The 55011-nt window shown below is 66.1% G+C and carries 55 protein-coding genes, 2 tRNA genes and 1 other RNA gene (1 of these 58 only partly in view); 41 read left to right on the plus strand and 17 right to left on the minus strand.

Annotated features, from left to right (window positions below; genetic code table 11):
- Window positions 1-156 precede the first annotated feature (156 nt).
- Complete coding sequence (locus ACYVD7_RS06020) at window positions 157-624, minus strand: hypothetical protein (protein ID WP_460760384.1); 468 nt, start codon at window positions 622-624, stop codon at window positions 157-159.
- Window positions 625-852: 228 nt separating this feature from the next.
- On the opposite strand from ACYVD7_RS06020, the gene ACYVD7_RS06025 reads away from it, so the two are divergent.
- The 3 genes from ACYVD7_RS06025 to ACYVD7_RS06035 are packed head-to-tail and all read left to right on the plus strand — an operon-like array spanning window position 853 to window position 5616.
- On the plus strand, window positions 853-2406 hold the full coding sequence (locus ACYVD7_RS06025) for a DUF6531 domain-containing protein (protein WP_460760387.1): 1554 nt from the start codon (window positions 853-855) through the stop codon (window positions 2404-2406).
- 50 nt (window positions 2407-2456) lie between these two features.
- The gene (locus ACYVD7_RS06030) at window positions 2457-5192 is read left to right on the plus strand and encodes an RHS repeat-associated core domain-containing protein (protein ID WP_460760390.1); all 2736 of its coding nucleotides are present in this window, start codon (window positions 2457-2459) and stop codon (window positions 5190-5192) included.
- A gap of 7 nt (window positions 5193-5199) precedes the next feature.
- Window positions 5200-5616 (plus strand): hypothetical protein, encoded by a 417-nt coding sequence (locus ACYVD7_RS06035; RefSeq protein WP_460760393.1) that lies wholly within the window; start codon window positions 5200-5202, stop codon window positions 5614-5616.
- A 119-nt stretch (window positions 5617-5735) separates the two neighbouring features.
- Here ACYVD7_RS06035 and ACYVD7_RS06040 read toward each other — a convergent pair whose 3' ends face one another.
- Window positions 5736-7241 (minus strand): LysM peptidoglycan-binding domain-containing protein, encoded by a 1506-nt coding sequence (locus tag ACYVD7_RS06040; protein ID WP_460760395.1) that lies wholly within the window; start codon window positions 7239-7241, stop codon window positions 5736-5738.
- Complete coding sequence (gloB, locus tag ACYVD7_RS06045; RefSeq protein ID WP_460760398.1) at window positions 7238-8002, minus strand: hydroxyacylglutathione hydrolase; 765 nt, start codon at window positions 8000-8002, stop codon at window positions 7238-7240. Before gloB ends, ACYVD7_RS06040 begins: the two co-directional genes overlap by 4 nt.
- 30 nt (window positions 8003-8032) lie before the next feature.
- Here gloB and ACYVD7_RS06050 point away from each other — a divergent pair, with 30 nt between their 5' ends.
- From ACYVD7_RS06050 to dnaQ, 3 genes are all read left to right on the plus strand, one after another.
- On the plus strand, window positions 8033-8770 hold the full coding sequence (locus ACYVD7_RS06050; protein ID WP_460760400.1) for a methyltransferase domain-containing protein: 738 nt from the start codon (window positions 8033-8035) through the stop codon (window positions 8768-8770).
- A gap of 42 nt (window positions 8771-8812) precedes the next feature.
- Complete coding sequence (gene rnhA, locus ACYVD7_RS06055; protein ID WP_460760403.1) at window positions 8813-9262, plus strand: ribonuclease HI; 450 nt, start codon at window positions 8813-8815, stop codon at window positions 9260-9262.
- 108 nt (window positions 9263-9370) lie between these two features.
- A complete protein-coding gene (gene dnaQ / locus ACYVD7_RS06060; protein ID WP_460760405.1) occupies window positions 9371-10108 on the plus strand; it encodes a DNA polymerase III subunit epsilon in 738 nt (245 codons plus the stop codon).
- Between the two features lie 190 nt (window positions 10109-10298).
- Here dnaQ and ACYVD7_RS06065 read toward each other — a convergent pair whose 3' ends face one another.
- Both ACYVD7_RS06065 and ACYVD7_RS06070 read right to left on the minus strand, forming a co-directional pair.
- Window positions 10299-11003, minus strand: coding sequence for a PP2C family protein-serine/threonine phosphatase (locus ACYVD7_RS06065; protein ID WP_460760407.1), 705 nt, complete (start codon window positions 11001-11003; stop codon window positions 10299-10301).
- Window positions 11004-11221: 218 nt separating this feature from the next.
- Window positions 11222-11312: transfer RNA gene (locus tag ACYVD7_RS06070), tRNA-Ser, on the minus strand.
- 98 nt (window positions 11313-11410) lie between these two features.
- On the opposite strand from ACYVD7_RS06070, the gene ACYVD7_RS06075 reads away from it, so the two are divergent.
- A complete protein-coding gene (locus ACYVD7_RS06075; RefSeq protein WP_460760410.1) occupies window positions 11411-11818 on the plus strand; it encodes a DUF6165 family protein in 408 nt (135 codons plus the stop codon).
- 71 nt (window positions 11819-11889) lie between these two features.
- Here ACYVD7_RS06075 and ACYVD7_RS06080 read toward each other — a convergent pair whose 3' ends face one another.
- Complete coding sequence (locus tag ACYVD7_RS06080) at window positions 11890-12969, minus strand: glycosyltransferase family 9 protein (protein ID WP_460760412.1); 1080 nt, start codon at window positions 12967-12969, stop codon at window positions 11890-11892.
- Between the two features lie 21 nt (window positions 12970-12990).
- Here ACYVD7_RS06080 and ACYVD7_RS06085 point away from each other — a divergent pair, with 21 nt between their 5' ends.
- The 6 genes from ACYVD7_RS06085 to ACYVD7_RS06110 all read left to right on the plus strand — a co-directional run bounded on the left by ACYVD7_RS06085 (window position 12991) and on the right by ACYVD7_RS06110 (window position 16942).
- A complete protein-coding gene (locus ACYVD7_RS06085; protein ID WP_460760415.1) occupies window positions 12991-13740 on the plus strand; it encodes a 3-deoxy-D-manno-octulosonic acid kinase in 750 nt (249 codons plus the stop codon).
- Between the two features lie 100 nt (window positions 13741-13840).
- Window positions 13841-14593: an MBL fold metallo-hydrolase gene (locus ACYVD7_RS06090; protein WP_460760417.1), complete on the plus strand. Its 753-nt coding sequence runs from the start codon at window positions 13841-13843 to the stop codon at window positions 14591-14593.
- Window positions 14594-14667: 74 nt separating this feature from the next.
- Window positions 14668-15690 (plus strand): GTP 3',8-cyclase MoaA, encoded by a 1023-nt coding sequence (moaA, locus tag ACYVD7_RS06095; RefSeq protein ID WP_460760420.1) that lies wholly within the window; start codon window positions 14668-14670, stop codon window positions 15688-15690.
- Between the two features lie 13 nt (window positions 15691-15703).
- Complete coding sequence (gene moaC, locus ACYVD7_RS06100) at window positions 15704-16279, plus strand: cyclic pyranopterin monophosphate synthase MoaC (RefSeq protein ID WP_460761822.1); 576 nt, start codon at window positions 15704-15706, stop codon at window positions 16277-16279.
- A gap of 5 nt (window positions 16280-16284) precedes the next feature.
- Window positions 16285-16524: a MoaD/ThiS family protein gene (locus tag ACYVD7_RS06105; protein WP_460761824.1), complete on the plus strand. Its 240-nt coding sequence runs from the start codon at window positions 16285-16287 to the stop codon at window positions 16522-16524.
- Between the two features lies 1 nt (window position 16525).
- A complete protein-coding gene (locus ACYVD7_RS06110) occupies window positions 16526-16942 on the plus strand; it encodes a molybdenum cofactor biosynthesis protein MoaE (RefSeq protein WP_460760422.1) in 417 nt (138 codons plus the stop codon).
- 64 nt (window positions 16943-17006) lie between these two features.
- On the opposite strand, the gene ACYVD7_RS06115 is transcribed toward ACYVD7_RS06110, so the two are convergent.
- From ACYVD7_RS06115 to ACYVD7_RS06125, 3 genes are all read right to left on the minus strand, one after another.
- Window positions 17007-17525 carry a hemerythrin domain-containing protein gene (locus ACYVD7_RS06115; protein ID WP_460760425.1) on the minus strand — a complete coding sequence of 173 codons (519 nt, stop codon included), beginning with the start codon at window positions 17523-17525 and terminating at the stop codon, window positions 17007-17009.
- Between the two features lie 350 nt (window positions 17526-17875).
- Window positions 17876-17972, minus strand: an RNA gene (ffs, locus tag ACYVD7_RS06120) — signal recognition particle sRNA small type.
- A 75-nt stretch (window positions 17973-18047) separates the two neighbouring features.
- Window positions 18048-18140: transfer RNA gene (locus ACYVD7_RS06125), tRNA-Ser, on the minus strand.
- 211 nt (window positions 18141-18351) lie between these two features.
- On the opposite strand from ACYVD7_RS06125, the gene dnaX reads away from it, so the two are divergent.
- From dnaX to ACYVD7_RS06145, 4 genes are all read left to right on the plus strand, one after another.
- Window positions 18352-20265 (plus strand): DNA polymerase III subunit gamma/tau, encoded by a 1914-nt coding sequence (gene dnaX / locus ACYVD7_RS06130; RefSeq protein WP_460760428.1) that lies wholly within the window; start codon window positions 18352-18354, stop codon window positions 20263-20265.
- A gap of 78 nt (window positions 20266-20343) precedes the next feature.
- Window positions 20344-20664: a YbaB/EbfC family nucleoid-associated protein gene (locus ACYVD7_RS06135; protein WP_460760430.1), complete on the plus strand. Its 321-nt coding sequence runs from the start codon at window positions 20344-20346 to the stop codon at window positions 20662-20664.
- A 206-nt stretch (window positions 20665-20870) separates the two neighbouring features.
- Entirely contained in the window at window positions 20871-21464 is a 594-nt protein-coding gene (gene recR / locus ACYVD7_RS06140; RefSeq protein WP_460760433.1) for a recombination mediator RecR, read from the plus strand.
- Between the two features lie 78 nt (window positions 21465-21542).
- Complete coding sequence (locus tag ACYVD7_RS06145; RefSeq protein WP_460760435.1) at window positions 21543-21893, plus strand: histidine triad nucleotide-binding protein; 351 nt, start codon at window positions 21543-21545, stop codon at window positions 21891-21893.
- Window positions 21894-22060: 167 nt separating this feature from the next.
- Here the strand turns inward: ACYVD7_RS06145 and ACYVD7_RS06150 are convergent, their stop codons facing one another.
- Genes ACYVD7_RS06150 through ACYVD7_RS06165 form a run of 4 tightly spaced genes read right to left on the minus strand, consistent with a single transcriptional unit; the run spans window position 22061 to window position 26530 of the window.
- Window positions 22061-22552: a Slp family lipoprotein gene (locus ACYVD7_RS06150; RefSeq protein ID WP_460760438.1), complete on the minus strand. Its 492-nt coding sequence runs from the start codon at window positions 22550-22552 to the stop codon at window positions 22061-22063.
- The gene (locus ACYVD7_RS06155; protein WP_460761827.1) at window positions 22549-24516 is read right to left on the minus strand and encodes a transglutaminase TgpA family protein; all 1968 of its coding nucleotides are present in this window, start codon (window positions 24514-24516) and stop codon (window positions 22549-22551) included. The genes ACYVD7_RS06150 and ACYVD7_RS06155 overlap by 4 nt, the downstream gene beginning before the upstream one ends.
- 25 nt (window positions 24517-24541) lie before the next feature.
- Window positions 24542-25558, minus strand: a complete 1017-nt coding sequence (locus tag ACYVD7_RS06160; protein ID WP_460760440.1) for a DUF58 domain-containing protein — start codon at window positions 25556-25558, stop codon at window positions 24542-24544.
- Window positions 25559-25576: 18 nt separating this feature from the next.
- Window positions 25577-26530 carry an AAA family ATPase gene (locus tag ACYVD7_RS06165; RefSeq protein WP_460760443.1) on the minus strand — a complete coding sequence of 318 codons (954 nt, stop codon included), beginning with the start codon at window positions 26528-26530 and terminating at the stop codon, window positions 25577-25579.
- A 151-nt stretch (window positions 26531-26681) separates the two neighbouring features.
- On the opposite strand from ACYVD7_RS06165, the gene ACYVD7_RS06170 reads away from it, so the two are divergent.
- The gene (locus ACYVD7_RS06170) at window positions 26682-28505 is read left to right on the plus strand and encodes a glycosyltransferase family 39 protein (RefSeq protein WP_460761830.1); all 1824 of its coding nucleotides are present in this window, start codon (window positions 26682-26684) and stop codon (window positions 28503-28505) included.
- A gap of 169 nt (window positions 28506-28674) precedes the next feature.
- Here the strand turns inward: ACYVD7_RS06170 and ACYVD7_RS06175 are convergent, their stop codons facing one another.
- Window positions 28675-29250, minus strand: coding sequence for a Maf family protein (locus ACYVD7_RS06175; RefSeq protein WP_460760446.1), 576 nt, complete (start codon window positions 29248-29250; stop codon window positions 28675-28677).
- Between the two features lie 34 nt (window positions 29251-29284).
- Window positions 29285-29656, minus strand: coding sequence for a hypothetical protein (locus ACYVD7_RS06180; protein ID WP_460760448.1), 372 nt, complete (start codon window positions 29654-29656; stop codon window positions 29285-29287).
- 199 nt (window positions 29657-29855) lie between these two features.
- Here ACYVD7_RS06180 and ACYVD7_RS06185 point away from each other — a divergent pair, with 199 nt between their 5' ends.
- The 13 genes from ACYVD7_RS06185 to ACYVD7_RS06245 all read left to right on the plus strand — a co-directional run bounded on the left by ACYVD7_RS06185 (window position 29856) and on the right by ACYVD7_RS06245 (window position 41192).
- Complete coding sequence (locus tag ACYVD7_RS06185; protein ID WP_460761833.1) at window positions 29856-30386, plus strand: YceD family protein; 531 nt, start codon at window positions 29856-29858, stop codon at window positions 30384-30386.
- A gap of 22 nt (window positions 30387-30408) precedes the next feature.
- Window positions 30409-30603, plus strand: a complete 195-nt coding sequence (gene rpmF / locus ACYVD7_RS06190) for a 50S ribosomal protein L32 (RefSeq protein ID WP_460760451.1) — start codon at window positions 30409-30411, stop codon at window positions 30601-30603.
- A gap of 404 nt (window positions 30604-31007) precedes the next feature.
- A complete protein-coding gene (locus tag ACYVD7_RS06195) occupies window positions 31008-31988 on the plus strand; it encodes a beta-ketoacyl-ACP synthase III (RefSeq protein WP_460760454.1) in 981 nt (326 codons plus the stop codon).
- 206 nt (window positions 31989-32194) lie between these two features.
- On the plus strand, window positions 32195-33148 hold the full coding sequence (fabD, locus tag ACYVD7_RS06200) for an ACP S-malonyltransferase (RefSeq protein ID WP_460760457.1): 954 nt from the start codon (window positions 32195-32197) through the stop codon (window positions 33146-33148).
- Window positions 33145-33885 carry a 3-oxoacyl-ACP reductase FabG gene (gene fabG, locus ACYVD7_RS06205; RefSeq protein WP_460760459.1) on the plus strand — a complete coding sequence of 247 codons (741 nt, stop codon included), beginning with the start codon at window positions 33145-33147 and terminating at the stop codon, window positions 33883-33885. The genes fabD and fabG overlap by 4 nt, the downstream gene beginning before the upstream one ends.
- 176 nt (window positions 33886-34061) lie before the next feature.
- The gene (gene acpP, locus ACYVD7_RS06210; RefSeq protein ID WP_187712453.1) at window positions 34062-34301 is read left to right on the plus strand and encodes an acyl carrier protein; all 240 of its coding nucleotides are present in this window, start codon (window positions 34062-34064) and stop codon (window positions 34299-34301) included.
- 250 nt (window positions 34302-34551) lie between these two features.
- Window positions 34552-35790, plus strand: a complete 1239-nt coding sequence (fabF, locus tag ACYVD7_RS06215; protein ID WP_460760462.1) for a beta-ketoacyl-ACP synthase II — start codon at window positions 34552-34554, stop codon at window positions 35788-35790.
- A gap of 105 nt (window positions 35791-35895) precedes the next feature.
- The gene (locus ACYVD7_RS06220) at window positions 35896-37263 is read left to right on the plus strand and encodes an aminodeoxychorismate synthase component I (protein ID WP_460760465.1); all 1368 of its coding nucleotides are present in this window, start codon (window positions 35896-35898) and stop codon (window positions 37261-37263) included.
- Window positions 37260-38078 (plus strand): aminodeoxychorismate lyase, encoded by an 819-nt coding sequence (gene pabC / locus ACYVD7_RS06225; protein ID WP_460760468.1) that lies wholly within the window; start codon window positions 37260-37262, stop codon window positions 38076-38078. Before ACYVD7_RS06220 ends, pabC begins: the two co-directional genes overlap by 4 nt.
- A gap of 37 nt (window positions 38079-38115) precedes the next feature.
- Window positions 38116-39207, plus strand: coding sequence for an endolytic transglycosylase MltG (mltG, locus tag ACYVD7_RS06230; RefSeq protein ID WP_460760470.1), 1092 nt, complete (start codon window positions 38116-38118; stop codon window positions 39205-39207).
- Complete coding sequence (gene tmk / locus ACYVD7_RS06235; RefSeq protein ID WP_460760473.1) at window positions 39204-39854, plus strand: dTMP kinase; 651 nt, start codon at window positions 39204-39206, stop codon at window positions 39852-39854. Before mltG ends, tmk begins: the two co-directional genes overlap by 4 nt.
- A gap of 19 nt (window positions 39855-39873) precedes the next feature.
- The gene (locus ACYVD7_RS06240) at window positions 39874-40830 is read left to right on the plus strand and encodes a DNA polymerase III subunit delta' (RefSeq protein WP_460760475.1); all 957 of its coding nucleotides are present in this window, start codon (window positions 39874-39876) and stop codon (window positions 40828-40830) included.
- An 8-nt stretch (window positions 40831-40838) separates the two neighbouring features.
- On the plus strand, window positions 40839-41192 hold the full coding sequence (locus ACYVD7_RS06245) for a PilZ domain-containing protein (protein WP_460761836.1): 354 nt from the start codon (window positions 40839-40841) through the stop codon (window positions 41190-41192).
- 105 nt (window positions 41193-41297) lie between these two features.
- On the opposite strand, the gene ACYVD7_RS06250 is transcribed toward ACYVD7_RS06245, so the two are convergent.
- Window positions 41298-43340 carry a 3-hydroxyacyl-CoA dehydrogenase NAD-binding domain-containing protein gene (locus ACYVD7_RS06250; RefSeq protein ID WP_460760478.1) on the minus strand — a complete coding sequence of 681 codons (2043 nt, stop codon included), beginning with the start codon at window positions 43338-43340 and terminating at the stop codon, window positions 41298-41300.
- A 246-nt stretch (window positions 43341-43586) separates the two neighbouring features.
- Here ACYVD7_RS06250 and rpoE point away from each other — a divergent pair, with 246 nt between their 5' ends.
- The 9 genes from rpoE (at window position 43587) to recO (ending at window position 52691) form a co-directional block, all read left to right on the plus strand.
- Window positions 43587-44213 (plus strand): RNA polymerase sigma factor RpoE, encoded by a 627-nt coding sequence (rpoE, locus tag ACYVD7_RS06255; RefSeq protein WP_460760480.1) that lies wholly within the window; start codon window positions 43587-43589, stop codon window positions 44211-44213.
- On the plus strand, window positions 44210-45076 hold the full coding sequence (locus ACYVD7_RS06260) for a sigma-E factor negative regulatory protein (RefSeq protein WP_460760483.1): 867 nt from the start codon (window positions 44210-44212) through the stop codon (window positions 45074-45076). Before rpoE ends, ACYVD7_RS06260 begins: the two co-directional genes overlap by 4 nt.
- A gap of 76 nt (window positions 45077-45152) precedes the next feature.
- Window positions 45153-46697, plus strand: a complete 1545-nt coding sequence (locus ACYVD7_RS06265; protein WP_460760486.1) for a Do family serine endopeptidase — start codon at window positions 45153-45155, stop codon at window positions 46695-46697.
- A 150-nt stretch (window positions 46698-46847) separates the two neighbouring features.
- Window positions 46848-48641 carry a translation elongation factor 4 gene (gene lepA, locus ACYVD7_RS06270; protein ID WP_460760488.1) on the plus strand — a complete coding sequence of 598 codons (1794 nt, stop codon included), beginning with the start codon at window positions 46848-46850 and terminating at the stop codon, window positions 48639-48641.
- Window positions 48642-48847: 206 nt separating this feature from the next.
- Window positions 48848-49651 carry a signal peptidase I gene (gene lepB / locus ACYVD7_RS06275; RefSeq protein WP_460760491.1) on the plus strand — a complete coding sequence of 268 codons (804 nt, stop codon included), beginning with the start codon at window positions 48848-48850 and terminating at the stop codon, window positions 49649-49651.
- A 32-nt stretch (window positions 49652-49683) separates the two neighbouring features.
- Entirely contained in the window at window positions 49684-50061 is a 378-nt protein-coding gene (locus ACYVD7_RS06280) for a DUF4845 domain-containing protein (RefSeq protein ID WP_460760492.1), read from the plus strand.
- Complete coding sequence (rnc, locus tag ACYVD7_RS06285; RefSeq protein WP_460760494.1) at window positions 50062-50721, plus strand: ribonuclease III; 660 nt, start codon at window positions 50062-50064, stop codon at window positions 50719-50721.
- A 111-nt stretch (window positions 50722-50832) separates the two neighbouring features.
- The gene (era, locus tag ACYVD7_RS06290; RefSeq protein ID WP_460760497.1) at window positions 50833-51744 is read left to right on the plus strand and encodes a GTPase Era; all 912 of its coding nucleotides are present in this window, start codon (window positions 50833-50835) and stop codon (window positions 51742-51744) included.
- Between the two features lie 173 nt (window positions 51745-51917).
- The gene (gene recO / locus ACYVD7_RS06295) at window positions 51918-52691 is read left to right on the plus strand and encodes a DNA repair protein RecO (protein ID WP_460760500.1); all 774 of its coding nucleotides are present in this window, start codon (window positions 51918-51920) and stop codon (window positions 52689-52691) included.
- A gap of 25 nt (window positions 52692-52716) precedes the next feature.
- Here recO and ACYVD7_RS06300 read toward each other — a convergent pair whose 3' ends face one another.
- Window positions 52717-53436 carry a response regulator gene (locus tag ACYVD7_RS06300; RefSeq protein ID WP_460760503.1) on the minus strand — a complete coding sequence of 240 codons (720 nt, stop codon included), beginning with the start codon at window positions 53434-53436 and terminating at the stop codon, window positions 52717-52719.
- A 32-nt stretch (window positions 53437-53468) separates the two neighbouring features.
- On the opposite strand from ACYVD7_RS06300, the gene ACYVD7_RS06305 reads away from it, so the two are divergent.
- Window positions 53469-55011 carry the 5' portion of a translocation/assembly module TamB domain-containing protein gene (locus tag ACYVD7_RS06305; RefSeq protein ID WP_460760506.1) on the plus strand. 491 nt of this gene lie beyond the right edge of the window, so 1543 of the gene's 2034 nt are visible here — the first part of the coding sequence; its start codon is at window positions 53469-53471; its stop codon lies off the right edge, out of view.

The raw sequence follows: 55011 nt of genomic DNA on the forward strand, positions 1-55011 counted from the left end.
CGCATCGCAGGCTCCTGCCGCCCGAAACCCTCGGGCCGTCGTGCCAAATCTGCGCGATGACGGGCTCACCGACTGAGACGATCACTACTCAACGCGAACAGAGCCAAAAACAAGCCGCCCGAAGGCGGCTTGTCACAACGCTTTCACCGGGCGAGCTCAACCCGCCGCGGGCGCCACCTGCCGACGCTGCCTGGCCCAGCGCGACCCCAGCTCCTTGCGCATGTCCTCCAGCCCATGCGCCGCGCCGGACAGCTTGAGCTGGCCGTAGCCTTCCATCGCCACGTCCATGACATCGCTGCCGAGCGCCGACACCGTGTCGTCCAGCTGAGAGAACAACTGCTGCAATTGCTCCAGCACCGGACGCAACTGGTCCAGCGCGGCCAGGTCGCCATCGGCCGCGTCCAGCCCCAAGCTCGGCGGCACGATCTGCAGGTTCTGCTTGAGTACCCGCACTGTCTGCCGTGCGAATACTTCCGCCTTCGATCCCATGTACTGGATACCGCGACGATCTTCGGGCGCGAGTGAAATCAATCCCGGCAACGCGGCCCGGATCTGTGCGATGCCCGCCAGTGCGGCGGCCTGCTGCTCCGGGGTTACCACCATTGAAACGAGGTCTTGCGACACAGCTATCTCCTTGTGCTTTCCATGTGTGGGCCGGCGATGTCGCCGGCAGCGTCCTTGCTCCGCCGCGTTCCGTGTGGCGTTTGGATGATCGCTTACGGGGCGATCGGAGCAGGTGGAGTTTGGCAGGGAGGATCTGGCGTTGGAAGGCTGTAGGGCCTGATAAAATGTCACGGGATGCCGCATGAATGGCTGATTGAACGCCAAGTGGCTTGACTTCTGGGGAACACAATGTCTGTGCAAACGCTTGTCGGCCGATGGGCCGTCGTCGGTGTCGTCTTGTCTGTCGCTTCGGTGTTTTCCGTGCGTGCGGGCGTTTCAACGGCCAGGCCAGTGGTGGCAAGGGGGTGCCTGGTGGGCGGCGGGCACTACGACAGCAATGGAATCTGCGTCCTTGGCAACATCGATAGCGCCAACATTTTTGGCGACTATCCGACCGGCGGAGGAAGTGGCCCCGCAGGTAGCGGGCCTTCGATTCCAAACGACGGAACCACGATCGATGGCCGCAATTCGCGCAATAGTGACCCGTGCGCTGGCGAGGGTGGTACGGGCAGCCCGAAAGTGGGCAACCCGATCATCCCCGCGACCGGCAACAAGATCGAACCGGAGCTGGACTTCACGAGCACGGGAGAGATGCCGCTCAGCCTGATGCGGGTCTACAACCATTACTGGACAGGCGTTGGGCTGTTTGGCAAACACTGGGTCAGCAGCTTCGATTACAAGCTGACTTTTGGCGCCACCACAGTCAATGCCTGTTACCCGCGCGCCGGCGGCACTCCGTGTGGCGTTGGCACCAATACCGTCATCTACGCCTGGCGGCCGGACGGGAGGACCGTCAAGTACATCAAGAATGCGACTGATGGGATTTTCTACGAGGACAAGCCCGGCCCTGTTGCCAGGATCGTCAAACAGGCCGATGGCAGCTTTGTCCTCTATGGCGAGGAAAACGAGGTCGAGAAGTACTCGTCGGCTGGCTATGTGGCGGAGGTCAAGGACAGCTATGGCATCGGCTGGACGTTCGGGTATAGCCCGACGGCTCCCACCTACCTCTCACGAGTCACGCATACGTCAGGGCGCTACGTGGAATTTACATGGACGGGGAGTCAGCTGACTTCGGTCCGTGACCCGGCAGGAAACTTCTATGGGTACGCGTATAACGCCAACACATTTGGCATGGGGATACACCGTCTCGCTGCAACGTCGAAGCCTGGCGCCCCCACAACGACTATCGCCTATCACTATGAAGTAGCGGCGGATCCCGGCGCCCTGACCGGCAAGTCATTCAACAACGTCCGTTACTCCACCTTTACTTACGACGATCAGGGGTATGCCACCGGTACGGAGCACAACGGCAAGAGCAAATTCACCCTGGTTTATACGCCGGGGACGGATGGCGCCCTTACGGTAGTGACAACCAACCCGTTGGGCAAGCGGTCGACCTATTCCTTCGTCAATGGGCAACTTCACTCCGTGACCGGACATGTGAGTAGCTATTGCCCGAGTACTTACGCGGAAACCGTTTACGACGCAAACAATTACCCGCAGCTGGTTTCCGACTTCAACGGAAACGACACGCAGTTCTCATATAACGCCAAGGGCCAGCTCATGCAGCGGGTTGAGGCTTATGGCACCGCGTTGGCTCGGACGACCGTATTCGTCTGGGAAGCGCGTTCAACCGCCTTGTCAGCGAGACAGCCAACGGCATTCAGCGCACGGAATACACGTACACGGCCGACAATCGAATTGCCACGATCAAGATCGTCAACCTTTCTGCCAACGGCGTAGCCAACGATTCGCGCACTACGTCCTACGCCTACACCAAGTATGCCAGTGGCATGCTCGCCACAATGACTGTCGATGGTCCCATTGCCGGGACGGGCGATGCCGTAGTCACCAGCTATAACGCCTATGGCGATGTGCTATCGGTGAAGAACAGCCTGAATCAGCAGATTACCTACTCCAATCACAGCGCCCTGGGTCAGCCGGGTCGGGTAACAGGCGTCAACGGCGACATCACGGATTACACCTACGATGCACGTGGTCGCGTCACTCGCGTTCGTACATACCGCAACAATGGACAGCAGGATCGGCTCGTCGCCTACGACAATGAAGGTCGCATTTCGCAGGTGAGTGCGCCGGACGGCATGGTGATGAAGTACGCCTACAACCCCGATAACCACGATTGGATTGACAGCATCTCCGTGGATTCGACCGGCGTGCTGGAGGGCAATGGCATCCGTGAGCAGCGCCAGTTCATCTATGACGCCAATGGCGATGTCACGCAGGTGCGGGACTACATAGTCGATGGGAAGTACGTCACTCGATACGAGTGCCTGCAGGGAGGGCCGAACGGCGAGTGCTACGAACCCAATTACTACGAGGAATGGGTGGAGACGCCCATCCTCAAGCACTCAGAAACCATTGCCTACGACGAACTCGGCCGAGTGCGCGCCCGTACCGGCAACAACGGCCAGAACCTGCGCTATGCCTACGATCTGAATGGTAACGTCAAGACCGTCACGGACTCGCTCAGCCGGGTGACGACGTTGACGTATGACGTGCTTGATCGCCTGAGCACCAGCAAGGACCCGCTCAACGGCACCACGCAGTTCACCTATGACGCAGCCGATCGCGTCACCAAGGTGCTCGATCCGCGCCTTGTGGCCACCAGCCACGTGTACGACGGACTGGGACAATTGTGGAGCCAGGCCAGCCAGGACACCGGCACGACCAGCTTCGAGTACAACACCTCAGGCTTGCGCACCCGGGAAACGCGCGCTGGCGGCGATATCACCGACTACGGCTATGACGGACTGGGACGCCTGACCTCCAAGACAGCGGGCGGCAACGTTCACACGTTTGCTTACGACACCTGCACCAACGGCAAGGGCCGGTTGTGCAGCGTGACTGATCCTTCCGGGCAGTTGGATTACACCTATACCGCCGAAGGCAACCTGCTCACCCAGGGGCAAACCACCGCAGGCAATGGAAACCTGGATCAGGCCTATGCCTACGATGACTTCGGCCGCCTGACCGGCATCGGCTACAGCGGCGGAGTTGGCGTGGGTTACGGCTATTCGCAGGGTCGCGTGACCACGGTGACCACCACGGTCAACGGTGTGAGTACCAGCGTGCTCAGCAATCTGGAGTACCGCCCCTTCGGGCCGGTGACGGCCATGACCACCGGGAACGGATTGAGCCAGCGCACCAGCTTCGATCTCGATGGTCGACCGACGGCGATCACACTGAAAAATGGCACTGCCACGCTCCAGTCGTTGAGCTATACCTTCGATACCAATGACCTGATCACGAAGATTGCGAATGGCGCCAACGCCAACCTGACCCAGAACTATGGCTATGACGAACTGACGCGACTGACCTCGGTCACCGCCACGGGCGCCGATCAGGGCTGGGCGTATGACAAGACGGGCAATCGCACCAGTCATACGTGGGGGGGCATAGCGGATGGCTACAGTGTGGCTGCCACCAGCAATCGCCTGAATGCGATCACCGGTACGCGCGCGCTGAGCTACACCCTGGACGCCACGGGCAACACGACTGCGGCCGGCACCACGACGTACCGCTACGACGCGTTCAACCGCATGGATCAGGTGGTCAAGGGCGGCGTCACCACTGGCTATCAGACAAACGCGCTGGGCCAGCGGGTGTACAAGACGCAGGGGGCAAGCGCGACGTACTACCTCTATGGTCTGGACGGCATGCTGGCGGCGGAATACAAGGTCAGTACGCAGGCGTGGACGCATTACGTCCGCTTCGGTGGACAGACGGTCGCGCTCGTGCGTAGCGGGCAGATCTACCACATCCACAACGACCATCTGGGACGCCCGGAACTGGTCACCAACAGCGCCAAGGCGGCTGTGTGGCGCGCGAGCAACTATGCGTTTGATCGTGCGGTGACGCTGGACCAGGTCGGCGGATTGAACATTGGTTTTCCCGGACAGTACTACGATGCGGAATCCGGGCTTTGGTACAACATTCATCGTTATTACGATGCATTGCGGGGGCGCTATTTGCAGCCTGATCCAATTGGTTTGTTGGGTGGGTTGAATAGATATTCTTACGCGAGCGGGAGTCCGGTTATGAGGCTCGATGCGCTTGGGCTGAGTGGATGTTTGGACTTTGCTGATGAACTAGCCAGTACCATGATTGAGAACAGCGGGTTCTTTGAGTCAATGGCTCTGGGAAGCTCCATGATGCGATCGAGTTGGAATGGCGATATTGAGCGTTCCGATTTTTCCGGCTTTAGGTCGGAGCTAACTGCGGATGGTCAGGACGAGAACGTCTATCGGCACATCGGATGGAATGCAGGCGCTATTCTTTCTAGAGGCGGATCTTTCCCGGCAGCTTTGGCGCTCTGGATGGAGGATTCCAGTCAGGCGAACGAAGGGCGCGCGCAATCTGTTGCTGAGCTCCATGGTGATATTGCTGGTCTAGATGTTGGTCATGCCATGAGGCAGCGCGTGGGATTGTCAGGCCTAACACCATGCGAAAAGCAGCGGGCTGTGCAAAAGCTGTCCGGCGAGATTGCAGCGATTCTTTGTTCGCAGTGAGGGCGCAATGAATAAGCTTGTTTTTTTCGTTTTTGGCGGAGGTGTTGCACTTGCCGTCGTGGTTGCTTTGATTCCAGTTCGCTCAGTCGCCTTTGGGGTGCCTGGTCATGGAAAAGTTCTTCAGATATTGGTTGATGGCCCTATTTTGGGTGAAGCTCATGTGGTTTTAAGGACGCGTAATGCGCATGGGCGGGATGAGGCGTCTGAGCTTCAACTGAACTGCGTTGTCGATGCAAGAGAGGAGATTTTCAGGGAAGTTAGGGCGTTACAGGTAGTTGAGGGCGGTTTCAATGTGACCTTCAATTCGCCTGGGTTTTGCTACGGCAGGCCGCCTTCTAAAGTGGAGGTTGGCGGCATGGATGTTCGACTGTCGTTCCTGTCGCCCAATACGCAGAACCCCAGTAACCCTCGCAAGGTTGACTAACTCGCGTAAGGCGGGTCTTGACCCGCCGTCCAGGTAAACAGCTACGCCCGACCATGTGTCGGGCGTAGCTGTTTCTTGCGCTGCGCGCCGCCTTGCGTTGGTTTGAATCACCCCGCGTTTCAATGCCCCGCGGCCACAACCTCTTGCGCATCTATGAGCAACACGCGTCCGGGCCGCAGCGTGCTGTCGGCGGAGAGACCATTGCGTTGCAGCAGGTCATCCACGCCGACGCCGTAGCGGCGGGCGATCTTCCACGGGTTGTCGCCACGGGCGACGGTGTGGCGACGCGGTTCGGGGAGCCGGGCTTCCCGCGATGCATCGGCGGCGGCTGCGCGGGCTTGTCCGACGCTGCCCGCCCCAAGATCATCCGGGGCAGCGATATCAACGGCGTGCGCATCGTCCGCCCGCGCCACTGCCGCAACAGGAATGGTCGCCACGATCTCCGAGGCATCCGCGGACGTCGAAACCGATCCGGTCGAACCCGCGCCAACGGAGGTGGTGCCTCCGGCGGTGGTGGGTGTCGTTCCGTCAGCGTCCGAACCGGCGACCGCCGCGTTCGTCGCTGCCGATGCAGTCGTCGCTGCGATGGCCGTAGTCGAAGCCGAACCCGTATCCGCCGCATCGACACCACCGCTCGCCGCGCCATCGCCCACGAGCGCGACTGTCGGCTCATCGCCGCCCATCGCCGCAGCCTCCGCCGCGTCTTCCGGCGACACCGCCAGCAACCGCGCCGGGTTGCCGTCGACACGCGCGAGCCGGCCGTTGGCGAACACCGGGTTGAGGCGCTGCAGCTGGGCGGCGTCCTGCCCGCTGCGGCGCGCCCACGCGGCGATGTCGCTGATGCCGTCGGGGACGGTCACCGCGCGCAGGCGCGGCACCGGACGGTCGATCGCGCGCAGCCATTCGGCGCGATCGTCGGCCTTCTCCATCAGGCAGGAGAGGGCGTGCAGCTTGCGCACGTAGGCCTGGGTGATCGGCGACAGGCCGGGCAGGGTTTCCGGGCGGGCAGTGCGGACGCTCTGGCCCGACCGTTTGATCGCGCCCAGCACGCGGTATTCGCCGGCGTTGTAGCCCATCACCGCCAGACGCCAGTCACCGCCGAACATCCGGTGCAGGGTCTTGAGGTAGTGCACCGCCGCGGCGGTGGAATCCACCGGCGACAGGCGGCCGTCGTAGCCGGCGCGGATCGGGACTTTGTGGTTGCGCGCGGTGATCGCGATCATCTGCCACAGCCCGGCCGGCCCCTGTGCGCTGCGGGCGCCGGGCTTGTAGCCGCTTTCGACGAACGGGATCAGTGCGTACTCGGTGGGCAGCTGCGCGTCGCGCAGCGCATCGACCACGTAGCCGAACAGCGGCAGGACGTCGTCGTTGCGCGCCGCCATCTGCCGCGGGGCATGGGCGAAGTGGGCGCGCCAGCGGGCGCTGGTGTCTTCGACGTTACAGGTCTTGTCGGCCAGGCCGTCGCGGAAGCGCTGGTAGATCTCGCGACCGTTGCGGGTCCCGGCGGGCGTCAGTACCGACTCGGGAGAATGCCCTGGGGAAGAGTCGGCGGGCGGTGCGGCCTGCGCGCACGCGGGTGCCGCCAGCAGCAGGGCCAGCGCGCAGTTCAAGGCATGGTTGTTCATGCGACGAACCCGTCCTTCCAGCGCCGCAGCTCGGCGAAGGCTTCCACGCTGTCGGCGGGCTCGCGGCCCAGCCGCCCGGCAACCGCCGAGCGCACTTCCGGGGTGTCCACCCGGAGGAAAGGATTGGTGGCCAGTTCCTGGGCCAGCGTGCTGGGCAGGGTGGGCAGTCCACGGTCGACCATGGCCTGGGCCTCCTCGATACGACGCACAAGCGCCGGGTTGCCGCGTTCTACCACGGCCGCGAACCGGCCGTTGTGAACCGTGTACTCATGTCCACAGCACACCCGTATATCGGGGGCCAGGGCCGACAGACGGGCCAGCGAGGCATGCATCTGCGCCGGGCTGCCTTCGAACAGCCGCCCGCAGCCCAGGCTGAAAAGGGTGTCCCCGCAGAACAGCAGGCCGTGGCCGTGGAAGGCGACGTGGCTGAGGGTGTGGCCGGGGATTTCCAGCACCTCGAAGGTCCAGGCGTGCGCCGTCACCCGGTCGCCGTGGGCGACACGGCGGGTGACGTGGGGGATGCGGTCATCATGCGGGGCGATGACTGGAAGATCGGGCCAGGTTCGAAGGAGTTCGCCGACGCCACCGACGTGGTCGTTGTGGTGGTGGGTCAGCAGGATGGCGGCGGGCTGCAGGCCCTCGCGAGCGGCCGCCAGTACCGGGGCGGCATCGCCCGGATCCACGATGACCGCCCGGCCGGCGTCGTCGGCCAGGGTCCAGATGTAGTTGTCGGCGAAGGCTGGCAGTGGGCGCAGGTGCACGGCGGGCTCCGGCTGGCACACAATCCGACCATGCCCGGCTCCAACAACCACCGTCAACCCGACAGTCCGCTGGGCTGGTTCGCCACCACCGCCGGACAGGGCCTGCTGGCGGTGGAAAACGCCGCGATGACCCGCGTGCTGGATGCGACGCCGGCCTTGCCTTGGTGCTGGCTGGGGGTTCCCGGCGCGGTGCCGCCGGACGTACCGCGCGGTCGCGGCGTGTTGCTGCGCCGCGAGCCGGATGGCTTCGGTGGTTCGCTGCGTTGCCGCCTGCCGCTGCCGCTGGCGAACGAGACCTTCGGCGCGGTGCTGGTGCAGCACGCCTTCGACGACGGCATCGATCGCGATGAGCTGCTGGGCGAGTGCGAACGCGTCCTCGCGCCGGGCGGCATCCTGTGGCTGGCGACGCTCAATGCCTGGAGTCCGTACCGCGCGCGCTGGGCACGCACCGGACTGCAAGCGCACGTCACTGGTGCGTGGCAGGCGTCGCTGCGACGGGCGGGCTTTGCGCTGGATTCGGTCAGCCTGCAATGGCTGGGTCCGCGCTGGCGCGTCGAGCAAGGCGATGTCGGTGTCGGCATGAACGACTGGCTGCGCGCGGGGATTGCGCTGAGCGTGACCAAGCGGGTGCGCGCACTGGTGCCGCCGTTGCCGCTGCGCGGACTGCGCTGGCAGGGCGCGGCGCATTCGCGACTGGGGATGCGCTCGCAGGCGCTGCAGGAAGCGGTCGTCGTGCCATTCCGGCGCGATCGCGAACCGCGCCGATGACGGCGACGTGAGCTGGTATTGACGCGCATGGATAATGCGCGGATGACTTCAGACAGAAAGAACGTGCAGGTCCACACCGATGGCGCCTGCCTGGGCAATCCCGGTCCCGGCGGCTGGGCGGCATTGCTGCGCTACGGCGAGCGCGAAAAAGAGCTCTCCGGCGGCGAAGCCGACACCACCAACAACCGCATGGAGCTGATGGCGGCGATCGTCGCGCTGGAATCGCTGACGCAGGCCTGCGACGTGGTGTTGCACACCGACTCGCAGTACGTGCGCCAGGGCATCACCCAGTGGATGGCGAACTGGGTGCGTCGCGGCTGGAAGACCGCGGGCGGCGATCCGGTGAAGAACCGCGACCTGTGGGAACGCCTGCATGCCGCGAACATGCGCCACCGCGTCGACTGGCGCTGGGTGAAGGGGCATTCGGGCGATCCGGGCAACGAACGCGTCGATGCGCTGGCGCGGGATGAGGCATTGAAGTTCAGGCGTTGAGTGGCGTCCCGTTCCGGCTGGTAGGCCCCGATGTGGTCGGATGACAGCCTGATGTGGATCTCCGATCCTGATTGACACGAACCACAAGAACCACGAGCTCCCCACCGAATGCGCCAGATCATCCTCGACACCGAAACCACGGGCCTCAGCTGGGCTGCCGGCAACCGCGTGGTGGAAATCGGCTGTGTGGAAATGGTCGAACGCCGGCCCACTGGACGCACGTTCCACTGCTATCTCAACCCGGAGCGCGAATTCGAGACCGGCGCGGCTGAAGTCACCGGGCTGACGCTGGAGTTCCTGGCCGACAAGCCGCTGTTCGCGGCGGTGGCCGACGAGTTCCTGGCCTTCATCGAAGGTGCGGAACTGGTGATCCACAACGCCGCGTTCGACGTCGGCTTCCTGGACAACGAATTGCGCCGGCTGGGTCCGCAGTACGGTGCACTGGCCGATCGTTGCACCATCGAGGACACGCTGGTGCTGGCGCGGCAGCGTTTCCCCGGCCAGCGCAATTCGCTCGACGCCCTGTGCAAGCGTTTCGACGTCGACAACACCCATCGCCAGCTGCATGGCGCGTTGCTCGACGCGCAGTTGCTGGCCGAGGTCTACATCGGGCTGACGTCGGGGCAGGGCGAGATCGGCTTCGAAGCCGGGACGGAAGCCGCGGCTGCAGCGGCGTCGGCGGCTGCAGCGCTCGTGGTCGACCTGCAGGCACCGCGACCGCGGGTGCTGATCGACGCGGAGGAGCTCGCAGCGCACGAAGCGCGCCTTGCGCAGTTGCGCAAGAAGGCGGGCGTGGCGATCTGGGATGCGTGGATGGAAGTCATCGGCGAGGCCGTACCGGCCTGACGCTGCACGGGTTGGAACGGTGCGCTGCCGCAGTTCATGCGGCAGCGATCCGAAATCGCGTTCCAGCGTTCAACTTGCCTTGAGCGGAGGCCGCAGGCCGAAGTCGAAGGACGCCTTGGAATGCCATCGACTCGCGTCGTGGCCAAGTTCAGATCAGCAGAAGCCCGGAAGCCCGGGCAATCCAACGCGCTCAGTGATTGCGGACCAGCACCACGGTCACGTTGTCCGACCCACCGCCATCCAGCGCCGCCGCGACCAGTTCGTCCACGCATTCCTGCGCACTGCAGTCGTTGTGCGCCAGCACCTTGGCGATGTTGCGGTCATCGACTTCCTCGGTGAGACCGTCGCTGCACAGGAGCAGCTGCATGCCGGGACTGAGCTCGCCGGTCATGGTTTCGACGTTCAGGTTGCGCGGGTCGGTCACGCCGAGTGCCTGCGTCACCACGTTGCGGTGCGGGTGGCTGCGTGCCTGCTCGTGGGTGATGGCGCCGTTGGCGATCAGTTCCTGCACGTAGCTGTGATCCTGCGACAGCTGCATCAGGCTGTCCTCGCGCCACAGGTAGACGCGGCTGTCGCCGACCCAGGCGACTTCGAAGCGATTGCCGTTGACGCGCGCGGCCACCACGGTGGTGCCCATCGGCAGGGCGTCGTGGCGGCGCTTGGAGATCCGGATGATTTCCTCGTCGGCGATGCGGATCGCGGTCGCCAGCGGCGTGCCGTCGCGCACTTCGCGCACGATGGTCTCGCGGGCGAGCGCACTGGCGACTTCGCCGTATTCGTGGCCACCCATCCCGTCGGCAACAAGCCACAAACCCAGCTCGCTGTCGCCGTAATAGGTGTCCTCGTTGAGTTCCCGACGCAGGCCAACGTGCGTCAGGTGTCCGAATTCGATCATGGGGACCAAGCGGGCGAGGGTAGGCTTGTGGAAGGAAACGCGATAATCGTGGGGGACCGGCCGGAATGGCAAGGGAATCCGCCATCGGCCGGAAGGCGCGCCGCGCCGCGTGGCCTGCCGACGGAGGGAGAGCGGCTCCGGGTGCCACGCCCGATCGATACCGCGGAAATCCAGCTCCCAGACATGCAAACGCCCCCAATCGGGGGCGTCGGCACAACTGGCGGAGAGGGAGGGATTCGAACCCTCGGTACGCTATAAACGTACGCCTGATTTCGAGTCAGGTACATTCAACCACTCTGCCACCTCTCCAGAAGTGGGCCGGCAATGATACGGGGCCCGGTCCCTTCCGATCAAGCCTGCGCGCGGGGCGGCTACACTGTCCGCCCCCGAACGAACGACCCACGCCCATGTCCGAAATCCTGGTCCCCGTGTCTTTTGGCGAGCTGTTGGACAAGATCGCGATCCTCCAGATCAAGTCCGAACGCATGAGCGACCCCGCCAAGCTGGCCAACGTCCGCAATGAACTCGGGGCGCTCGAGCAGACCTGGATGGCCCACCCGGCCGCGGTCAAGGACATCGCGGAACTGCGCGCACAGCTCAAGGCGGTCAACGAGCGCCTGTGGGTGATCGAGGACGACATCCGCATCAAGGAAAAGGCGCAGGCGTTCGACGCCGAATTCATCCGCCTGGCCCGCGCCGTCTATTTCGAGAACGACGACCGCGCGCGGATCAAGAAGGACATCAACCTCGCGCTGGGCTCGGCCTACGTCGAGGAGAAGTCGTACCAGGACTACAAGACCGGCAATACGCCGTAAGGCGGGGTGGTCTGGCGGCAAGGCACTCGGGGTCGGCGGATCGGCCTCGGCTGCTGACTACTTCAGGTAGCTCAGGCGGATCGCCTTGAGGTGTCCGCTACGTAACGTTCGAACGCGGCGATGCCGTCGTCGACCGTCACCAGGTCCATCACGCCTTCGTACTCGATCTTGGTGCCCCATTTCAGTTCCGAAGCGGGCTTGCCGAGGAATTTCCGCGCCGCGTCGTCGTAGCGGTCCACGCAGTAGCTGCGGTCCGAATACGGCCCGCTCCGCACCGGGTTGCTGGCGGCGTGCAGGCCCAGCACCTTGGTGCCCATCGCGTTGGCGATGTGCATGGGGCCCGAGTCCGGCGTCATCACCAGGTCCGCGCGTTCGAGCAGGGCCGGTAGCTGCTTCAGCGTGTCCTTGCCGACGAGATCCAGACCCGGCGCCCGCATGGCCGCGATGATCGCGTCAGTGGTGGTGCGCTCCAGGTCGCTGCGCCCGCCGCACAGCACGACCCGCCAGCCGCGCGAAGCCGCATGGTCGGCCACTGCTGCGTACCGCTCCACCCGCCAGTTGCGCACGACGTGGCTCGAGCAGGGCGAAATCAGCAATGTGGGGGTGTGGTGGTCGTCGTCCTGCGGCCATTGGGCGCGCGCCCATTCGCGGGCGGCGTCGGGGACCGGCATGTCCCAGCGTATCGGTGCCGGCGCAAGGCCCAGCGGCTCGCAGAAGCTGCCGATGGCTTCCAGCACATGGATGCCCGGTCGGTCCGCGATGCGTTCGTTGACGAACAGGCCGTGCAGGTCCTTGGACCTCGAGCGGTCGTAGCCGATCCGGCGGTGGGCCGGCACGAACGCGGACAGCAGGTTGGAACGCGCGGCGACCTGCATCTGCAGCAGCACGTCGAACTTGCCGCCCGGCGGCAGGTTCGCGCGCAGTTGCCGGCGCAGTGCGCGCATCCCGGCCAGCCCGGACTTCTTGTCGTACTCGACGAAGGTCACGCCTGGCAGTCCGTCCAGCAGGCGGTGTTCGCCCTTGCCGATGATCCAGGTGAGCGCGACCTGCGGCCAGGCATCACGCAGCGTGTGCACCAGCGGCAGGACGTGCGTCACATCGCCGAGGGCCGACACGCGTAACAGGCAGATTGAAGCAGGCGCACTCGGCATGGGACTTGCTAGACTCGATGGATGACCGGCTATGACGCTGCCGAAGGATTGACGCCGTTCCGCGATGAAGGCGGATTCGGCGCGATTGTGTTCGACAACACGCGGGTGCGACAAGCCAAGCCGGAATGGTTTTCCCCGGCGTTCTGGGGTGAGCAGGCTCGTCCTGTCGCCAGCGGCGGCCGCGGCGGCGCCTGGTATGTCGATGCGCCGTTCGGCGCCTGCGTGCTGCGCAACTACCTGCGTGGCGGCTTCATCGCGCACTTCAGTCGCGACCGTTATTTCTGGCGCGACGCCAACCGCACGCGCAGCTTCGCCGAATTCCGCCTGACGCGCGAAATGGCCGCCAAGGGCGTGCCAGTGCCACGCCCCATCGCCGCCTGCTACCGGCGCGACGGCTACTTCTACAGCGCCGCGATCCTGATCGAACGCATCGACGACGTGCGCACGCTGGCCGACCGCGCCGCGGTTGCGGGCGATGGTGCGCCATGGGAGGAAGCCGGCCGCCTGGTCGCGCGCATCCATCGCGCCGGGTTGGACCACGCCGACCTCAATGCACACAACCTGCTGTTCGACCCCACCGGTCGTGGCTGGGTGATCGACCTGGATCGTGGCCAGCAGCGCATCCCCGCCACCCTGTGGCGCGAGCGCAACCTGTCTCGGCTGAATCGTTCGCTGCTCAAGCTGCGCGGCACGCGTCCGGTCGAGGACGTGGAACGCGATTTCGCGCGATTGCGTGCCGCGTACGACCGTGTATGGGCGCGCGGAACGTGATGGACTGTGGCGTTGATCCGCGTCGCGCGAACGCGGGCGCCGGCCCATCCATCGTCGTGAATGCGTTATCCAAGATGACCCATGGAGAAGGGGAAGCCTGATGGCCTGGAGCCTGCGACTGCAGGGCGTGGGAAACGCCTCGGCCGTGGAACTCGGCTCGGCGATGGCGACGATCGAGCGCGACGGCCAGCCATGGCTGACGATCGATTGCGGCAACGAGGGCCTGAGCCATTACCTCGCGCACTACGGTGAAGCACCGCGTGCGTTGTTCATCACCCACACACACCTGGACCACGTCGCCGGTTTCGAGCGGCTGTTCGTCGACAGCTATTTCGATGAATCGCGGCGCGGGAACGTCAGGCTCTACGTTCCGGTGACGCTGCTGCCGCTACTCCACCAGCGCGTGGGCGACTACCCCAACGCACTGGCCGAGGGCGGGGTGAATTTCTGGGAAGCCTTCCACGTCATCCCTGTCGGCGCGTCGTTCTGGCACGACGGCGTGCGCCTGGAAGTCTTCAATACCCGGCACCACTGGCCCGATACCTCCTTCGGCCTGCGCCTGCGCGGCAGCCTGGTGTGGACCGGCGACACGCGGCCGATTCCCGAGCAGCTGGCGAAATTCGCCAATGCGGGCGAACTGGTCGCCCACGACTGCGCCCTGCATGGCAACCCGTCGCACAGTGGCATCGACGACCTGGAACGCGAATATCCCCGCGAGCTGCTCGATCGCTGCCTCCTCTATCACTACGCCAGCGATGCCGATGGACAGGCCCTGGCGGCACGCGGCTATCGCGTTGCCCTGCCCGGCGAAGTGATCGCGCTTGCGCAGCCCGAGACCACCCCGGTGCTGTGACCATGGCGTGGCCCCGCCGCGACGCACCGCCGCAGTTGGGCGCTGTCGAAGGCGGGCGCCTACAATTGCGATGAATGACCGCGCTGCCGCAACCAACTGATTCCGTCCGCGACGCACTGGGACGCCCGCTGCGCGACCTGCGCCTGTCGGTGATCGAGGCCTGCAATTTCCGCTGCCCGTACTGCATGCCGGCCGACCAGGTGCCGGACGATCATGGCTTCGATGCGGCTTCGCGCCTGTCGTTCGACGAGATAGAAACGCTGGTGCGGGGCTTCGTCCGCGTCGGGGTCAGCAAGCTGCGTATCACCGGTGGCGAGCCGCTGCTGCGCAAACGGCTGCCGGAGTTGATCGCGCGGCTGGCGGCCATCGACGGGCTCACCGACATCGCACTGACCACCAACGGTTCGCTGCTGGCCGCGCAGGCACGTGCGTTGCGTGAAGCGGGGTTGCATCGCGTCACGGTCAGCCTGGATGCGCTGGATGCCGGCTTGTTCCGCGATCTCTCCGGTGGCCGCGGCGAGGTTGCCGACGTGCTCAAGGGGATTGCAGCCGCGAACGCGGCCGGCTTCGCGCCGATCAAGCTCAACTGCGTCGTCCAGCGAGGCATCAACGAAGACCAGGTGCGGCCGCTGGTGGAGTTCGCGCGCAGCCATGGCCACGTGTTGCGCTTCATCGAATACATGGACGTCGGCACCTGCAACGGCTGGTCGCGCGAGCGCGTGGTCCCGTCCGCGCAACTGCGCGATCGCATCCACGCGCAATGGCCGCTGCGTCCGTTGGACGCGCAGTACCGGGGCGAGGTGGCATCGCGCTATGCCTTCGAAGACGGGCGCGGCGAAGTCGGTTTCGTCAGCTCGGTGAGCGAACCGTTCTGCGGCGACTGCCATCGTGCCCGGGTGTCTGCCGATGGTCGTCTCTACACCTGCCTGTTTGCAGCGGACGGCCACGACCTGCGACCGCTGCTGGCGCAAGGCGAAGCCGGGCTGGCCGGGCACCTGGCGACCCGCTGGTCTGCACGTGCCGACCGTTACAGCGAATTGCGCGGCAGCGCGCAGGCGTCGCGTCGCCATGTCGAGATGTTCCTGGTGGGCGGATGACGCGGATGGCTGGATGCATCGCGGTCAGCGGTTCCCTGGCACCGGCGTTTACGCGCACAATTCGCCCGTGAAAACCACACGCAAGCAACTCACACACATCGATCCGGCGGGTCGTCCCGCGATGGTCGACGTCTCCGCCAAGCCCGTCACCGCGCGCGACGCCACCGCGCAGTGCCGCGTACGTTTTCCCGCGGACGTCGCCACGCAGCTGCGTGCCAGCGGCATGAAAAGCGCCAAGGGCGGTATCGCTGAAACCGCGATCGTTGCCGGCACGATGGCGGTGAAGCGCACCCACGAGCTGATTCCGTTCTGCCATCCGCTGCCGATCGACGGCTGCCGCATCGCGATCGACTGGTCGGGTGAGCGCGACCTCGACATCACCTGCGCGGTGAAGACGATCCACCGCACCGGCGTGGAGATGGAAGCGCTGACCGGCGCCACCGTCGCCGCGTTGACCGTTTACGACATGTGCAAGGCGCTCTCGCACCGCATCGTGATCGGGCCGGCGAAGCTGCTTGCCAAGCGCGGCGGCAAACACGATTTCGGCGACGGCGCGAAGTCCGGTCCGGCCAACAGGAGCCGCAAGTGACGCACGTGAAGGTGACCATCCTGTACTTCGCCAGCCTGCGCGATGCCTCACGCGTGGCGTCGGAAGTGTGGGAAACCTCGGCGGCAGACCTGCGGACGTTGTACGACGAGGTCCAGTCCCGGCACGGGATTCCGTTCCCCTCGCGTCAGTTGCGCGTGGCGATGGACGGGGAATTCGTCCATTGGACCGACGCGCCACGCGACGGCGCGGAGGTCGCTTTCATTCCGCCGGTGAGCGGTGGTTGAGATGCCGCGATTCAGTCTCGCCGACACGCCTTTCGACGTCGCCACGCTGCGCGCGCAACTGCTGGACGAACGCGTCGGTGGATACGCCAGCTTCGAGGGCTGGGTGCGCAGCCACAACGACGGTCGGGCGGTGGACGGGTTGCGTTACGAGGCCTACGTGGCCCTCGCCGAAGCGGAGGGCGGGAAGGTCATCGAGGAAGCCTTGGCGAAGTTCGCGATCATCGATGCGCACTGTGTGCATCGCATCGGTGATCTGGCAATTGGCGAGCTCGCGGTTTGGGTCGGTGTCAGTGCGGCGCATCGAGACGCGGCCTTCGCCGCGTGCCGCTACATCATCGACGAGGTCAAGGCGCGCGTGCCGATCTGGAAGCACGAGCGCTACGCCCAGGGCGATGCGGGCTGGTTGCACCCGCAATGAAACGCCGATCGCGCGGCCTGGGCCACGCGTCTGGTATTCCCGCAGCGATGGATGACGCCGGATCCTAGGGCGCGTACAGCGGGTAGAGGTTGCCTTCTTCGCGCTGGATGCGCATGGTCAGCAACTTGCCTACCTCGTCGTACTCACGCAGGAACTCGTCGCACGAAGCCGACGTCACGCGCGCCTGCTGGTAACGTCGGACGAAATCGACCACGCCCCGCGCGATGCCGTTCATTTCACGGCGGAAGTCGCGGATCAGGGTCATGTTTTCGCTGTCGCCCGCCATCGCCTGTTCCAGGTAGACGTAGAAGCGCACGTTCTCGATCAGCAGGTGTGCCTCGAGCCGCGTCTTGAAGGACAGCAGCGCGTTGGGTATCCGCTGGTAGTGGCCGTCGCGCACGTCCTGGCCGAGCTGGCCGTACATGGACACCAGTTCCTGGTGGTCGTCCTTGAGCGTGCCTACCAGCTCAGGGTCGTAGCGGATGGACCGCTCCGGAGGCCGCAGGTAGTCCAGCGTGGTGGACGGCGGCCGGGTGTCGTTTTCCTTGGGCTTCCCTTTGAACCAATTGCTGAACAATCCCATGTTCTCCACTCCATTTCGCAGCCAGTCCCCCATGGCCAAAACTGCGTGCACGCACTGTGGCCGAAGCCGCGTTGGCTTGGCAAGCCGAGAACCGGAAGTGGGTCGCATATTCAGCGAGATGGGGAATAACGCGGGATCAAGGGCAGGGTCCGTCTGCTGCGGGCAACGGACCTGGCCGACAAAAGTTTGGCCGGATGTCCAAGCCCGAGGGTGCCAACGAAGCTCGAGGAGGAAAGCCCCCTGAGTCAGGGGGCGCGGCGAAGCCGCGGGGTGTGGGAGCACGTAGCGGGACCCGCGGTTTGCGGAGCAAATCGTGGGCCGTTTCGGGGCGGAGCCCGAAACGGGCGATGACCCCGCCGGCTGACCTCGGCACCCGCGTCGATCGATACCGTTGCTGCCTTCCGGCCCTGGCGGGGTTTTCGATCTAGCGTCGCGAGGGGCCGACGGGGCCACCATAGAGACTTGCTGGGACTTGCTGGATTACAGCCGCGCATTGCGCGCGACCTTTGTTGCTGCGGCAGCTGGCGGAGAGAGGGGGATTCGAACCCCCGAAGCGCGGTTTAGACGCTTACACACTTTCCAGGCGTGCTCCTTCAACCACTCGGACACCTCTCCGCACCTGGTACCGCAGGCCTGAATGCGGCGTCCGGCCGACTTCAGGGGCGCAGATTCTAACCGTGGTGGGCGGGTATCACAAGAAAATACCCACAGGCGCGTGCCCAGGTGCGCTGCGACACGCTTCATGAGCCCTGGCCGGCGGGATTGATCGACGGCGCGATCGTGGCGCGGGCGGGCAAAGTTCACCGCGGCGCGGCAGAATGACGGGATGTCCTATCTCGTCCTCGCCCGCAAGTGGCGCCCCAAGCGTTTCGCCGAACTGGTCGGGCAGGAGCACGTGGTCCGAGCGCTCACCAACGCGCTGGATTCCGGACGCGTGCATCACGCTTTCCTGTTCACCGGCACCCGTGGCGTCGGCAAGACCACCATCGCGCGCATCTTCGCCAAGTCGCTCAACTGCGAACGCGGAACGTCCGCGGATCCCTGCGGCGAGTGCGAGACCTGCCTGGCGATCGACGCCGGTCGCTACATCGACCTGCTGGAGATCGACGCCGCGTCGAACACCGGCGTCGACAACGTCCGCGACCTGATCGAGAACGCGCAGTACATGCCGTCGCGCGGCCGCTACAAGGTCTACCTGATCGACGAAGTCCACATGCTGTCGAAGGCGGCGTTCAACGCGCTGCTCAAGACGCTGGAGGAGCCGCCGGAGCACGTGAAGTTCCTGTTCGCGACTACCGACCCGGAAAAGCTCCTGGTCACCGTGCTCTCGCGCTGCCTGCAGTTCAACCTCAAGCGCCTGGACGAAGCGCAGATCAGCGGCCAGATCACCCGCATCCTGGCCGCCGAGGGCATTCCTGCCGAAGTCGGCGCGATCCGCCAGCTCGCGCGCGCCGCCGACGGCAGCCTGCGCGACGGCCTGTCGCTGCTCGACCAAGCGATCGCCTACACCGGTGGCAACCTGGACGATGCCGCAGTGGCGACGATGCTGGGCACGGTGGACCGTACCCGCGTCGGCGCGCTGCTTGATGCACTGGCGCAGGGCAACGGCGCTGCGCTGCTCGCCGAAGTCGCCACGCTCGCGGAATTCTCCCCGGACTGGGGTGGCGTGCTCGATGCGCTGACCGACGCCATGCATCGCGTGCAGGTACGCCAGCTGGTGCCGGACGCCGCGGTTGAGGGCGATGGCGTCGACATCGACACACTGGCGGGAAGCCTGCGACCGGAAGTCGTGCAGCTCTGGTACCAGATGGCGCTGAATGGCCGTCGCGACCTGCCGCTCGCGCCGAGTCCACGCGCCGGCTTCGAGATGAGCCTGTTGCGCATGCTGGCATTCCGCCCGGCGCAGGGGGATGGAGCGGTCGCGACACCGACGACGTCCTCCAGTCGGACCGACGCGGCGACTTCGCGTCCGGTGAGCGCGGCGCCCGCTTCGTCCGCCGCCGCCAACGCGCGTGAAGCGCTTGCGCGCGAACTGGCGCAGCCAAGCCCGACTGCGCGCGACAACCCTCGTGATGCCCAGCGCGATACCGCATCGCAGCCGAAGCCCGACGCCCCGCGCGCGGCACCGGCCATCGCTAACCGCCCGCAGGTGGAAGCACCGGTTGCATCGACGCCGGTAGAGTCGAGGCCAGCTGAGTCCAGGCCAACCGATTCGAGGCCAACTGAGCCCAGTCCTGTCGAGCCCGAAGTAGTCGACGCGCCACCCGCGGCGATGCGTAGCGAGTCGATCGTGGCGCCCGGTGTGTCGGCGATCGACTCTGCCAGCGCGGGCTCCGCCAACAGCCCGATCGCCGACGACGATGCCTGGCATGCGCTGATCGCCGGCAGCGGCCTGCGCGGTCCGGCGCGCCTGCTGGCCGAGCACGCGTCGTTCATCGATTGCCAGGGCGGCGTGCTGCGCCTGTCACTGCCGGCGTCCGATGAGCACCTGAAATCCAGCGCGCTGGTGAAGATGGTGTCCGATGCGCTGGTCCCGGCGTTGGGTGCGGCGCCGCAGATACGCTTCGAGGACGCGGTGTTGCCGGGCCGCTCCGTGCGTGAGCGCACCGAACGCGCCCGCGACGAACGTCAGGGCGCCGCCGAAGCCGCCTTCATGAACGATCCCGACGTGCAGCGCCTGATCGCCCAGCACGGCGCGAAGGTCGTTCCCGATTCGATCCGGCCGCTGGACGACAATTGACCTCGGGACGCCCCAGCGGCGATCCCGTCACCCCCCACTGTTTCCAACCCCACTGTTCCACCTGAAGAGAGCAAGACCATGCGAGGCAACATCGCCCAAATGATGCAGCAGGCCCAGCGCATGCAGGAAAACCTGCAGCGTGCGCAGGAAGAGATCGCGAAGATCGAGATGACCGGTTCGGCCGGTGGCGGCATGGTCAGCGTGACCTTGAGTGGCACCAAGGAGTGCCGCAAGGTGCGCATCGATCCCAGCGTGCTGTCGGACCCGGAGATGGCCGAGGACCTGATCGCGGCCGCTTTCAATGACGCCGTCAACAAGATCGACAAGGAACAGCAGGCAAGGATGTCCGCAGTCACCGCCGGCATGAACCTGCCGCCTGGAATGAAGCTACCGTTCTGATCGCGATTGATTGGTCATTGATTGTGATTGATGCGCTGGTCGCGTTGATCGGGACGAACCATGCACCATCACCTTGATGCCATTGCGAATGCGAACGGAGACCTGTCGTTGGCCGACTTCTGTAGTGGAGTACAGGCTGGGCGACGTTCGCCGGAGTGCAGCACGCCTTGCCATGCACGCCGCGAAGCCGGTGCGGAGGCTTCGACGTGAGTTCGCTGCTTGAGCAACTGATCGAAGCCTTGCGCGTCCTGCCCGGCGTCGGTCCGAAGTCCGCCCAGCGCATGGCCTACCACCTGCTGGAGCGCGAACGCGAGGGCGGCAAGCGCCTGGCGCAGGCGATAGCAACTGCAGTCGAGAAGATCGGACACTGCGCGCGTTGCCGCGACTTCAGCGAAACCGACGTCTGCGCCACCTGCGCCAGTCCGGTGCGCGATGCGTATCTGCTGTGCGCTGTGGAATCGCCCGCCGACCGGCTGGCGATCGAGCAGGCGACCGGCTACCGCGGGTTGTACTTCGTGCTGCAGGGGCGGTTGTCGCCGTTGGACGGCATTGGTCCGCGCGAACTGGGGCTGGACCAATTGGCCGCGCGGCTGGCCGAAGGCGAGGTGCAGGAACTCATCATCGCCACCAATCCGACCGTGGAAGGCGAGGCCACCGCGCATTACCTCGCCCAGCTCGCACGGCAATACAACGTCCGTCCCAGTCGCCTGGCCCATGGCGTGCCGCTGGGCGGCGAGCTGGAGTACGTGGATCGCGGGACGCTGTCGCATGCGTTCGGCAGCCGCAGCGAGATGGTTTGAACGAATGTTTGAAGCGGTTCCCGGCCCCCGGCGGCGGGCGAGCACCCACCAACAACAACCAACAACTGGAACCCGCTAATGGCCGAGACCATCTTCCACAAGATCATCCGCCGCGAGATCCCCGCCGACATCGTCTACGAGGACGAGCAGGTCATCGCTTTCCGCGACATCGCACCGCAGGCGCCGGTGCACGTGCTGTTCGTGCCGAAGGTGGACATCGCGACGCTCAACGACGTGACGCCAGCACAGGCCGACGTCATCGGGCGCCTGCACATCGCGGCCGCAGCCTATGCGAAGGCGCAGGGTTTCGCCGATGACGGTTATCGAGTAGTGATGAACTGCAACGGCTACGGCGGGCAGACCGTTTTCCAGGTCCACCTGCATCTGCTGGCAGGAGCGCCGCTGGGCAGGTTCGGTACCAGCCGCTAGTTGCGGAGCTGGAACACGCGGCCAACAGCAGCCAAAACCAGAAAGCCCGCCATTTGGCGGGCTTTGCTTTGGGTTGGAGACGTTTTTGTTACCAGTCACTGCGGACTGCCTTGCTGGCATCGGCAGTGGCGTCACTCAATCCACGCGCTTGACGACGCCCGCAGTGACTACCACCAGCCCCATCCCCACGGTCCCGGCGGCGGACGCATGGTGATCACGTCGACGCGCTCGCGCACCGGCCACAGGTAGACCACGTCCGCGGTGAGGCGCGGGAAGTGATAGTCGTACTCGCCGACGCGCCGGTTCTCGTACCCATCGATGCGACCAGTGAAGGTGACTTCGCGGTTCTTCTCGAACAGCGCCGGATCGTAGAAGCCGGTGCGGCAGGCGATGAAGCGGCCGCCGGTTTCATCGCTGGCCCACTGCGGGCGACCGTAGGTCGACAGGCGCGTGGAAATCATCTGGAAGCAGGTGCGGTCGGACTGCGGTTCGACCTCGACGATACGGCCGCCCCAGCGCACCGTCGCGCCAGTCGCGTTGTTGCTGGCTGCATCGCGTGGGGTGATTTCGTTGAACGTGCCCTGCAGCGGTCGCGGCTGCGTCGCGCAGGCGGCGAGCACGGTCGTGGCCAGGGCGAGGAAGGCAAGACGGGTCTTCATGGGCGTCCTCCAGCGGGAGTAGGGCGGTGCCGGCGCAGGGCCTTGATCAGTTCACGCGAGGCCCGGCCGTCCGGCGCCCCGTGTTGGAGCTGAGCGTAGCGCCATTCGACGAAACGTTGGCTGAGTCGATCGAGGGCAGGAGCCAGGTCCGGCCGGGTCCGGGCGACGCGGTCGGTCCAGTCGCGGGCAGGCTCGAAGGGTTCGCGCTCCAGGCCGAACCGCCGATAGCGGCTGCCCAGCCGACGCCAGGCGCGCAGCACCGGGTCGGCTTCGCGCTGGCCGCGCGCGCTCAGCCAGACCATCCATAGCAGCGCCAGCCCGGCCGTCGCGCCGAACAGGGCGCCCAGCTGCTGGCCGGTGACCTGGTCGATGCCGAACGGCTGCAGCAGGCGTTGCTGTCGCGATGCGTCGAAGCCGAGTACCAGGTCGTTCCAGCCACGGCGCATCCAGTCGCGCACGTTCCACATTGGCGTACCAAAGCCGCCCAGCAGGCCCTCCGCACCGGGCGTGCGATCGGCGAGGGTGTCGAAAATGCGTTCGGGCGCCACCGCCGCAGTGGGGTCCACGCGCACCCAGCCGCGCCCGCGCAACCAGATTTCCACCCAGGCGTGCGCATCGGAATTGCGCACGATCCAGTAGTCGCCCAGCGGGTTGTGGTAGCCGCCGGCATAGCCGGTGACGACGCGTGCCGGGATCCCGGCGGCCCGCATCAGCACTACATAGGAAGAACTAAAATGCTGGCAAAAGCCGGCTTTGGTGTCGAACAGGAACTCGTCGACCGCGTTGCGACCCCACACCGGAGTTTCCAGCGTGTAGGCGAATTCGCGGCGGATCCAGTCCAGTGCGCGGTTGGCGATGGCTACGTCGTCGTTGCCGGCTTCACGGCGCCACCGCAGTCCCAGTGCGATCGCACGCGGGTTGAAACCGGTCGGCAGCGCGAGCGCGGCTTGGCGATGGGTCGCCGGCAGGTCGGTTTCGTACCGGACTGGTGGCGCGGACTGCAGGTGCCAGCGCGTGAGCGCCGTGAGCGGCACGTACGCGACCAGGCCGTGATCCAGCGTCATTGCGGCGCCGCTGGGCGTGGCAGCGGGCAGGTCGAGCGACACCAGCTGGCGACGGTCGGTCGGTTCCACTTCCATGTCGTAAGTCCAGCGCGTCGCACTGGCAGTCATCGACGCAGGCGGTGTGAACCGCGCCCAGCGTGGCTGCGTCCAGTCCTTGCCATCGAAATTCCACAACACCGGGCCGCGCCAATACATTGCATCACGCGGTGGAGTCCGGCCGACGAAATGCACCCGCAGCGCCGGGCTGTCGTCGGTCATCATGTCGAGCCACTGGCCCGGCGACATCCGATCGGAAAGGCCGGGGCGACCGAGCGCGCGGTCGGGTACACCCCACATTGGCGTGCCCAGTCGCGGAAACAGCCAGAACGCGGCCAGTGCCAACGGCAGCCCCACTGCCAGCAGGTAGCCGACGCTGCGCAGTCGCCTCCAGATCGACACGGCGTAGCGGGTATCGCCGGACTCAAGGTCGGCGAAGCGTTCCAGCGCTGCCAGCGCCGCCGCCGCGCCGGCCAGGCCAAGCACCAGCGACAAAGGCCCCTGGTCGAGCAGGAACGTCGCGAATGGCGCGAACAGCGCGAAACCAATCAGGCTGCGCGCATCGCGCAGGCGCACGGTTTCCGCGGGTTTGATGGCCAGCATCGCCGCCAGCAACGCGCAGCCGGTGTCGCGGCCGAAGCGGAATCCCGCCGCGCCCAGCACCGCGCCGATCACCAGCACGGTGAGCAGCAGGCGCAGCCACGATGGCAGCGGTCCACGCCACGCCAGCGCCAGTGTTGCAGCGCACGCTGCGGCGATGGGCGCAGCCAGGGTGAATGGAATCTGCAGCAGCAGCGGCACGATGCACGCCGCCGCAGCCAGCAGGGCCCAGCGACGGCTGACCGGATCCAGGGCGATCGTCACTGGCGCGGCGTTGACTGCGTCGACGTCACTCACGCCGCGCTCCCGACGTCGCGCCCGGCATGAGCGCCAGTGCGCGCAGACAGGCATGACGATGTTGCGCGCCGCGCTCGGGACCAAGATCGGGATGGCCGGGAATGCTCAGGCGGTAGCGGCGTCCGTCGCGCTCGGCTTCGTCGACCCAGCGCGCCAGCCGCGAGATGCGTGCCTCGTAGGGAAGATTCCCGAGTTGCGACCAGTCCAGCACCACGTCGGCGCCGAGCGGTTGCTCGTACTCACGCACGAGCAGCGTGTCGCGTCGTGCGGAGTGCTTCCAGGCGATGGCACGACGTGCATCGCCGGCGCGATAGTTGCGCAGGTGATGGACGTCGTCGCCACTGGGATGTAGGCGCGTCTGCGCGTTTTCGCCAGCGCCGGCAGGCAGGGGAGGGCCATCGGATTCGGGCGTCGGATATACCAGTAGCGGCGCATCGCTCCACACGTACGACCATGCGCGCGCCAGGCCAAGCGGGCGGCGCGTGGAGATGCGCAGGCGCGGCGTGTCCAGCCAGCCGCGCTGCCGCGTGGGCAGGGTGATTTCCGCTTCGCCGCGGCCCTGGTCGAGGTTGAGGACGGCGAAATCGGTGCGTTCGTCGTCGTCGATGCGCAGGCCTCGGCGCAGGCGTGCAGGGTCTGCCTGTGCGTGCACGCGCAGCTGCAGGGGAAGTCCGGCCGCGACGGGTTCCGCTTCCACCGCGACGATGCCCAATCCGGTCAGCTGCATCTGCGCGGCGATCAGGCTTGCCAGTCCCGCCGCACCCAGCAGCAGGCCGAGCAGCAGTGCGGGATTGTTGTTGTAGTTCAGTGCGCCCAGCACCATGGTCAACAGTGACACGGCATAGAACAGCCCGAAGCCGGTCGGTAGCACATAGACACGGCGTCGATCGATCAGTGCCGGCAGCGCTTCGGGCTGGCGCGGCGTGGTGAAGCGCAGCGCACGCGAGCGCAGGCGACGCCAGTGCGGGCCCAGGAACCGGTTCAACAGCGGGCTGAAGGAAGGAAGCATCCGGCTTGGTGCGCGGTGTTAATCCACCGGCACCGCATGCAGGATCGAACGCGCCAGCGATGCATCGCTACCTGCCTGTGCGTCGGCGACCAGTCGATGCGCTGCGACGGGCAGGAACAGCGTCTGTACGTCTTCCGGGACGACGTGCGCGCGACCGAGCAGCATCGCGTGCGCCCGCGCGGCACGCAGCAGCGCCAGGCCCGCGCGCGGCGACAGGCCCACGCGTACGCCCGGGTGCTTGCGGCTGCGCGCGAGCAGCGCCTGCACGTACGCGATCAGCGCCTCGCTGGCGTGGATCGCCAGCACCGCTTCGCGTGCGGCCATCACGTCGGTGGTGCCCAGCACCGGGCGCGTCTGCGCGATCAGGTCGCGGCGGTCGGTGCCGGCGAGCAGGTCGCGTTCGGCGTCCTCGCCCGGATAGCCCAGTGCCAGTCGCAGCAGGAAACGGTCGAGTTGCGAGTCGGGCAGGGGATAGGTGCCCGACAGGTCGACCGGGTTCTGCGTGGCGATCACGAAGAAGGGTTGCGGCAGGGCGTGCGTGGTGCCGTCGACGGTGACCTGGTGCTCGGCCATGGCTTCGAGCAGCGCGCTTTGCGTGCGCGGCGGTGCACGGTTGATCTCGTCGGCCAGCAGCACCTGGGTGAACACCGGGCCGGGATGGAACTGGAACGTGCGCGCCTGCGGGTCGAACACCGAAACGCCGACGACATCGGCCGGCAACAGGTCGGAGGTGAACTGCAGGCGCTGGAAGTCCAGGCCCAGTGTCGCGGCCAAGGCGTGTGCCAGCGTGGTCTTGCCCAGCCCGGGCAGGTCCTCGATCAGGATATGGCCACCGGCAAGCAGCGCGACGAAGGCGAGGCGCACCTCCTGCGCCTTGCCCAGTACCAGTGCGTTGACCTGTGCCTGTGCGCGTTCGAGGGCGACGCGCAGGGCATCGGTTAGCATGTTCGCCGCGCTCGGGGATGCTGCCATTCGCACTCTCCTCAATGTCCAACGAAGTGTAGCGGGGTCGCAGGTCTCGATGCGGGTTGAAGCCGGACGTAGTGAACTGCCGAATGATCGACTGGCCGCGGGCGCCAGCCGACTGAACACGGGCGACAACGAGGCGTTGCGCTCACGCGCGATGTTCTGGGCGCTGTGGTCGGTGGTATTGCTGTTGAAGCTGATGGTGGCCGCGCGGCTGCCGCTGTTCGTGGACGAGGCCTTCTACTGGCAGGAAGGCCATCACCTGGCCGCCGCCTATTCCGACCTGCCTGGGTTGACTGCGTGGCTGATCCGGCTGGGCGTGGCGTTGGGCGGCGAACATGCCTTCGCGCTGCGCGCGCCGTTCCTTTTCATCGCCGCGCTGGTGCCGTTGCTGATGGTGCGCATCACAGAGCGCGAGTTCGGCGAACGGGCGGGCTGGCAGGCTGGCTGTTTTGCCCTGCTGTTGCCGCTGGCTGGAACGCTGGGATTGTTGGCCGTACCGGACGCGGTGATGGCGTTGGCGACGCTGCTCTGCATGGACGCGGGCGCGAAGCTGCTGCGCGAAGTCAGCGCCGCTGCCGCGCTTGAGCTGGCGCTGGGCCTGATTTTGGGCGCGTTGAGTCACTACCGTTTCATCGCCGTGATCGGCGTCGGTTTCCTCGCCTTGCTGCTGCTCGCCGATGGTCGTCGCGCGTTACGCGACGTGCGCGTGTGGACCGCGATCGCGCTGGGCGCTTCGGCATGGGCGCCTCTGGTGGCTTGGAATCTCGACAACGCCGATGCCGGCCTGCGCTTCCAGCTGGTGGATCGGCACCCATGGGCGTTCCACGCCGATGGCATCACCTTCATCGCCATCCAGGCATTGCTGGTCACGCCGCTGCTGTTCGTCGCGCTTGCCCACGCCGGATGGCGCGGGCGTCGCGGTGCGCTGGCGGTGTCGCGTTACTTTGCGCTGCTGGGTGGACTGGTGGTGTTGGGATTTTTCGCGCTCGGATTCTTTGCCGACACCGAACGCGTGAGCTTCCACTGGCCGCTGCCGGGCTATCTCGCACTGATTCCGTTGTTGCCTTCGTTGCTGGCCAGTTGGCGACGTGGCGTGCGCGTGGCTACGTGGCTGCTGGCGGCCGTCGGACTGGTGGCGATCCTGGGTTTCTACTTCGTGGCGTCCACGCCCGACCTGCGTGCGCGGACCGCGGCGGAGAAGTGGTACCCGTCCAACTTTGCCGGATGGGACGAGTTGGCCGATGCGGTGCGCCTGCAGCGCGGACAAATGCCGCCGGGTACGCGCATCCTTGCTGACAATTTCAAGGTGGGCGCGGAACTCGGCTTCGCGCTGCACGACGCCGACATTCCCGTGCTGGACCATCCGCTCAACCACAAGCATGGCCGCGCACCGCAGCTGAAGTTGTGGGGCCTTCAGCATGCGGGTGGTGTCGACTGGAGCGCGACGCCGACGTTGCTCGTCGTCGGCCTCAACGAAGTGGCCTACAAGGACCTGCTCGCGCGCTACCACACGTTGTGCGCAATGGTGGGTGCGTTGCCGCCGCCGCGTGTGCTGAACATCGACCACGGTCGGCAGCGCTTCGCGCTTTTTGCACTGGTTGTACGCAGCGAAGGCATGTGCACCGCACCGGCGATGGCCTGGATTGATACGCCGGTCAGCGGTGCTGCCCTGGCGCGCGGTAGCGAACTGGAAATCCGCGGATGGGCGTTCAAGGACGGCGTCGGTATCGCGGGCGTGGACGTACTGCTGGATGGTGCGCCCGTCGGTTCAGTCGAATATGGGCTCGACTACACCGGCCTGCTTCGGCAGTGGCCGCAGAGCAACGATCCGCAGCATCCCGACGTGGGGTTCGCGGGCAAGGTGGACCTGCGCAAGGTCGGGAGCCTGTCGGCGGGCCGGCACTGGCTGGGCCTGCGCCTGCATGGCCGCGACGGCAGCGTCGAAGACTGGTCCGAGCAGCCCATCGACATCGAGTGACTAGGGCGGGTCTCGACCCGCCGTTGCAGGTTGCGGATCCAGGTATCCGTTGGCGTCACCAAACATCCGCGTCCAACCACAGCGCGGCATATCGCCTTTCGGACAAGCGGTTCAAGCGCGGCCACCTTGAAGCTCCATCCGTTCCGGGAGCGACGGGTCGAGACCCGCCCTACGGCAACGCGAATCCTGCTTCGCGAAGCAGTCGGGCCGTGGCGATCAACGGCAGTCCGACCAGCGCCGTGGGATCGCGGGTTTCGATGGCCTCGAACAGCGTGATGCCAAGGCCTTCCGACTTGAAGCTGCCCGCGCAATCGAAGGGTTGCTCGGCGTCGACATAACGCTCGATTTCCGCCGCCGATAGATCGCGGAATCGCACGATGGTCGTGTCGATCGCGACGCGCGGCGCGTCACCATCGCGCAGCACGCACACGCCGGTGCGGAACTGCACGGCCCGGCCTGACATGGCGGCCAGCTGGGCGATGGCGGCGTCGCGATGTCCCGGCTTGCCCAGCGGCCGGCCATCGAGTTCGGCGGCCTGGTCGGAACCGATGACCCAGGCGCCCGGCTCGCGCTGCGCGATGGCGGCGGCCTTTGCCACGGACAGGCGCTGGGCCAAGGCCTCCGGGGCTTCGTGGGGCAGGGGGCTTTCGTCGACTTCAGGCCGAGCGGTTTCGAAGGCCAGGCGCAGGCGCTGGAGAAGGTCGCGGCGATACAAGGACGTCGACGCGAGGATCAGTCGTGGCATGGGCGGCTTCGGTTTGTGGTCTGGGCGAGGCCGGTCAGGCCAGCGGGGCGCGGGCGCGTTCGATCTGGATCAGCTGGGCGTCGATCCGGGCGCGGGCGGCATCGATCGAGGCGCGAACCCCTGCCAGCTGCGCCAGGCTGGCGTCGCGGCCATGGTCACGCAGCCACAGGCGCTGACGGAGCATCTCGCGCATGGCGTCTCCGACCGGGTCGGGGCCGTGGTCGCCGGCGACGGCCTCGATTTCGGCCCGCGCCTTGCGTAGCCGGGCTTCCAGGGCGTCGGCGGCGTCCAGCAGCTCCCGCATTGCCCGGGCACGCCGGCCGGGCCCGTATCGCCGTACCAGGATGACTGCCAGGACAACGAAGCCGGCTGAGATCAGGATCCAGAGGAAGGCTGGGACAGTCACGGCGGCTCGGAGTGCGCAGGCGGGCCTGCAGTCTGAACCGCTCCGGCGCCGAAGCACAACGGAGCGGCTCCCTGCCGGGGAAGGGGGTGTCCAGGGGAGGGCGGCGTGAATCCCGGCGCTCCCGAGCCGCAAATCCCCATTGCCACAAGGGCTTACGGGTTTGACAGGGGCTCCGGCGGCCACTAACATCCCGCGTCTTATGTCAGCTGGCGCGCCATCGGAACGGGTACCTGAGGTTCTGGATGCTTGGCGCATGGTGGCTGCACGGCGCGGCGTCGAAGGACGCCTGCCGCTTGCGTCGCTGACACGGCTGGAAGACAGCCTGCTCGATACCGAAGGTGATGTGCGTTTCGCGCTCGATTTTGACAGCGATTCGTTCCAGGTGCCCTACGTCGAGCTGCGGATCGAGGCCGAGTTGCCGCTGCTATGCCAGCGCAGCCTGGAGCGGTTCCTCCTTCCAGTGAAGATCGTGCAGCGGCTCGGTCTCATCCGCGATGAAGCGGACGAAGCCGCGCTGCCGCCGGGTTACGAACCGCTGCTGGTGCCGGAAGATGGCGAGCTGCGGACTGCCGAGCTGGTGGAGGATGAACTCATCCTCGCCATCCCGGTGGTGCCGGTGAAGCCCGGCAGCGAGGCGGTGGAGCGCGACTGGCCAGCCCCGCAAGAGGAACAAGAGCGCGCGAATCCATTCGCTGCCGCGCTGTCGGCACTGAAGAAACCGAACAACTAAGTATTAATTCCGGAGCAAGACCATGGCAGTTCAGAAGTCCCGCGTTACCCCGTCCAAGCGTGGCATGCGCCGTGCGCACGACTCGCTGTCGGCCAAGCAGCTGGCTACCGACCCGACCACCGGCGAGACCCACCTGCGCCACCACGTGACCGCCGACGGTTACTACCGTGGCAAGAAGGTCATCGACACCCAGTCGAAGGTTGCTGACGAAGAATGATTATTCCGACGCCTTTGACGTCGGAATAATTCCCGCCGTTCGAACGGCCGCGTTGCGGCCGTACAACGCCGGGAGCGAAGCGGGCGCTTAGGCGCCCGTTCGCGTTTGTGCGTTCCGGTCAATGGTCGACCGAAGAGTTGGTGCATCGCCATTGGGGGAGCCGCTTCCGGCAGGCCCGCCTCATCGATAGGCCACTTCGTCATAAGCAGGCCGCTTCCAGCAAAACAGCCTTCAGTCGAGTTGTTCCCAGCGAAAGCGGTGTGAACGGGATCGCTTTTAACGAGGTCGTCCCTGGGGCTGTTGAGCCATCCGCCGCGTTGCGGAGTAGCATTCGCAGTTTGGAGTTCGGGTATGGCGACCAGCCATCCTCGATCGCCGACCCCCATCGCTCCCACGAGACAGGCATGACCCAGCAAGTGTTCGCGCGCATCGCAGGTACCGGCAGCTACTTGCCGGAGAAGGTCCTCACCAACGCCGACCTGTCGAAGATCGTCGACACCAGCGATGAGTGGATCGCCGCGCGCACGGGTATCCGCGAGCGTCACATCGCCGCCGAAGGCGAAACCACCAGCGATCTCGCCTTCCACGCCGCCACGCGCGCGCTGGAAGCCGCCGGCGTGACCGCGTCGGACCTCGACCTCATCGTGGTCGGCACCACGACGCCGGACCTGATCTTCCCGTCCACCGCATGCCTGCTGCAGGCGAAGCTCGGTGCCGCTGGCTGCCCGGCGTTTGACGTCAATGCCGCGTGCTCGGGCTTCGTCTATGCGCTGACGGTGGGCGACAAGTTCATCCGCTCCGGTGCTGCGAAAACGGTGCTCGTCGTAGGTGCCGAAACGCTGACCCGCATGCTCGACTGGAGCGATCGCAGCACCTGCGTGCTGTTTGGCGACGGTGCAGGTGCGGTCGTGCTCAAGGCCGACAGCGAAACCGGCATCCTCAGCACGCACATGCATGCCGATGGCACCAAGAAGGAATTGCTGTGGAATCCGGTCGGCGTCTCCGTCGGCTTCAATCTGGAAGAGCACAACGCCGGCGTGCGCGTGCTGATGACCGGCAACGATGTCTTCAAGCATGCGGTGAAGGCGCTCGATTCGGTCGTCGAGGAAGCGCTGGAAGCCAACGGCCTGGATCGCCACGAGATCGACTGGCTGATCCCGCACCAGGCCAACCTGCGCATCATCGAAGCCACCGCCAAGCGCCTCGACATGCCGATGGATCGCGTGGTCGTGACCGTCGACAAGCACGGCAACACGTCGTCCGGTTCGGTGCCGCTGGCGCTGGACGAGGCGGTGCGTTCGGGTAGGGTCCAGCGCGGTCAGCTGGTGTTGCTGGAAGCGTTCGGTGGCGGTTTCACGTGGGGCTCGGCGCTGTTGCGCTATTGAAGCCGGGAACCCTTGCGGCGCCATCTGGGCTTCGCGAGGGATTTTTTTCGTGATGCCCTGCCAAGGTGGTTTGCCATCGCCGGCTGCCGGCGCGGCATCAGTCATGCAGGTCATCCGGTCTGGTCGCGGGCCCTCTATACGCACCGGTACAGACGAATGACCCGCTTCGACCGTATCATTCCGCGTCTTTTTTGAAGGGAACCTCCGTGACGGAATCCGCTTCGCAGCAGCTCGCCTTCGTATTCCCCGGCCAGGGTTCGCAATCGCTGGGCATGCTGGGTGAACTGGCCGCGCAACACGCAGTCATCGCCGAAACCTTTGCTGAAGCCAGCGAAGGCGCCGGCGTGGACCTGTGGACGATTTCCCAGGACGGCCCGGAAGAACAGCTCAACCAGACCGAATTCACCCAGCCGGCGTTGCTCGCCGCGGGCGTCGCGGTGTGGCGCGCATGGCAACGGCAGGGTGGCGCGATGCCATCGGTGCTGGCCGGTCATAGCCTGGGCGAATACTCCGCGCTGGTCGCGGCGGGTGTGCTGTCGCTGCACGATGCCGCGAAGCTCGTTCGCCTGCGCGGCCAGCTGATGCAGGACGCCGCGCCTGCCGGTACCGGCGCGATGGCGGCGGTGCTCGGCGCCGATGACGAAGTCGTGCAGGAAGTCTGCAAGGCCGCATCCGGCGACGAGATCGTCGTTCCCGCCAACTACAACTCGCCCGGCCAGATCGTGATTGGCGGCCACAACAATGCCGTCGGCAAGGCGCTCACGCTGCTGAGCGAACGTGGCGTGCGCAAGGCGGTGAAGCTGGCCGTCAGCGTGCCCTCGCACACGCCGCTCATGCGCGAAGCCGCCAATCGCCTCGCGGAGGCGATGAACAACCTGCAATGGCAGGCGCCCGCGCTGCCGATCGTGCAGAACGTGGATGCCGAGGTGCACGACGGCGTCGACGCGATCCGCGGCGCGCTGGTACGCCAGCTCTACCTGCCAGTGCAGTGGACCGGCTGCGTGCAGGCGCTGGCTGCGCGCGGTGCGACCCGCATCGCCGAATGCGGCCCGGGCAAGGTGCTGGCTGGCCTGGTCAAGCGCATCGACAAGACGCTCGACGCGCGCGCGCTGGGAGCTGTTACCGAATTCGAAACCGCATTGACGGAGTGGAAGGCATGAGCAATCTCAAGGGCGAAGTCGCGCTGGTCACCGGCGCCAGCCGTGGCATCGGCGCCGCCATTGCCGACGAGCTCGCCGCACAGGGCGCGACCGTCATCGGCACCGCCACGTCGGAAGCAGGCGCCAAGGCGATCGCCGATCGCCTCGCCGCGAACGGTGGCCACGGTCGCGTGCTCGATGTCGCCAACGCCGAATCGGTTGATGCGCTGATCGAAGCCGTCGCCAAGGACATCGGTCCGATCAGCATCCTGGTGAACAACGCCGGCATCACCCGCGACAACCTGCTGATGCGCATGAAGGAAGAGGACTGGAACGCCATCCTCGATACCAATCTCACCAGCGTCTACCGCACGTCCAAGGCGGTGATGCGCGCGATGATGAAGGCACGCAAGGGCCGCATCATCAACATCGCTTCGGTCGTGGGCGTCACCGGCAACGCCGGCCAGACCAACTACGCCGCGGCCAAGGCGGGCATCATCGCCTTCAGCAAGTCGCTGGCGAAGGAGATCGGCAGCCGCGGCATCACCGTGAATGTCGTCGCCCCCGGCTACATCGCCACGGACATGACGAAGGACCTGCCTGAGGACGCCCGCCAGGCGCTGTCCGAACAGATCGCGCTGGGTCGCCTGGGCGAGCCGGCGGACATCGCCCGCGCGGTGGCATTCCTGGCCGGTCCGGCGGCGTCCTACATCACCGGCGAGACCCTGCACGTCAACGGCGGCATGTACATGCCGTAAGCTGCGGCCCCGCAACGGGCAGGTGGAAGGGTATCGACCCGTTTTCCAGCCTGCCCATTGCGCCATGGACCGGCGCTAAGCGTTTGAAGCAAAAGGGCTTTCGCGACCTTCGCGAACGCCCGCGATTCATTTAGACTATTCCATCGAATTCCCGATCCCGGGAGGAGTGAGACCCAATGAGCAGCATCGAAGAGCGCGTCAAGAAGATCGTCGTCGAACAACTCGGCGTGAAGGAAGATGAAGTCACCAACAACGCTTCGTTCGTCGACGACCTCGGCGCAGACTCGCTCGACACCGTCGAGCTGGTGATGGCCCTCGAAGAAGAGTTCGAGTGCGAGATCCCGGACGAGGAAGCCGAGAAGATCACGTCGGTGCAGCAGGCGATCGACTACATCAAGGCCCACGTCAAGGCCTGATCCGGGAAGTCGGTCGCGGGGTCCGGCGGTTTTCGCCGGGCCACGCAACGGGACGATGGGTTGGCTTCCACTGGCGAAGCTGCCCTGATCGGGTCCCGTGACCGGATGCCGTGACCGGATTTCCTGACCAAACCGGGGCCGCGCTTGCGGCCCCGCGTCTTTGCAACCCAGTGACCGTGCCGCGATGACCCGCGGCGAGCCGGTCCAGTCCACCGGCGACGTGCCGGTGCAGTTCGCAGTGGAGCTACCCATGTCCAAACGTCGTGTAGTGGTTACCGGTCTCGGCATCATCTCCCCGCTGGGCAATGATCTGGCCAGCAGTTGGGATGGCATCGTCAATGGCCGTTCGGGCATCGGCCCGATCACCCACTTCGACCCGGCTCCGTTCACCACCCGCATCGCCGGACTGGTGAAGGACTTCGATTTCACCAAGTGGGTGAATTCGAAGGACGCCAGGAAGATGGACGAGTTCATCCACTACGGCGTCGCGGCTTCGCTGATGGCGCTGGAAGACGCCGGGCTGACGATCGACGACTCCAATGCCGAACGCGTCGGCGCCCTGATCGGCTCCGGCATCGGCGGCCTGCTTGGCATCGAAGAGCAGACCATCAAGTTCCACGAGGGCGGCCCGCGCAAGATCTCGCCGTTCTACGTGCCCAGCACCATCATCAACATGCTGCCCGGGCAGGTGTCGCTGATCACCGGTGCCAAGGGCCCCAATTTCTCTGCCGTGTCCGCCTGCGCGACGTCGAACCATTCGATCGGCATGGCGATGCGCATGATCCAGTACGGCGATGCCGACGTGATGATCGCCGGCGGCGCCGAGCGCGGTTCCTCGCCGACGTCGGTCGGCGGTTTCTGTTCGATGAAGGCGATGTCCACGCGCAATGACGAGCCGACGAAGGCCTCGCGCCCGTGGGACAAGGATCGCGACGGCTTCGTCCTGGGCGACGGCGCCGGCATCCTGATCCTGGAGGAGTACGAACACGCCAAGGCGCGTGGCGCGCGCATGTATTGCGAACTCGCCGGCTTCGGTGCCTCGTCCGACGCCTTCCACATGACCGCACCCAGCGAAAATGGCGAAGGTCCCGCGCGCTGCATGGCGATGGCATTCAGGGATGCGGGCATCACGCCGGACCAGATCGGTTACCTCAATGCGCATGGCACGTCCACACCGCTGGGCGACCTGGCAGAGACGCTGTCGATCAAGCGCGCCCTGGGCGACCACGCCTACAAGACCATGGTGTCCTCGACCAAGTCGATGACCGGCCATCTGCTCGGCGCCGCGGGCGGTGTCGAAGCGATCTTCACCGTGAAGGCGCTGCACCACGGCATCATTCCGCCGACGATCAACCTGGACAATCCGGGCGAAGGCTGCGACCTCGACTACGTGCCGCACACCGCACGCGAGGCGAAGGTGGATGTCGTCGTCTCCAACGGTTTCGGGTTCGGCGGTACGAACGGAACGCTGGTCTTCAAGCGTCTGTGAGATTGACGTTCCTCCTTCGATGACGAAGGGGGAACTCCGCATTGCACCGCGGTGTCACGTTGACGCCGCGAGAGGGCGTTAGAGGCCCAGTCAACGGCACAAGCAATGCTGGTAACCCGATCACTGCCTACCACCTTCGACCTGCTCGCACTGCAGCGCCTCGCGCCGCAGCGCTATCCGATGCTGCTGGAATCCAGCGCGCATGGCACCGCGCAGGGGCGATGGGACCTGCTGCTGGCCAGCAATGGCGAGTCGCTGCGGCTGGATCGCGATGGCGTGACCCGCGACCAGGAGGAGAACTCGTGCTCTGGCGATTTCCTGCACGCACTCGACGCCGCATGGCGGGCCGAACACATCGCCCGCGACGAACCGCGCTGGCCGTTTCGTGGCGGCTGGGCATTGCTGTTGGGCTACGAGCTGGCGGGGCAGGTCGAACCTGTCCTGCAGCTGCCCGCCGCGCCGGGCACGCTGCCCGTCGCGCTGGCGCTGCGTTGCCCCGCTGCGATCCTGCGCGACCACGCCACCGGCGAATGCATCGCGCTGGCGGAGCCCGCGCATGCGGCGCTGCTCGACGTCATCGCCACCGATATCGGCGCCGTCGCGTCGCTGGCTGGTCTTCCCGATTGGAAAGCACCCGCCGCCATCCATGAGGACGATCCGGCCCGGTACACCGATGGCGTGAAGCGCGTGATCGACTATCTGGTCGCGGGCGATACCTTCCAGGCGAACCTGTCGCGCAAATGGCAGGCGCATTTCGATGGGACGCTGGAGCCGGCCGCGCTGTTCCAGCGCCTTCGCGCGAACAATCCCGCGCCGTTCGCCGGCGTGTTCGCGCAGCACGACTGGGCGGTGGTGAGCGCGTCGCCCGAACGGCTCGTGTCGGTGCGTGGCGACGTGGTCGAAACCCGGCCCATCGCCGGCACGCGCGCGCGTTTTGCCGGCGACGATGACGCCGCACGCATCCGTGAACTGGTCGGCCATCCGAAGGAACGCGCAGAGCACGTAATGCTGATCGACCTGGAGCGCAACGACCTGGGCCGCGTGTGCACGCCCGGCAGCGTGGAAGTCGACGAGTTGATGACCGTGGAAAGCTACGCCCACGTGCATCACATCGTGAGCAACGTCCGCGGCCGCCTGCGCGACGGCATCACGCCGGGCGAGGTGATCCGTGCCGTGTTCCCGGGCGGAACCATCACCGGATGCCCGAAGGTCCGTTGCATGGAAATCATTGCCGAGCTGGAAGGCGAGGGCCGTGGCGCGTATACCGGCGCGATGGGTTGGCTCAATCGTGATGGCGACATGGACCTCAACATCCTGATCCGCAGCGCGGAACTGGAAGCGGGCAGTGCGGTGAGCACGCTGCGATTCCGCACCGGTGCCGGTATCGTCGCCGACTCCGATCCCCATCGCGAGCTGGAAGAAACCCGCGCCAAGGCCCGCGGCATGCTGCGGGCACTGGGAGTGGACGAATGACCGCGCGCGTCTTCGTCGGTGACACGCGGATCGACGCAGTAGCCGCCGGAGACCGTGGGCTGGCCTACGGCGATGGCCTGTTCGAAACCATGCGCGCCCATCGCGGCGAACTGTCGTGGTGGGAGCAACACTGGGCGCGCCTGCAACGCGGCGCGCTGCGGCTCGCGATCGAGCTCCCCGGCGAAGCGGCCGTCCACGGCGAAGCGCAATCCCTGCTGGACGGCGAAGACGCTGTTCTCAAGCTGATCGTGACCCGCGGCAGTGGCGGCCGCGGATATGCGCCACCAGAGCAGGGCGTGGCGACGTGGGTCCTGTCACGGCATCCGCTTCCGCCGGCGCCGCCCGAGGAGGGCCTGGTCCTGTGCTGGTGCGACACGCGGCTGGCGCTGCAACCCGTGCTGGCGGGGATCAAGCACTGCAACCGCCTGGAACAGGTCCTGGCGCGTGCCGAATGGAACGATCCGGACATCCAGGATGGACTGATGTGCAGCACGGACGGCGACGTTGTCAGCGCGACCTCGGCCAATGTGTTCGTCCTGCGTGAAGGCCAATGGCTGACGCCGCAGGTCGACCGCTGCGGCATTGCCGGCGTCTGCCGCGAATGGGCGCTGGCGACGCTACCGGCCCGCGAGGCGCGACTATCCGTGACCGACGTCGAAACGGCCGACGCGGTTTTCCTGTGCAATGCCGTGCGCGGTATCCTGCCCGTGGCACGGCTGGGCGAGGGCAAGTGGCTTCCTCACCCGCAGGTGTCCGAGCTGCATCGGCGCCTGGCGGCCGCGCATCCTGCCTTCGGGCAGGCCGCACCCGAATAACCGGCTTTCGCCGCCGACGCACCAACCCGGAGACGACGTGAGTCGCAACAGCAAAGGCCGCATTGGCGGTATCGCGCTCTTATTGATCCTGATTGCCGCTGGCGCCGCCGCCGTATGGGCGTGGCAGCGCTACAACGCCTTCGCCTACCAGCCCATGGCTGGCATCGATGCCGGCGAAACGGTCGTTGTCGAGCCCGGCGACTCGCTCCCCATCGTCCTGCGCAAGTTGCGCGCGGCGGGGGTGACCACCGGTGAATCGCTGGAATGGCGCGTGCTCGCGAAACACCTGAGGGCCGCAGGCAAACTGCAGGTCGGCGAATATCCGCTCGACCAGAACCGGACACCGCGCGAACTGATCATTGCAATGCGCGACGGCCGGGTGATCCAGCGCCGCTTCACCATCGTGGAAGGCTGGAACATCCGCGAACTGCGCGCCGCGCTGGCGAAGGCGTCACCGCTGAAGCAGGAAACCGCGAAGATGAGCGATGAAGAGCTCATGGCCGCGCTGGGTCATCCCGGGCAGCATCCGGAAGGCCGATTCCTGCCGGAGACCTACCTCTACACGGGAATGGACAGCGATCGCGACGTGCTTGAACGTGCCTACGCCGCGATGGAGAAAGCGCTCGCGTCGGCTTGGGAAGAGCGCGCGAAGGACGGCGTCCTGAAGTCGCCCGACGAGATGCTCACCCTGGCTTCGATCGTGGAGAAGGAAACCGGCGTCGCCGACGAACGACCGCAGATCGCGGGACTGTTCGAGCGGCGCCTGAAGATCGGCATGCTGCTGCAAACAGACCCTACTGTGATCTACGGAATGGGCTCCAGCTACAACGGCAACATCCGCAAGACCGACCTGCAAACCGATACGCCCTACAACACCTACACGCGTGCTGGACTGCCGCCCACGCCCATCGCGATGGCGGGAACGGGCGCGCTGAACGCCGTCGCCCATCCCGCGTCGGGCGAAGCGCTGTTCTTCGTTGCCGTTGGCGACGGCAGTGGGCGCCATCTGTTCGCGCGCACGCTGGCCGAACACCAGGCCAACATTGGCCGGTACCTGCAAAACTACCGGCGCGGGCAACAATCGCGCGCCGACGACAAGCCGACGGACAAGGCCCCGGTTTCGCAATGACGCTGAGCAGGCATCCACGTTTCGTAACGCTGGAAGGCGGCGAAGGCGCCGGCAAGTCCACTGTGCTTTCGGCGTTGCGCGAGTTCCTCATAGCGCGCGGATTCGAAGTCGTTTCCACGCGCGAACCCGGCGGCACGCCATTGGCCGAACAGATCCGCGGCCTGCTGTTGGACCCGCACCATGAGCCTCCAGCTGCCGAAACGGAACTGCTGCTGATGTTCGCGGCGCGCGCGCAGCACGTGCGCGAAGTGATCCTGCCGGCATTGCAGCGCGGCGCCTGGGTAATCAGCGACCGCTTCACCGATTCCAGCTATGCCTACCAGGGTGGCGGACGCGGATTGGATCCGACCTTCATCGCTGAACTGGAGCGACGCGTGGTCGGCATCGAACCGGCGATGACGCTGCTCCTCGACATCGGCGTCGCGCATGGGCGCGAACGCACGCGCGGGCGCGATCATGCTCCTGGCGGGAATGGCCCGGACCGCATCGAGCGTGAGCGGGACGACTTCTTCGAGAAGGTGCGCGAAGCATTCCTGGCGCGCGCCAGTGCGGAACCCGCGCGGTTCCGCGTGATCGATGCCACGCAGGCGGTCGATGCCGTCGCCGCGCACGCGGTCGCGCACTTGCGCGCGCTGGCGGACGCATGAGCAGCCTTTCATGGCTCCCGTGAGCGAATTCGCGCCCTGGCAACAGCGCATCTACGCGCAGACGGCAGCCGCGCTGGAGGCGGGCAGGCTGGGGCATGCGCAGCTGTTCTGCGGGCCGGTACAACTGGGCAAGCGTGCGGTGGCCAATCGCCTGGCGCGACGGCTGCTGTGCATGGATCGCGTCGCGGGTGAGCCCTGCGGCCATTGCCGGGCCTGCACCTTGATGGACGCCGGTACGCACCCGGATTTCCATGCGGTGTCATTCATACCGAACAAGGAAGGCACGCGGCTGCGGACCGAGATCATCATCGAGCAGATGCGCGACTTGTCCACGGCGTTCACGCTCACGCCGCAGTACGGTGGCGCGCAGATCGCCATCATCGACCCGGCCGAAGCCATCAACCATTCCGCCAGCAACGCGTTGCTGAAGACGCTGGAGGAGCCAGTGCCAGGCCGCTACCTGTGGCTGGTCACGGCACATCCCGCGCGCCTGTCGGCAACCATCCGCAGCCGCTGCCAAAAACTCGAGTTCCGGCTGCCGCCGCAGGATGAATCGCTGGCCTGGATGCGTTTGCGGGGTCACGCGGATGCGGTTGCACGCGAGGCGCTGGACGCCGCGCGCGGACACCCGGGACTGGCAGACGAGTGGTTGCAGGGCAACGGAATGGCCTTGCGCCGCGAGGTCAGCTCGGACCTGGCCAAGGTCGCGCAGGGCACGTTGGCCGCAACCGACGCAGCGCAACGTTGGACAGCGGATGACGACACGGAATTGCGCCTGCGTCATGCCGCCGACATTGCATTGGCCGAGGCTGGCCGCTTGACCGATCCGATGCGAGCGAGCAGTCTGGCGCAGTGGTTCGATCGGGCCAATCGCGTCCGTGAACTGTTGCGGACCACCGTGCGAGCCGATCTGGCCGTCGTTGAATTATTGCTTGCCTGGCGCGGAGCGGGCGGATCGGGAGGACACCGGGGATGAGTGCAATGATGGGGGCTGGCGGTGCCAAGCAGGGCATCCTTTCCCATGCGGTCAAGGACAAGGCGTCGCTGTTCAGTGCGTATATGCCATTCCTCAAGGGCGGTGGCATCTTCATCGCCACGCCGCGCCGCTACTTCCTCGGCGACGAAGTTTTCTTGCTGCTGACGCTGCCTGAATCCACCGAGCGACTGCCCGTCGCCGGCAAGGTCGTGTGGGTCACCCCGCCGGGAGCCCAGGGCAATCGTCCGGCAGGCGTTGGCGTTCAGTTCCCTGACACCGCAGAAGGTGAGGCGGTGAAGAGCAAGATCGAGACGCTGCTGGCTGGCACTCTCACTGCGGAGCGTCCGACGCACACGATGTAACGGTGCCGGGCAGGGCGGAGTGCTTTCCGTTGCCATCCACGAAGCGACATGAAAAAAGCGCCGTTAGCGGCGCTTTTTTCATTGCGGGCAAAGCGAGGTGCCCGCTTAGAGCTGATCCCACCCGGCGCGCGGTGCAAATCGGTCGCCGTGCTTCGCCTGCAGTGCCTTGAGCTTTTCCAGCAGCACTGCCGGACCGGTTTCACGGATGTACTGGATTGGGCCGCCGCGGAACGGCGCAAACCCGGTGCCGAAGATCACGCCCGCATCCAGCAGGTCGGGATCGCTCACCACGCCGTCGTGCAGGCAGGCGACGGCTTCGTTGAGCAGCGGCAGGATCAGGCGGTCTTCCAGATCGGCGGGCGCTTGGTATTCCTTCGGCACTTCGGGCTTCACCGCCTTGCCGTTCTCCCACTTGTACAGGCCCTGGCCGTCCTTCTTGCCGCGTTTGCCGGGCTCGATCTTCCCCGACAGCGCCGCCGGAACATCGATGCCGAGGAACGGCGCGAGCTCGGCCGCCACGCCGGCGCCGACGTCCAGGCCGACGGTGTCGACGAGTTCGATCGGCCCCATCGGCATGCCGAACTTCACCGCCGCCTTGTCGATCACCGCGCCCGGGATGCCTTCGGAATACGCGGTGACCGCTTCCAGCATGTACGGGAACAGCACGCGGTTGACCAGGAAGCCCGGCGTGCCCTTCACGGGCACCGGCAATTTGTCGATCGCCTTGCAGAACGCAGCCAGGCGCTGCTCGGTTTCGGGCGACATGCCGTCGTGGCGGATGATTTCCACCAGCGGCATCAGCGCGACGGGATTGAAGTAGTGCAGGCCCGCGAATTGCGCCGGTCGCGCGATGTGGTCGCGCAGTTCGGTGAGCGGGATCGACGAGGTGTTGGTGGTGAGCAGCGCGTCGGACTTCATGCGCGGCTCGACCGTGGCGTACAACTCGCGCTTGGCTTCGGGGTTCTCGATGATCGCCTCGATGACGAGGTCCGCGCTTGCCGCGCCGTCGCCGGTCAGGTCGCCCTTCAGGCGCGCGGCGACGGTGCCGCGTTTGGCTTCGTCCTTCACTTTCTTCGCGAACAGTTCGCTGCTGCGGGTGAGGGCAGCGTCGATGAAGCGTTGTTCGCGATCATTGAGGGTGACGTCGAAGCCGCGATACGCCGACCACGCAGCGATGTCGCCGCCCATCACGCCAGCGCCCACGACATGGACATGCTTGATGCCGTGATCCTTGCCGCCGGACGCCTTCAGCCGCTCCTGCAGGAAAAAGATGCGCACGAGGTTGCGCGCGGTCGGCGTGCTGGAAAGTTTCACCACCGATTTGCGTTCGGCGCCGAGCAGCGCCTGCACGCCGCCACTGGCACGCTGCCAGGTGCTGATCAACGCGTACGGCGCCGGGTAGTGCTCCTTGCGTGCCTTGCGCGCGACCTGCTTGGCCAGCATCGGCGCCAGCAGCTGCCGTGCCGCCCAGGTGTTGGTCGCCCAGCCCATGAAGCGCTGTTTGAACGGGCGCTGCATGCCTTTGAGGGCGAGCGTGGCGGCGGCGTCGATGAGCGTCGACGGGTCGACGACCTTGTCCACCAGCCCCATCGCACGCGCCGCCGATGCCGACAGCGAGCGGCCGGTCAGCATCAGGTCGAACGCTGCCGGCGCACCGACCAGTCGCGGCAGACGAACGCTGCCGCCCCAGCCGGGGAAGATGCCCAGCTTCACTTCCGGCAGGCCGATGCGGGTGGAGCTGTCGCTGCTCGCCACGCGGTAACGGCAGGCCAGTGCGATTTCGGTCCCGCCGCCCATGCAGAAGCCATGGATCGCGGCGACGGTCGGGCAGGGCAGTTCGGCCAGGCGCTGGAACACCTGCTGGCCACGACGGATGGCGTCGCCCACGGTGCCCTTCGCGTCGAACTCGGCGAATTCCTTGATGTCCGCGCCGGCCACGAAGCCGCTGGTTTTGGCCGAGCGGACGACCAGACCCTTGGGCGGGTCCAGCGCCAATCGCTCCAGCAGGCTGTCCAGCTCGATCAGCACGGCTTGGGCGAAGGTGTTGACCGAGGCCTCCGCCCGGTCGAACGCCAGCACCAGTACGCCGTCTTCGCGCTGTTCGAGTTTCCAATGCTGTAAGCGAAGACCGTCGAGGCCAGCAAACATGCGGCACCATCCTGAATGTTGGGGGGCGGTGCGATCCGCACCAGGGTTGCCAATCGTCCGGAATGGCGGCGAAGGCGCCTATGATCGAGAGCTTGTTTCGACGCCGTCAAACCGTATGGTCAGACCATGACGCCTGGCGCTTGTGGCGTATGGTCCTCGTCCCGATCATGACTGCATGAAACTTTTCCCCGAAAGGGTTGTCCCACGGTTCGGCCCCGCCGAGCTGACAGGAGTGCCGGCGCGGTGATGGCCGAGAATTCGTTGACCCCGGAATCCGACCTGGACCAGGAACTGGTCCGGCGCGTGCAGCGTGGCGACAGTGCCGCGTTCGATGCCCTGGTGCGCAAGTACCAGCATCGGATCGTGGCCCTGATCGGGCGCTACGTCGCCGACTGGAGCGAGTGCCAGGACGTGGCGCAGGAGACGTTCATCCGTGCCTACCGCGCGCTGCCCAATTTCCGGGGCGACTCCCAGTTCTATACGTGGTTGCACCGGATCGCCGTGAACACTGCCAAGAACCACCTCGTCGCTCAGAACCGCCGTCCGCCCACGGACGACGTCGATGCCGCCGACGCGGAGCAGTACGACACCGGCACGCGCCTGCGCGATACCGCCACGCCGGAGCACGAATTGCTGCGCCAGGAAATCGAACTTACGGTGATGAGGGTTGTCGAACAGCTGCCGGAAGAGCTGCGCACGGCCATCAGCCTGCGTGAAGTCGACGGCCTGAGTTACGAGGAGATCGCCGCCAGGATGGATTGCCCGATCGGAACGGTGCGTTCGCGCATCTTCCGCGCACGTGAGGCAATCGATGCCGAACTGCGACCTTTGCTGGACCACGATGCCAACCTCCGGGAGCGTGCCCACCGATGACTTCCAACCATCACCAGTCCAAGCATCACCAAATCGGACCGCGCGACGAGCGCGAATCGCTCAGTGCGCTGTTCGACGGCGAATTGCCGCGCGACGCCGCACGCTTCGCGCTCAAGCGCCTGGACCACGATGCCGGATGGCGCGACAGCTGCGGTCGCTGGCAACTCATCGGCGACGCGATGCGTGGCCAGGCCACCGCGGCCGCACCTGCCGATTTCGCGGCGGGCGTGATGCGCAAGCTGGTTGCGGAAGGGCAGGTCGCTGCTGCGCCGCAGGAAGCTTCCGCGCTGGCGGGCGCGAACGTCGCCGTGCAGCCAGGTGGCGGTTCGCGTCGCTGGATCGGCGGCGCAGCGCTGGCGGCATCGGTGGCTTTTGTCGCGGTGCTGGCGGTGCGGCCGTTCTCGCAGTCGTCCGTGACTGATCCGACACTACAGGTGGCGGCACAGGTAGCGCCGGCATCGGACGCTTCGAAGTCGGTTGCCGCTGCGGTTTCCGCGGCTGATTCTGCCACGCAGGCATCGGGCACGCCTGAGGTCCGTTCGATCGCTGCAGTGGATACCCAGCGGGATAGGCGTAATCGCACGCTTCGCACGGCTCCGCGCGCCGCTGGTGGCGATTCGCGGCCCACCGAATCGGTGACGAGTGTCGACGCTGCCGCGACGATCGCCGTCGCGCCGTCGCACAAGCCTTTCCACCCACCGACCGACGAAATCACCACGCGTCCGTGGCCGCGTGCCGTGCTGCCTGATTCCGCATCCGGTGCGTTCACCGCCAGCTTCGGCACGGCACCGTCGTTCTATCCCTTCGAGCCACGCGTTCCGTCCGAGCCCGCTCCGCCGGCGCAGGACGAACCGCATCGCTGAACACACCTTTCGCGGGCCAGGCCAACACCGGCCCGCCGTCGTCCTCTCCCTCGCTGCACCAACAGAAAACCAAGCCATGAACCGACCGCTCCGCTCCCTGGCCGTGCTCGGCGTCCTTGCCATGCCCGTTGCCTGCACCGCACAACCGCCCGCCAACGGCGTCGCGACCACCACGCCTGTCACTGTCGCGACCGCGCAGGTCGCGGCGCCGGCGGCCCCGATTGTTTCCGGGCTTCCCGATTTCACCGGACTGGTGCAGCACGTCGGGCCGTCCGTGGTGAACGTCAGCGCCGAGGCCTCCCCGCAGCAGGCCACCCGTGGCCAGGGCGGCCCGGGCGCGCAGGACATCCCGGAAATCTTCCGTCGCATGCTGCCGCCGGGCATGTTCGAGGACCCTGAGGGTCCGGACTCTGATGGCCCAGGTTCCCCGGTTCCGCAGGGGCCGCGTGGCGTGTCGATGGGTACCGGCTTCCTGATTTCCGCCGATGGCTACGTGCTGACCAACCACCATGTGGTCGAAGGCGCGGACAAGGTCACGGTCAAGCTGTCCGACCGCCGCGAGTTCAAGGCGAAGGTGGTCGGCAGCGACCAGCAGTCCGACGTCGCCCTGCTCAAGATCGAAGGCAGCAACCTGCCGGCGCTGCGCATCGGCGATTCGGCGCACCTCAAGCCGGGCCAGTGGGTGGTCGCGATCGGCTCGCCGTTCGGCCTGGACCAGTCGGTCACGGCGGGCATCGTGAGCGCCGTGGGGCGCGCCAATCCCTACGCCGACCAGCGCTACGTGCCCTTCATCCAGACCGACGTCGCGATCAATCGCGGCAATTCCGGCGGCCCGCTGCTCAACACCTCGGGCGAGGTCGTCGGCATCAATTCGCAGATCTTCAGCAATTCCGGCGGCTACATGGGCGTGAGCTTCGCCATTCCCATCGACGTTGCCATGAACGCCGTCGACCAGATCAAGAAGACCGGCAAGGTCAGCCGCGGCCAGCTCGGCGTGCAGGTGCAGGCGATTTCCGCCGAAGACGCCCGTGGCCTTGGTCTGCCCGACGCCAGCGGCGCGCTGGTGTCGGTCGTGGCGCCGGGTAGTGCGGCGGGCAAGGCCGGCGTCGAGCGCATGGACGTGATCCGTGCGGTCAACGGTCGCGCAGTCAACGTCTCCAGCGACCTGCCGCCGCTGATCGGTGGCCTGGCGCCGGGCTCCAAGGTGCGGCTCAGCGTCCTGCGCGAAGGCAAGCCGCGCGAGATAGACGTCGTGCTGGACACGCTGAACGAAGCGTTTGCGGGTGGCGCCAGCGATGCCCCCGGCCCGGACGAGCAGGGCGGGCCGGCCGCCACCGGTCGCGGCAACCCGCTGGGGCTGGTCGGGCAGGACCTGACCTCCGCCGAACGCCAGCAGCTCGGCCTGCAATCCAGCGAGGGCGTGCGCCTGGCAAAGGTGGGCGACATCGGTGCCGACGCCGGCCTGCAGCCGGGCGACGTGGTGCTGTCGGTTGGCCGCCGCAGCGTGGGCAGTGCTTCGGCGCTGGATCGTGAGCTGGGCGGTGTGAAGCAAGGCCAGACGGTGATGCTGCTGGTGCGTCGTGGTGCTGCGACCCAGTTCGTGGCGGTGACGGCGGGCTGACCAGCCGTTGACGGCTTGGCGCCCGGCGTTCCACCAGAATCAGGGCGCGCGGGTGTGGGGTCGGGATTCGGTGCCTACGCCGGGGCAGGCACGATGCCGTGTGCGATAATCGCCCGTTAACTTTTCGCAAGACGGCACGACGCCGCCCCCATGCATCTGATTCGCAACTTCTCCATCATCGCCCACGTCGACCACGGCAAGTCGACGCTGGCTGACCGCATCATCCAGCTCTGCGGCGGCCTCGAAGCCCGCGAGATGGAAGCGCAGGTCCTCGACTCCAACCCGATCGAGCGCGAGCGCGGCATCACCATCAAGGCCCAGTCCGTCTCGCTGCCGTACAAGGCGAAGGACGGCAACACCTATCAGCTCAACTTCATCGACACGCCCGGCCACGTCGACTTCAGCTACGAAGTCAGCCGTTCGCTCGCCGCCTGCGAGGGCGCGCTGCTGGTCGTCGATGCGGCGCAGGGCGTTGAAGCCCAGTCCGTCGCTAACTGCTACACCGCGGTGGAGCAGGGGCTGGAAGTCGTCCCCGTCCTCAACAAGATCGACCTGCCGACGGCCGACGTCGACCGCGCCAAGGCTGAGATCGAGGCCGTGATCGGCATCGACGCCGAAGATGCCGTCGCGATCAGCGCCAAGACCGGCCTCAACGTTGATCTGGTGCTGGAAGCCATCGTCCAGCGCATCCCGCCGCCGAAGCCGCGCGATACCGACAAGCTGCAGGCGCTGATCATCGACTCGTGGTTCGACAACTACCTGGGCGTGGTGTCGCTGGTGCGTGTGATGCAGGGCGAGATCACCCCGGGCACCAAGATCCTGGTGATGTCGACCGGACGCACGCACTTGGTCGACAAGGTCGGCGTGTTCACGCCCAAGCGCAAGGACCTGCCCAAGCTCGGTGCCGGCGAAGTGGGCTGGATCAACGCGTCGATCAAGGACGTCCATGGCGCCCCCGTCGGCGACACGCTGACGCTGGCGAGCGACCCGGCGCCCAAGCCGCTGCCGGGCTTCCAGGAAATGCAGCCTCGCGTGTTCGCCGGCCTGTTCCCGGTCGACGCCGAGGACTATCCCGCGTTGCGTGAAGCGTTGGAAAAGCTGCGGCTCAACGACGCCGCGCTGCGCTTCGAGCCGGAAAGTTCGGAGGCGATGGGCTTCGGGTTCCGCTGCGGCTTCCTCGGCATGCTGCACATGGAAATCGTGCAGGAGCGCCTGGAGCGCGAATACAACCTCAACCTGATCAGCACCGCTCCGACGGTGGTCTACGAAGTCCTCAAGACCGACGGCACGGTGTTGCCGATGGACAACCCGGCCAAGCTGCCGCCGGTGAACATGGTCGAGGAAGTCCGCGAGCCGATCATCCGCGCCAACATCCTCACGCCACCGGACTACATCGGCAACGTGATCAAGCTGTGCGAAGAGAAGCGCGGCGTGCAGATCGGCATCCAGTACATGGCCAGCCAGGTGCAGATCAGCTACGAGCTGCCGATGGCGGAAGTCGTGCTGGATTTCTTCGACAAGCTCAAGTCGGTGAGTCGCGGCTATGCATCGCTCGATTACCACTTCCTGCGCTTCGAGGCTGGTCCGTTCGTGCGCGTGGACACGCTGATCAACGGCGACAAGGTCGACGCGCTGAGCATCATCGTCCACCGCAGCCACGCCGACCGCCGCGGTCGCGAGCTGTGCGAGAAGATGAAGGACCTGATTCCGCGCCAGATGTTCGATGTGGCGATCCAGGCGGCTGTCGGCTCGCAGATCATCGCGCGCAGCACGGTCAAGGCGATGCGCAAGAACGTGCTGGCCAAGTGCTACGGCGGCGACATCAGCCGTAAGAAGAAGCTCCTCGAGAAGCAGAAAGAGGGCAAGAAGCGGATGAAGCAGGTGGGTCGCGTGGAAATCCCGCAGGAGGCCTTCCTGGCGGTGTTGCAGGTGGACAGCAAGTAATACCGTCGTGGCCCGGCGAGGGTAGGGTCGCCATACGAAGTGGGGAACTGTTTGCCGAAGTCGTAGGTCCGTAGCTACGCTCTGGGTGGCAAGCTCGCCAAGCCGGCCTCCAGTGCGGACGCGTCGGCCGTAGTTCCACTCCGATCGTCCAGCCCGCCCAGCCGGAATGCCGGCCGTCACTCCAATCAGGTTCCAAAGGAACACGCATGATCTGGTTCGAAACCATCCTGGTCGTCCTCACCCTCTTCACCGGCCTGGTCTGGCTGCTGGACAAGCTGTTCCTGGCCAAGCGCCGCGCCGCGAGCGCCGGCCTGCTGGACGAGGGCAAGGAGCCGGTGGTCGTCGACTACTCCAAGGCTTTCTTCCCGGTGCTGGCGATCGTGTTGATCCTGCGCAGCTTCGTGGCCGAGCCGTTCCGGATTCCGTCCAACTCGATGATGCCGACGTTGCTGACGGGCGACTTCATCCTGGTCAACAAGTTCTCCTACGGTCTGCGTCTGCCGATCACCAACAAGAAGTTCCTGTCGGTTGGCGAGCCCGAACGCGGCGACGTGGTGGTCTTCCACTTCCCCGGTTTCACTCCCAACGACCCGAACAAGGGCGTCGACTACATCAAGCGCATCGTCGGACTGCCCGGTGATCGGGTCGGTTACCACAACAACCAGGTGACGGTGAACGATAAGGTCGTCGCCTACGAGCAGCTGGGCACGTACACCGGCCGCGGCAAGGGCTCGGAGATGACCGGGGCGATGGAATTGCGTGAGAATCTGCCCGGGCGACCGCATTCCGTCCTGGAAACCTCGGCTTCCTCGTTCATCAATCAGGGGGAAGGTGACTGGGAAGTCCCGCCGGGGCACTATTTCGTGATGGGTGACAACCGCGACAACAGCGAAGACAGTAGATTCTGGGGGTTCCTGCCCGAGAGCGAGTTGCGGGGCAGGGCGTTCCTGATCTGGATGAGCTGGGATGGTGGGCTCGAGTACCAGCGGATCGGCACCAAAATCCGTTGAATTTACAGTTCCGAACAATGGGGAGAAGTCGGATGAAGCGTACGCAGAGCGGCATGACCCTGATCGGGTTCGTCATCGTAATGGCGGTGGGCGGCGTGTTTGTCTACGTCGGCATGCAGTTGTTCCCGATGTACAACGAGTTCTTCTCGGTGAAGAAGGCGATGGCCAGTCTCTCCAATGAGGCGGGCATTGCCAACGACAACCCGAGCTCGATCGAGAACAAGTTCTTCAAGCGCCTGTACATCAGCTATTCGGAGAACGTCAAGCACCCGAACGTGAAGATCGTACGCAAGGAAGCCGGCTGGTTGATGACGGTGGACTACGAGGTCCGCCGTCACGTGATCGCCAACCTTGATGTCGTTGGCAAGTTCCACGCCGAGCAGTTGCTGGCTCGCAAGCCGGGCGAGTGATTGAACAACCGCATCGGTTACCGGTTCGCGCAGTCGGGCCTGCTGGAACAGGCCCTGACCCATCGCAGTGCCGGGGCACCCCACAACGAACGACTTGAGTTCCTCGGCGACGCGCTGGTCAACCTGATCGTCGCCGAGGCGCTTTACTCACGATGGCCGCAGGTGGACGAGGGTGCATTGACACGGGCGCGTGCCGAGCTGGTACGCGAGTCCGCGCTGGCTCCCATCGCCAGGACCCTCGAGCTGGGCGGCATGCTCACTCTCGGGCCAGGCGAAATGAAATCCGGCGGCCATCGCCGTGATTCGATCCTCGCCGATGCGCTGGAAGCCCTGGTGGCAGCGATCTACCTCGATTCCGATTTCAATACCTGCCGCGAGGCGGTGCTGCCCTGGTTCGAGCCCGCCATGGCCGCGCTGCCGCCGCCGCACAAGGTCGGCAAGGACGCCAAGACCCGCCTGCAGGAATGGCTGCAAGGCAAGCAGAAGCCGCTCCCAGCGTATGCACTCCTGGCGGAGTCGGGCGAGGAGCACGCGAAGACCTTCCAGGTCAGCTGCACGCTGGCGCAGCCGGCGCTGGTCGCGCAAGGCGAGGGGAGTTCGCGCCGTGCCGCGGAGCAGGCGGCTGCGGAAGCCGCTTTGCTTGAGCTGGGCGTAGCCTGACCTCAGCCTCGGCAGTTGCCTCCAGCGAGTTCGCCAAGGCGGCTCCCGATTGAACCGCGCGGCACCAATCGCCGGTTTGCCCTCACACGCCACCGGGCGGACAATCCACAGATGACAGATTCCCACCATCACGCCGGCCACGTCGCCGTCATCGGCCGTCCCAACGTCGGCAAGTCCACCCTGGTCAATGCACTGGTAGGGGCCAAGGTCAGCATCGTCTCGCCGCGGCCGCAGACCACCCGGCATCGGCTGCTGGGCATCGCCACCTTCCCCGAAGGCCAGCTGCTGTTGGTCGACACCCCCGGCATCCACCGTGAGCAGAAGCGGGCGATGAACCGGATGATGAATCGTGCCGCGCGTGGCGCCGTGGAAGGCGTGGACGTGGCACTGCTGGTAGTGCGGGCCGGGCAGTGGGACGACGAAGACACCCTTGCCTACGACGCCCTGCGCGACGCCGGAATGCCAGTGGTGCTCGTGGTCAACCAGGTCGATCGCGTCACCGACAAGACCAAGCTGCTGCCCTACCTGGCCAAGGTCAGCGAAGGTCGCTCGTTTGCCGGCGTGCATCCGATCTCCGCGCTCAAGCGCAGCGGCCTGGAAGCGCTGGTCAAGACGGTGCTCTCGCAGCTGCCCGAACAACCGCCGCTGTACGGCGAGGACGAGATCACCGACAAGAGCCAGCGGTTCCTCGCCGGCGAACTGGTGCGCGAGCAGCTGATGCGCCAGCTGGGCGAGGAGCTGCCGTATGCCACGACGGTGGAAATCGAACGTTTCGTCGAAGAGCCTTCGCCGAAGTCCGGCGTCATGCTGCGCATCGGTGCGGTGATCTGGGTAGAGCGCGAAGGGCAGAAGCTGATCGTGATCGGCAAGGGCGGCGAGCGCCTGCGCGAGATCGGCACGAAGTCGCGCCTGCAGATGGAACGGCTGTTTGGCGCCAAGGTCTTCCTGGAAACCTGGGTCCGCGTGCGCGAGGGCTGGTCGGACGATGAGGCGGCGCTGCGCGCGTTCGGTTATCACGACTGAAGGGAACGTTAGTCAGGTCGCTGAGCGTCCGGGCGTGACAACGATGGCATTGTAGGGCCCGCTGTCGCGCCCGTTGGCCGCAAGGATGGCGTCGACGACGTGGTGAGCTTCGTTGTCCCATGTCGGGATGATGGTTCACTGTCTGCACGGACGATTGTCCTTTCCTGAGCCCGATGCGCCTCACCGCCGAACCTGCCTTCGTCCTCCACACCCGACCCTGGCGCGAGAGCAGCCTGCTGGTCGAAGTGTTGAGCGTCGGACAAGGCCGACTTGGACTGGTGGCGCGCGGCGTCCAGGGGCCGAAGCGCCAGACGCTGCGTGCTGCCCTGCAGCCGCTGCAATACATCCGGTTCGATGCCGTGCAGCGTGGCGAATTGGCGACGCTCTCTGCTGCGGAAGCCCTGGACGCCGCACCACGGCTGGCGGGGGACGCGCTGCTTGCCGGCTTCTATCTCAATGAACTCACGCTGCGGCTGGCCCCGCGCGGCGATGCGCAACCAGAACTTTTCGAGTCGTACCGGCTGGCGCGGGCGCGCCTTGGCGCTGGCGAATCGCTGGCGTGGACGTTGCGGCGTTTCGAGCGCGAATTGCTCGATGCGCTGGGTTTCGGGTTCGAATGGAGTCTGGACGGCGACGGCTTGGCGATCGACCCGGCCGCGCGTTACCGGCTCGATCCCGAATACGGACCACGGCGGCTGCTGAGCGATCGCGGCCACGAAGACCGCCGCAGTGCTGCGACCGGTCGCGCCCTGCTCGCCGTGGCGCGTGATGTGCTGCCGGACGAAGAGGACCTCGCCAGCCTGCGCAGGCCGATGCGCGAAGTGCTGTTGCATCACCTCGGCGGACGCGGCTTGAAGTCCTGGGAAATGCTGGGCGAACTCGCGCGGGTCGTGGTGCCGGGAGCGCGCGGGCCAGAACCCGGGTCTGACCTGGACTCCGGGCGCTGACGCACCAGGCGCGTCCCTGTCCGACTTACGTGCGCGCCTCGCAGGTGGCCCGCGCCACCAATTCGAACTCGTGCAGCAACGTCGCCGACTGCGGATCCCGCTGCAGCGACACCACCGTTGCGCCCAATCGTGCCGCACCCACGAAGCCGCAGCTCGCGCGCAGGCGATGCAGCTCGGAATCCAGCGCATCGTGCTCTGCATTGCGCGCGGCATCGGCTACGCGCACATGCACTTGCGGCAATTCGTCCAGGAACAATCCACGCAGCGCGGCGATGTGTTCGCGGTTGCCATTGAGCGCGCGCGCGGCGCTTTCGTCGTCCCACAGGGGCAGCGTATCGGCGGTACCCGTGGACGCGTCCGGCGTTACGTCGGCTTCGATGCCGAGCGAGCGTCGAAGCGTGGATTGCACCACCGTCGTCGGCAGCGGCTTCACCATCACCTGCGAAAAGCCTGCAGCAAGCAGGATCCTGCGGGTGTCCGGATCATCGTCGGCGGTGTGCGCCAGTGCCAGCGTATCGGGATGGTGCGGACGCAGGCGCGCGAGCAGAGCCGCGCCGGAACCGTCCGGCAGGTTGGCGTCGAACAGCCATGCGTCGTAGTGCTGCGTGGAGCCCAGCGCATAGGCTGCCGTGACACTGTCGGCAACGTCCACCACCGCCGGCAGGTCCTGCAGCGCCGCGGTGAGGAAGGTGCGGCTGATGGGGTCGTCCTCGACCAGCAGGACTCTCGGCAACGCGTATGTCATGGATTCAGCGGTCCTGTCGGTATCCTTGTCCGATGATCGCGATGTTACGTCCCTTGGCCTGCCTGTTCCTCGTTGCCTGCATAGGTGGCGTTCAGGCGCGCACGGTGAACGCGCGCATCGTGAAGATCACCACCGCCGTTGCCGCGCTCGAAGGCGTCCGCGTGCGCCTGGACTGGCCCGATGGCGCCGACAGCGGCACGCTGCGGCTGCAGGCGGCGAAGGTCGACGCTCCCGACCTGGGCTATCGCTTCCGCGACCTGGACTGGCGTTGCGCCCTGCAACGCGACGGCCAGGGCGGCTGGCGCTGCGAGGGCGCGATCACGAACGGTGCAGCGCGTGGCCAATCCCTGCAGCTCTCGCTGGCGTTGGGTGTCGCCAGTACCGACGCACGACTGTCGCGCAACGGCAGCGCATTGGCCCTGCATCGCGACGTCGCCACGCCCGACGCGACCCACATCGACCTCACCCGCGTTCCGCTGGCGTGGGCGCAGGCCCTGATGTCGAAGGCGTGGCCGGACGGCCGCGTAACTGCAGGCACGCTGGATGGCGCCCTCGCCATTTCCGCACCTGCCGGCAAACCGCTGCGTATCACCGGCCCGCTCAGCGTGCATGGCGGCGCATTCGACACCCCTGACGGGACCACCGCCGCGGAAAACCTTGGCGCGAAGCTCGCGCTGGACATGTCCTTCGCCGATCGCGACCAGATCACTATCGACGGCCAGTTGCTGGGCGGCGAGCTGCTGTTCGGCAGCGCCTACATCGCACTCCAGCAACGCCCGGTCGGCCTGCGCGTGGAAGCCTCGCAGCAGGCCGGACAGGGCTGGCATTTCCCACGCATCCAGTGGCGCGACAACGGCATCCTGCAGGCCGATGGCACCGCGGCACTGGGCGAAGACGGCAGCTTCCGCAACCTCGACCTGCGCCTTGTCAGCCCTGACCTGATACCGCTGCGTGATACCTATCTCTCCGGTTGGATGGGGCTGGCGGGCGTCTCCGACCTGCAGCTCAGCGGCGCTGCCGATGCGCGCCTGCAACTGGTCGACGGCGCGATGCACGATGTCGATGTCGCGCTCCACCAGGCCACCATCGACGATCCGCAGCAGCGTTTCGGCTTCGACCGGCTCGATGGCGACCTGCGCTTCTCCGCTGCGGCGTCCGTGACATCTCAACTGCAATGGCAGGGTGGCGAGCTCTACGGGCTGGCGTTCGGTGCCGCGCAGGTGCCGTTGGAGAGCCACGACGGCGACCTGCGCATCGTGCAACCGGTGTCGGTGCCGATGCTGGGTGGCCAGATGCGCTTCGATCACCTGACTCTGCGCCCGCCGACCGATGGTCAGGGACTGGACGTGCGCTTCGGCCTGTCGCTGCAGCAGCTCGACGTCGGTCAGCTCGCCACGGCGCTGCACTGGCCTGCCTTCACCGGCACGCTGACGGGCGAGATTCCACAGGCGCACTACGCGGCCGAACGACTGGACTTCGACGGCGGGCTGGGCATGCAGCTGTTTGGCGGCGAGGTGGCGGTGTCGAATCTCTCGATGGAGCGACCGTTTGGCGTCGCACCGACGCTGTCGGCGG

This window comes from Lysobacter fragariae, from assembly GCF_054779775.1.

What these genes read in the sequence shown, in the direction of transcription:
- moaC (WP_460761822.1), top strand. Translation starts at nt 15,704, where the DNA reads ATGCATCGCGGTCAGCGGTTCCCTGGCACCGGCGTTTACGCGCACAAT.
- ACYVD7_RS06090 (WP_460760417.1), top strand. Translation starts at nt 13,841, where the DNA reads ATGGCCTGGAGCCTGCGACTGCAGGGCGTGGGAAACGCCTCGGCCGTG.
- dnaQ (WP_460760405.1), top strand. Translation starts at nt 9,371, where the DNA reads ATGCGCCAGATCATCCTCGACACCGAAACCACGGGCCTCAGCTGGGCT.
- lepA (WP_460760488.1), top strand. Translation starts at nt 46,848, where the DNA reads ATGCATCTGATTCGCAACTTCTCCATCATCGCCCACGTCGACCACGGC.
- ACYVD7_RS06030 (WP_460760390.1), top strand. Translation starts at nt 2,457, where the DNA reads ATGCTCGCCACAATGACTGTCGATGGTCCCATTGCCGGGACGGGCGAT.
- ACYVD7_RS06040 (WP_460760395.1), bottom strand. Translation starts at nt 7,241, where the DNA reads ATGAACAACCATGCCTTGAACTGCGCGCTGGCCCTGCTGCTGGCGGCA.
- ACYVD7_RS06220 (WP_460760465.1), top strand. Translation starts at nt 35,896, where the DNA reads ATGCTGGTAACCCGATCACTGCCTACCACCTTCGACCTGCTCGCACTG.
- ACYVD7_RS06135 (WP_460760430.1), top strand. Translation starts at nt 20,344, where the DNA reads ATGCGAGGCAACATCGCCCAAATGATGCAGCAGGCCCAGCGCATGCAG.
- ACYVD7_RS06050 (WP_460760400.1), top strand. Translation starts at nt 8,033, where the DNA reads ATGCCCGGCTCCAACAACCACCGTCAACCCGACAGTCCGCTGGGCTGG.
- ACYVD7_RS06175 (WP_460760446.1), bottom strand. Translation starts at nt 29,250, where the DNA reads ATGCCACGACTGATCCTCGCGTCGACGTCCTTGTATCGCCGCGACCTT.
- moaA (WP_460760420.1), top strand. Translation starts at nt 14,668, where the DNA reads ATGACCGCGCTGCCGCAACCAACTGATTCCGTCCGCGACGCACTGGGA.
- ACYVD7_RS06260 (WP_460760483.1), top strand. Translation starts at nt 44,210, where the DNA reads ATGACTTCCAACCATCACCAGTCCAAGCATCACCAAATCGGACCGCGC.
- ACYVD7_RS06075 (WP_460760410.1), top strand. Translation starts at nt 11,411, where the DNA reads ATGTCCGAAATCCTGGTCCCCGTGTCTTTTGGCGAGCTGTTGGACAAG.
- ACYVD7_RS06250 (WP_460760478.1), bottom strand. Translation starts at nt 43,340, where the DNA reads ATGTTTGCTGGCCTCGACGGTCTTCGCTTACAGCATTGGAAACTCGAA.
- era (WP_460760497.1), top strand. Translation starts at nt 50,833, where the DNA reads ATGACAGATTCCCACCATCACGCCGGCCACGTCGCCGTCATCGGCCGT.
- ACYVD7_RS06165 (WP_460760443.1), bottom strand. Translation starts at nt 26,530, where the DNA reads ATGGCAGCATCCCCGAGCGCGGCGAACATGCTAACCGATGCCCTGCGC.
- rpmF (WP_460760451.1), top strand. Translation starts at nt 30,409, where the DNA reads ATGGCAGTTCAGAAGTCCCGCGTTACCCCGTCCAAGCGTGGCATGCGC.
- fabG (WP_460760459.1), top strand. Translation starts at nt 33,145, where the DNA reads ATGAGCAATCTCAAGGGCGAAGTCGCGCTGGTCACCGGCGCCAGCCGT.
- ACYVD7_RS06025 (WP_460760387.1), top strand. Translation starts at nt 853, where the DNA reads ATGTCTGTGCAAACGCTTGTCGGCCGATGGGCCGTCGTCGGTGTCGTC.
- pabC (WP_460760468.1), top strand. Translation starts at nt 37,260, where the DNA reads ATGACCGCGCGCGTCTTCGTCGGTGACACGCGGATCGACGCAGTAGCC.
- rpoE (WP_460760480.1), top strand. Translation starts at nt 43,587, where the DNA reads ATGGCCGAGAATTCGTTGACCCCGGAATCCGACCTGGACCAGGAACTG.
- ACYVD7_RS06080 (WP_460760412.1), bottom strand. Translation starts at nt 12,969, where the DNA reads ATGCCGAGTGCGCCTGCTTCAATCTGCCTGTTACGCGTGTCGGCCCTC.
- ACYVD7_RS06185 (WP_460761833.1), top strand. Translation starts at nt 29,856, where the DNA reads ATGTCAGCTGGCGCGCCATCGGAACGGGTACCTGAGGTTCTGGATGCT.
- ACYVD7_RS06265 (WP_460760486.1), top strand. Translation starts at nt 45,153, where the DNA reads ATGAACCGACCGCTCCGCTCCCTGGCCGTGCTCGGCGTCCTTGCCATG.
- recO (WP_460760500.1), top strand. Translation starts at nt 51,918, where the DNA reads ATGCGCCTCACCGCCGAACCTGCCTTCGTCCTCCACACCCGACCCTGG.
- ACYVD7_RS06115 (WP_460760425.1), bottom strand. Translation starts at nt 17,525, where the DNA reads ATGGGATTGTTCAGCAATTGGTTCAAAGGGAAGCCCAAGGAAAACGAC.
- acpP (WP_187712453.1), top strand. Translation starts at nt 34,062, where the DNA reads ATGAGCAGCATCGAAGAGCGCGTCAAGAAGATCGTCGTCGAACAACTC.
- ACYVD7_RS06280 (WP_460760492.1), top strand. Translation starts at nt 49,684, where the DNA reads ATGAAGCGTACGCAGAGCGGCATGACCCTGATCGGGTTCGTCATCGTA.
- rnhA (WP_460760403.1), top strand. Translation starts at nt 8,813, where the DNA reads ATGACTTCAGACAGAAAGAACGTGCAGGTCCACACCGATGGCGCCTGC.
- dnaX (WP_460760428.1), top strand. Translation starts at nt 18,352, where the DNA reads ATGTCCTATCTCGTCCTCGCCCGCAAGTGGCGCCCCAAGCGTTTCGCC.
- ACYVD7_RS06065 (WP_460760407.1), bottom strand. Translation starts at nt 11,003, where the DNA reads ATGATCGAATTCGGACACCTGACGCACGTTGGCCTGCGTCGGGAACTC.
- ACYVD7_RS06145 (WP_460760435.1), top strand. Translation starts at nt 21,543, where the DNA reads ATGGCCGAGACCATCTTCCACAAGATCATCCGCCGCGAGATCCCCGCC.
- ACYVD7_RS06085 (WP_460760415.1), top strand. Translation starts at nt 12,991, where the DNA reads ATGACCGGCTATGACGCTGCCGAAGGATTGACGCCGTTCCGCGATGAA.
- ACYVD7_RS06170 (WP_460761830.1), top strand. Translation starts at nt 26,682, where the DNA reads ATGTTCTGGGCGCTGTGGTCGGTGGTATTGCTGTTGAAGCTGATGGTG.
- lepB (WP_460760491.1), top strand. Translation starts at nt 48,848, where the DNA reads ATGATCTGGTTCGAAACCATCCTGGTCGTCCTCACCCTCTTCACCGGC.
- ACYVD7_RS06150 (WP_460760438.1), bottom strand. Translation starts at nt 22,552, where the DNA reads ATGAAGACCCGTCTTGCCTTCCTCGCCCTGGCCACGACCGTGCTCGCC.
- tmk (WP_460760473.1), top strand. Translation starts at nt 39,204, where the DNA reads ATGACGCTGAGCAGGCATCCACGTTTCGTAACGCTGGAAGGCGGCGAA.
- ACYVD7_RS06300 (WP_460760503.1), bottom strand. Translation starts at nt 53,436, where the DNA reads ATGACATACGCGTTGCCGAGAGTCCTGCTGGTCGAGGACGACCCCATC.
- ACYVD7_RS06160 (WP_460760440.1), bottom strand. Translation starts at nt 25,558, where the DNA reads ATGCTTCCTTCCTTCAGCCCGCTGTTGAACCGGTTCCTGGGCCCGCAC.
- ACYVD7_RS06110 (WP_460760422.1), top strand. Translation starts at nt 16,526, where the DNA reads ATGCCGCGATTCAGTCTCGCCGACACGCCTTTCGACGTCGCCACGCTG.
- fabF (WP_460760462.1), top strand. Translation starts at nt 34,552, where the DNA reads ATGTCCAAACGTCGTGTAGTGGTTACCGGTCTCGGCATCATCTCCCCG.
- ACYVD7_RS06195 (WP_460760454.1), top strand. Translation starts at nt 31,008, where the DNA reads ATGACCCAGCAAGTGTTCGCGCGCATCGCAGGTACCGGCAGCTACTTG.
- ACYVD7_RS06035 (WP_460760393.1), top strand. Translation starts at nt 5,200, where the DNA reads ATGAATAAGCTTGTTTTTTTCGTTTTTGGCGGAGGTGTTGCACTTGCC.
- ACYVD7_RS06245 (WP_460761836.1), top strand. Translation starts at nt 40,839, where the DNA reads ATGGGGGCTGGCGGTGCCAAGCAGGGCATCCTTTCCCATGCGGTCAAG.